The sequence below is a fragment of the Caballeronia sp. LZ029 genome (genome assembly GCF_031451275.1).
Taxonomy (GTDB): Bacteria; Pseudomonadota; Gammaproteobacteria; order Burkholderiales; family Burkholderiaceae; genus Caballeronia; species Caballeronia jiangsuensis.
Genome location: NZ_JARUXO010000004.1, coordinates 1,070,546 through 1,128,216, shown reverse-complemented (window position 1 = coordinate 1,128,216; position 57,671 = coordinate 1,070,546). Strand labels below are relative to the sequence as shown.

48 protein-coding genes (2 of these 48 running past the window's edge) are annotated in these 57,671 nt (G+C 64.2%); 30 read left to right on the top strand and 18 right to left on the bottom strand.

From position 1 onward, the window contains the following. The 3 genes from cpaB to QCE73_RS31195 form a co-directional block, all read right to left on the bottom strand. A protein-coding gene (cpaB, locus tag QCE73_RS31205; protein ID WP_035510692.1) for a Flp pilus assembly protein CpaB crosses the window boundary here: on the bottom strand, positions 1–512 show its 5' portion. 439 nt of this gene lie to the left of the window's left edge; 512 of the gene's 951 nt are visible here — the first part of the coding sequence; its start codon is at positions 510–512; its stop codon lies beyond the left edge, outside the window. A gap of 12 nt (positions 513–524) precedes the next feature. Then, the gene (locus QCE73_RS31200; protein WP_051627256.1) at positions 525–1,034 is read right to left on the bottom strand and encodes a prepilin peptidase; all 510 of its coding nucleotides are present in this window, start codon (positions 1,032–1,034) and stop codon (positions 525–527) included. A 71-nt stretch (positions 1,035–1,105) separates the two neighbouring features. Beyond that, on the bottom strand, positions 1,106–1,285 hold the full coding sequence (locus QCE73_RS31195) for a Flp family type IVb pilin (RefSeq protein WP_035510689.1): 180 nt from the start codon (positions 1,283–1,285) through the stop codon (positions 1,106–1,108). A 387-nt stretch (positions 1,286–1,672) separates the two neighbouring features. Between QCE73_RS31195 and QCE73_RS31190 the strand changes: the two genes are divergently transcribed. Further along, positions 1,673–2,167: a DUF6496 domain-containing protein gene (locus QCE73_RS31190; RefSeq protein WP_309884941.1), complete on the top strand. Its 495-nt coding sequence runs from the start codon at positions 1,673–1,675 to the stop codon at positions 2,165–2,167. On the opposite strand, the gene QCE73_RS31185 is transcribed toward QCE73_RS31190, so the two are convergent. Beyond that, complete coding sequence (locus QCE73_RS31185; protein WP_309884940.1) at positions 2,152–3,075, bottom strand: LysR substrate-binding domain-containing protein; 924 nt, start codon at positions 3,073–3,075, stop codon at positions 2,152–2,154. The genes QCE73_RS31190 and QCE73_RS31185 overlap by 16 nt on opposite strands. Positions 3,076–3,190: 115 nt before the next feature. Between QCE73_RS31185 and QCE73_RS31180 the strand changes: the two genes are divergently transcribed. Both QCE73_RS31180 and QCE73_RS31175 read left to right on the top strand, forming a co-directional pair. Next, positions 3,191–3,961 (top strand): transporter substrate-binding domain-containing protein, encoded by a 771-nt coding sequence (locus tag QCE73_RS31180; protein ID WP_309884939.1) that lies wholly within the window; start codon positions 3,191–3,193, stop codon positions 3,959–3,961. 10 nt (positions 3,962–3,971) lie between these two features. Beyond that, positions 3,972–5,099 (top strand): M14 family metallopeptidase, encoded by a 1,128-nt coding sequence (locus QCE73_RS31175; RefSeq protein ID WP_309884938.1) that lies wholly within the window; start codon positions 3,972–3,974, stop codon positions 5,097–5,099. A 7-nt stretch (positions 5,100–5,106) separates the two neighbouring features. Here QCE73_RS31175 and QCE73_RS31170 read toward each other — a convergent pair whose 3' ends face one another. Then, a complete protein-coding gene (locus tag QCE73_RS31170) occupies positions 5,107–5,901 on the bottom strand; it encodes a class I SAM-dependent methyltransferase (protein WP_309884937.1) in 795 nt (264 codons plus the stop codon). Between the two features lie 175 nt (positions 5,902–6,076). Between QCE73_RS31170 and QCE73_RS31165 the strand changes: the two genes are divergently transcribed. From QCE73_RS31165 to QCE73_RS31135, 7 genes are all read left to right on the top strand, one after another. After that, complete coding sequence (locus tag QCE73_RS31165) at positions 6,077–6,967, top strand: alpha/beta hydrolase (RefSeq protein WP_309884936.1); 891 nt, start codon at positions 6,077–6,079, stop codon at positions 6,965–6,967. A gap of 176 nt (positions 6,968–7,143) precedes the next feature. After that, positions 7,144–12,957 (top strand): excinuclease ABC subunit UvrA, encoded by a 5,814-nt coding sequence (gene uvrA / locus QCE73_RS31160; protein WP_309884935.1) that lies wholly within the window; start codon positions 7,144–7,146, stop codon positions 12,955–12,957. Continuing rightward, the gene (locus QCE73_RS31155) at positions 12,947–13,366 is read left to right on the top strand and encodes an ACT domain-containing protein (RefSeq protein WP_309884934.1); all 420 of its coding nucleotides are present in this window, start codon (positions 12,947–12,949) and stop codon (positions 13,364–13,366) included. Before uvrA ends, QCE73_RS31155 begins: the two co-directional genes overlap by 11 nt. 11 nt (positions 13,367–13,377) lie before the next feature. Continuing rightward, positions 13,378–14,658 (top strand): DUF445 domain-containing protein, encoded by a 1,281-nt coding sequence (locus QCE73_RS31150; RefSeq protein ID WP_309884933.1) that lies wholly within the window; start codon positions 13,378–13,380, stop codon positions 14,656–14,658. 723 nt (positions 14,659–15,381) lie between these two features. Then, positions 15,382–15,861, top strand: a complete 480-nt coding sequence (locus QCE73_RS31145) for a nuclear transport factor 2 family protein (RefSeq protein WP_309884932.1) — start codon at positions 15,382–15,384, stop codon at positions 15,859–15,861. Continuing rightward, a complete protein-coding gene (locus QCE73_RS31140) occupies positions 15,858–17,780 on the top strand; it encodes an amylo-alpha-1,6-glucosidase (RefSeq protein ID WP_309884931.1) in 1,923 nt (640 codons plus the stop codon). Before QCE73_RS31145 ends, QCE73_RS31140 begins: the two co-directional genes overlap by 4 nt. Before the next feature lie 85 nt (positions 17,781–17,865). Further along, the gene (locus tag QCE73_RS31135; protein WP_309884930.1) at positions 17,866–20,604 is read left to right on the top strand and encodes an MGH1-like glycoside hydrolase domain-containing protein; all 2,739 of its coding nucleotides are present in this window, start codon (positions 17,866–17,868) and stop codon (positions 20,602–20,604) included. 464 nt (positions 20,605–21,068) lie between these two features. On the opposite strand, the gene QCE73_RS31130 is transcribed toward QCE73_RS31135, so the two are convergent. Then, a complete protein-coding gene (locus QCE73_RS31130) occupies positions 21,069–23,381 on the bottom strand; it encodes an FdhF/YdeP family oxidoreductase (RefSeq protein ID WP_309884929.1) in 2,313 nt (770 codons plus the stop codon). A gap of 148 nt (positions 23,382–23,529) precedes the next feature. Here QCE73_RS31130 and QCE73_RS31125 point away from each other — a divergent pair, with 148 nt between their 5' ends. The 5 genes from QCE73_RS31125 to QCE73_RS31105 are packed head-to-tail and all read left to right on the top strand — an operon-like array spanning position 23,530 to position 27,345. Next, on the top strand, positions 23,530–24,981 hold the full coding sequence (locus tag QCE73_RS31125; protein ID WP_309884928.1) for a PLP-dependent aminotransferase family protein: 1,452 nt from the start codon (positions 23,530–23,532) through the stop codon (positions 24,979–24,981). Further along, complete coding sequence (locus QCE73_RS31120; protein ID WP_309884927.1) at positions 24,978–25,244, top strand: helix-turn-helix domain-containing protein; 267 nt, start codon at positions 24,978–24,980, stop codon at positions 25,242–25,244. Before QCE73_RS31125 ends, QCE73_RS31120 begins: the two co-directional genes overlap by 4 nt. A gap of 50 nt (positions 25,245–25,294) precedes the next feature. Further along, positions 25,295–25,513, top strand: coding sequence for a ribbon-helix-helix protein, CopG family (locus tag QCE73_RS31115; RefSeq protein ID WP_035506131.1), 219 nt, complete (start codon positions 25,295–25,297; stop codon positions 25,511–25,513). Continuing rightward, positions 25,507–25,872, top strand: a complete 366-nt coding sequence (locus QCE73_RS31110) for a type II toxin-antitoxin system VapC family toxin (protein WP_309884925.1) — start codon at positions 25,507–25,509, stop codon at positions 25,870–25,872. The genes QCE73_RS31115 and QCE73_RS31110 overlap by 7 nt, the downstream gene beginning before the upstream one ends. A gap of 21 nt (positions 25,873–25,893) precedes the next feature. Beyond that, positions 25,894–27,345, top strand: coding sequence for a PLP-dependent aminotransferase family protein (locus QCE73_RS31105; RefSeq protein WP_309884924.1), 1,452 nt, complete (start codon positions 25,894–25,896; stop codon positions 27,343–27,345). A gap of 10 nt (positions 27,346–27,355) precedes the next feature. On the opposite strand, the gene QCE73_RS31100 is transcribed toward QCE73_RS31105, so the two are convergent. The 3 genes from QCE73_RS31100 to QCE73_RS31090 form a co-directional block, all read right to left on the bottom strand. Continuing rightward, positions 27,356–28,495 carry a TAXI family TRAP transporter solute-binding subunit gene (locus QCE73_RS31100; RefSeq protein ID WP_309884923.1) on the bottom strand — a complete coding sequence of 380 codons (1,140 nt, stop codon included), beginning with the start codon at positions 28,493–28,495 and terminating at the stop codon, positions 27,356–27,358. Between the two features lie 185 nt (positions 28,496–28,680). Beyond that, on the bottom strand, positions 28,681–30,630 hold the full coding sequence (locus tag QCE73_RS31095) for a zinc ribbon domain-containing protein (RefSeq protein ID WP_309884922.1): 1,950 nt from the start codon (positions 30,628–30,630) through the stop codon (positions 28,681–28,683). 688 nt (positions 30,631–31,318) lie between these two features. Beyond that, the gene (locus QCE73_RS31090) at positions 31,319–32,902 is read right to left on the bottom strand and encodes an aldehyde dehydrogenase (NADP(+)) (RefSeq protein ID WP_187607945.1); all 1,584 of its coding nucleotides are present in this window, start codon (positions 32,900–32,902) and stop codon (positions 31,319–31,321) included. 158 nt (positions 32,903–33,060) lie between these two features. Here QCE73_RS31090 and QCE73_RS31085 point away from each other — a divergent pair, with 158 nt between their 5' ends. Further along, positions 33,061–33,996: a LysR family transcriptional regulator gene (locus QCE73_RS31085; protein ID WP_309884921.1), complete on the top strand. Its 936-nt coding sequence runs from the start codon at positions 33,061–33,063 to the stop codon at positions 33,994–33,996. 3 nt (positions 33,997–33,999) lie between these two features. Here QCE73_RS31085 and tam read toward each other — a convergent pair whose 3' ends face one another. Further along, a complete protein-coding gene (tam, locus tag QCE73_RS31080; RefSeq protein WP_309884920.1) occupies positions 34,000–34,779 on the bottom strand; it encodes a trans-aconitate 2-methyltransferase in 780 nt (259 codons plus the stop codon). 104 nt (positions 34,780–34,883) lie between these two features. Between tam and QCE73_RS31075 the strand changes: the two genes are divergently transcribed. Both QCE73_RS31075 and QCE73_RS31070 read left to right on the top strand, forming a co-directional pair. Further along, on the top strand, positions 34,884–35,777 hold the full coding sequence (locus QCE73_RS31075; RefSeq protein ID WP_238293213.1) for a LysR family transcriptional regulator: 894 nt from the start codon (positions 34,884–34,886) through the stop codon (positions 35,775–35,777). A gap of 191 nt (positions 35,778–35,968) precedes the next feature. Continuing rightward, positions 35,969–37,198 (top strand): sensor histidine kinase, encoded by a 1,230-nt coding sequence (locus tag QCE73_RS31070; RefSeq protein WP_309884919.1) that lies wholly within the window; start codon positions 35,969–35,971, stop codon positions 37,196–37,198. A gap of 63 nt (positions 37,199–37,261) precedes the next feature. Here QCE73_RS31070 and ahpF read toward each other — a convergent pair whose 3' ends face one another. Together ahpF and ahpC are read right to left on the bottom strand one after the other, a co-directional pair. Continuing rightward, on the bottom strand, positions 37,262–38,848 hold the full coding sequence (ahpF, locus tag QCE73_RS31065) for an alkyl hydroperoxide reductase subunit F (protein ID WP_309884918.1): 1,587 nt from the start codon (positions 38,846–38,848) through the stop codon (positions 37,262–37,264). A 146-nt stretch (positions 38,849–38,994) separates the two neighbouring features. Then, on the bottom strand, positions 38,995–39,558 hold the full coding sequence (gene ahpC / locus QCE73_RS31060) for an alkyl hydroperoxide reductase subunit C (protein ID WP_035506113.1): 564 nt from the start codon (positions 39,556–39,558) through the stop codon (positions 38,995–38,997). Between the two features lie 217 nt (positions 39,559–39,775). Here ahpC and QCE73_RS31055 point away from each other — a divergent pair, with 217 nt between their 5' ends. Beyond that, a complete protein-coding gene (locus tag QCE73_RS31055) occupies positions 39,776–40,471 on the top strand; it encodes an NAD(P)-binding domain-containing protein (RefSeq protein ID WP_309884917.1) in 696 nt (231 codons plus the stop codon). A gap of 171 nt (positions 40,472–40,642) precedes the next feature. Beyond that, positions 40,643–41,311, top strand: coding sequence for a GTP cyclohydrolase II (gene ribA, locus QCE73_RS31050; RefSeq protein ID WP_035506107.1), 669 nt, complete (start codon positions 40,643–40,645; stop codon positions 41,309–41,311). A gap of 9 nt (positions 41,312–41,320) precedes the next feature. Here ribA and QCE73_RS31045 read toward each other — a convergent pair whose 3' ends face one another. From QCE73_RS31045 to QCE73_RS31030, 4 genes are all read right to left on the bottom strand, one after another. Then, a complete protein-coding gene (locus QCE73_RS31045) occupies positions 41,321–42,055 on the bottom strand; it encodes a 2OG-Fe(II) oxygenase (RefSeq protein WP_309884916.1) in 735 nt (244 codons plus the stop codon). Positions 42,056–42,148: 93 nt separating this feature from the next. Continuing rightward, positions 42,149–42,646: a hemerythrin domain-containing protein gene (locus QCE73_RS31040; protein ID WP_309884915.1), complete on the bottom strand. Its 498-nt coding sequence runs from the start codon at positions 42,644–42,646 to the stop codon at positions 42,149–42,151. Positions 42,647–42,766: 120 nt separating this feature from the next. Further along, positions 42,767–45,088, bottom strand: coding sequence for an ATP-dependent DNA helicase (locus tag QCE73_RS31035; protein WP_309884914.1), 2,322 nt, complete (start codon positions 45,086–45,088; stop codon positions 42,767–42,769). Between the two features lie 42 nt (positions 45,089–45,130). Then, a complete protein-coding gene (locus tag QCE73_RS31030) occupies positions 45,131–46,540 on the bottom strand; it encodes a PLP-dependent aminotransferase family protein (RefSeq protein ID WP_309884913.1) in 1,410 nt (469 codons plus the stop codon). Between the two features lie 134 nt (positions 46,541–46,674). On the opposite strand from QCE73_RS31030, the gene QCE73_RS31025 reads away from it, so the two are divergent. Genes QCE73_RS31025 through QCE73_RS31010 form a run of 4 tightly spaced genes read left to right on the top strand, consistent with a single transcriptional unit; the run spans position 46,675 to position 49,171 of the window. Then, on the top strand, positions 46,675–46,803 hold the full coding sequence (locus QCE73_RS31025; protein WP_255504025.1) for a hypothetical protein: 129 nt from the start codon (positions 46,675–46,677) through the stop codon (positions 46,801–46,803). Further along, complete coding sequence (locus QCE73_RS31020) at positions 46,800–48,380, top strand: FAD-binding oxidoreductase (protein WP_309884912.1); 1,581 nt, start codon at positions 46,800–46,802, stop codon at positions 48,378–48,380. Before QCE73_RS31025 ends, QCE73_RS31020 begins: the two co-directional genes overlap by 4 nt. Continuing rightward, positions 48,377–48,748 carry a hypothetical protein gene (locus QCE73_RS31015; RefSeq protein WP_309884911.1) on the top strand — a complete coding sequence of 124 codons (372 nt, stop codon included), beginning with the start codon at positions 48,377–48,379 and terminating at the stop codon, positions 48,746–48,748. The genes QCE73_RS31020 and QCE73_RS31015 overlap by 4 nt, the downstream gene beginning before the upstream one ends. Positions 48,749–48,802: 54 nt before the next feature. Beyond that, complete coding sequence (locus tag QCE73_RS31010) at positions 48,803–49,171, top strand: DOPA 4,5-dioxygenase family protein (RefSeq protein WP_309884910.1); 369 nt, start codon at positions 48,803–48,805, stop codon at positions 49,169–49,171. A gap of 55 nt (positions 49,172–49,226) precedes the next feature. Here QCE73_RS31010 and QCE73_RS31005 read toward each other — a convergent pair whose 3' ends face one another. Then, positions 49,227–49,793 carry a phasin family protein gene (locus QCE73_RS31005; protein WP_309884909.1) on the bottom strand — a complete coding sequence of 189 codons (567 nt, stop codon included), beginning with the start codon at positions 49,791–49,793 and terminating at the stop codon, positions 49,227–49,229. A 627-nt stretch (positions 49,794–50,420) separates the two neighbouring features. On the opposite strand from QCE73_RS31005, the gene QCE73_RS31000 reads away from it, so the two are divergent. Then, entirely contained in the window at positions 50,421–50,636 is a 216-nt protein-coding gene (locus QCE73_RS31000; RefSeq protein WP_081818272.1) for a helix-turn-helix transcriptional regulator, read from the top strand. A 35-nt stretch (positions 50,637–50,671) separates the two neighbouring features. Here QCE73_RS31000 and QCE73_RS30995 read toward each other — a convergent pair whose 3' ends face one another. Next, entirely contained in the window at positions 50,672–51,610 is a 939-nt protein-coding gene (locus QCE73_RS30995; RefSeq protein ID WP_309884907.1) for a DMT family transporter, read from the bottom strand. Between the two features lie 503 nt (positions 51,611–52,113). Here QCE73_RS30995 and QCE73_RS30990 point away from each other — a divergent pair. From QCE73_RS30990 to QCE73_RS30970, 5 genes are all read left to right on the top strand, one after another. Then, positions 52,114–52,683 carry a fimbrial protein gene (locus QCE73_RS30990; protein WP_035506169.1) on the top strand — a complete coding sequence of 190 codons (570 nt, stop codon included), beginning with the start codon at positions 52,114–52,116 and terminating at the stop codon, positions 52,681–52,683. 109 nt (positions 52,684–52,792) lie between these two features. Continuing rightward, on the top strand, positions 52,793–53,500 hold the full coding sequence (locus QCE73_RS30985; RefSeq protein WP_309884906.1) for a fimbria/pilus periplasmic chaperone: 708 nt from the start codon (positions 52,793–52,795) through the stop codon (positions 53,498–53,500). A 218-nt stretch (positions 53,501–53,718) separates the two neighbouring features. After that, positions 53,719–56,304, top strand: a complete 2,586-nt coding sequence (locus QCE73_RS30980) for a fimbria/pilus outer membrane usher protein (protein ID WP_309884905.1) — start codon at positions 53,719–53,721, stop codon at positions 56,302–56,304. A gap of 7 nt (positions 56,305–56,311) precedes the next feature. Continuing rightward, positions 56,312–57,382: a fimbrial protein gene (locus QCE73_RS30975; protein ID WP_309884904.1), complete on the top strand. Its 1,071-nt coding sequence runs from the start codon at positions 56,312–56,314 to the stop codon at positions 57,380–57,382. A 116-nt stretch (positions 57,383–57,498) separates the two neighbouring features. Next, positions 57,499–57,671 carry the 5' portion of a fimbrial protein gene (locus QCE73_RS30970; RefSeq protein ID WP_309884903.1) on the top strand. The gene runs 808 nt beyond the window's last position, so 173 of the gene's 981 nt are visible here — the first part of the coding sequence; it begins with the start codon at positions 57,499–57,501; its stop codon lies off the right edge, out of view.

Here is a 57,671-nt window from a genome sequence, read left to right as displayed (position 1 = left end):
TGCTCGACCACCGTTTCGCTCGATACCGCGAGATCCGGCGATTCGGTACGCCGGTCCATTTGCTGGGTGAGCAGCAGGTCGACATAGTCGCCCGGCTGAATCAGGCCGGCGTTGCCGGACACATCGTCGACGGCGACCGAGACCGCGCGCATGTCGGGCTTGAGCGTCGCGGCGAGAAAGCCCGGCGCGCTCGGCAGAAAGACATCGTCGGATACGAGAACGGTGCCGGCCGCGACCGGATGGCGCAGCAGCGCGCCCTTCAGGTCGGGCGCGCTCGCGACGCCCGCGACGATGGCGTTGGCGGGCATATCCGCCTTGGGGATATCCTTCCAGGCGAGATCCTCGTCGCGCAGCAACAAGCCTTGCGGCAGGCTGGCGGCGCTGACCAGCACCTTCTCGCTCGTCACGGCGGGCTTCGCGGTGTGAGAACCGCTCGCAAGGACGACGCGCACGATCAGCGCAATCAGAAGTGCGCCGACCAGCAGCACGGCAAATTTGATGATGTTGGACATGGAGACGTCGTCCTATTGCGTCGAGATGAGGTGCAGCAGGGCAGGCAGCACGATGACGAAACCGCCGCCGAAGGCGAGCGCCACGCCGTAAGGAACGCCGCGCGCCGCGGAGAACATCGCGAGCGCGCGCAGCGGCACGAAGCGCTGAGAAGGATTCATGTTGCGGGTGGCGAGACTCACGAGCGACACCACGGTCCCGATCACCGAGACGAGCGTCAGCGTGGCGAGCGAAAGGCCGAATCCCACCCACAGAAAGATGACGGAAGCGAGCTTGGCGTCGCCACCGCCGAGCATGCGCGCGGCGAACAGGACGGCGCAGGCCAGAAACACGACGACCGCAAGCAGCAGATGCGAGATGACATCGTCGAGCGGCATGCCGGCGATGAGCGCATCGACGAAAAAGAGTGCACCGATCGTGAGGACGATGCTCGTCGGCAGACGTCGGGTGCGCACGTCGGTGATCGCGAGCCAGAGCAAGGCGCCCAGCACGACAAGACGAATGACGAGAGACAGTACGGTCACGATGGGCTCGAATCGGGTTGGGGCAGATCGAGGTCCGGGCCTGTGAAGGCCCGGACCTGGGGCGCGACTGCTTAGCTGCCCGCGGCGTTCTTAACCTTGGTGGTCAGGTTCGAAAAGATGTCCGTCATGTTGGTGCTGAAAGCGGAGCCGACGGCCACCAGCGCGACCACGACGATGCCCGCGAGAATCGCGTATTCCATGGCGCTGACGCCACGTTCGTCGCGCACGAAGGCTTTCAGGAGTTTTTGCATGTTGCTTCCTTGATGAGTGAGAGTTGGGTTTGCAGTGCCAGCGGGAAGTGCTTACCGATTTGGATCATATCCACGGCCGCCCGGGCCAAACGCGAGAACACAAGGCAAAACAGGCTTCAAATCGAATCGACCTGGGTGGTATGGATAAGCCCGTTAACGGCAACGTCTTGACGGGCTTTAACCTATTCGCGAAATAATCGCGAGTTCGAAGGGTGCGCCGAAAGCGCCGTCTTTCGGATCAGGTCAGCGTTGGCCGCGCATGCCGGATAGCAAGGCAAACGTTCGCGTGAACGGAGTCACCGTTGCGCCAAACGTTTGCTGAGGAGGATGCAGGCACACACGTTGCTCGCGTGCCAAGGGCAAGTCCACTTCATACGGAGGTCCGACATGCCCGAACAGAAAACCCTCGAGCGCGCATCGAAAGCGAAGCGCGCAGACAAGTCCCCGAGCACGCAGGCGGGTGCGTTCGTGAAGGAACAGATCGATCACATTCGCGAGGGCAAGCACGGTGCGAAGTCGGCGAAGCAGGCCATCGCGATCGGGCTGTCCGAAGCGCGCCGCTCGGGCGTGAAGATGAAGGCGCCGAAGAAGGGCACGACGTCCGAGGCCACGCGCAAGAAGGCCGCTCAGGACACGAAGGCTTCGCATCGCACGAAGAAGAGCCCGAGCACCGAATCGAAGGCGAAGCGCTCGGCTGCGTCGACACGCGCGCTCAAGCGCGAAAGCACCAAGGCCGCTTCGCACAAGGCGCTCTCGCGTCAGTCTCATGCGGCGTCGAGCCGGCGCTCGGCGGCGGATCGGTCAGCCGCCGCGAAGAAGGGCTGGGCGACGCGCCGCGCCAACGCAGCGAAGGGCTCCCGCACGCGTCACGCGTCGCGCTGAGCCGGGAGCATCCGCGCGAACGAGACGGCCATCGTCGCGAGTTCCTGCGCCGCGGGCGTGAGCGGCACGCCCGCGCGCCGCAGCAGACACACCGGCGTCCTGGCGGCGCGCTCGGCGATCGGCACGATCTCGACGTGCTCGCGGAAGAACGGATGCCCGGCGAGGCTCGCGGGTTCGAGCCCGATGTAATCGCTCGATGCGATGCAGTGCAGCGTGTCGAACACGGCTTCCGTCGTTGCGGCGATACGTGGCGCGCCGAGCTTCGCCTGCTCGAACAGCGCCGACAGCTTGTTGCCGAGCGCACCGCCGCCGCGTTGCCGCGTGCTGACCCATTCGGCGTCGCGAAGATCGCGGAGCACGTGCGAACCCCCGAGCGGATGACCGCGCCGCGCGATCACCGCGACTTCGGTATCGAAGAGCGGCGCGGTGTCCATGTCGTGGATGTCGGCGTCGGGCGCGATCAGCGCGAGCGCGAAATCGAGGCTGCCGCCGCGGACCCACGACGTCAACATGCGTGAGGTCGCGCTCGTCAGATGCACGTCGATGAGCGGACAGCGCTCGCGATAGCTTTCGAGCAATGCGGGGAAGAGGCGCATCGTCGCCTCGGCGGCAAGCCCGAGCGCGACGCGCCCTGTCAGCTCGCCGCGCAACTGGCGCATCTCGTCTTCGGTCTTTCTGCACTCGCCGAGAATCAGATCGGCGCGCAGGCGCAGGCGCTCGCCGACGGGCGTCAGGCGCGCGCCGCGCACATCGCGCTCGAAAAGCGGCCCGCCCGCCAGTGTTTCGAGCTTCTGCAACTGCTGCGTGATGCCGCTTTGCGCGACATCGAGTCGCCGAGCGGCCGCGCGCACGCTGCCCGCCTCGGCGACGGCCACGAACATGCGCAACTGCGTCAGAGTCAAATCCACGCTCGGCGTCTCCGTCGGGTGATCTCGAAAAGTGATCATGATAAGCAAAACGTCTCTTTTTGCGAGCGTTTTGCGGCCGTACCATCGGTGGCAACCATACGGAGACACCGCGTTCATGTTCAGACTCAGCACACTTTTCCTGGCCGCGGCGCTCGTCGCGGCCACGCCGGTTCACGCGAAAGACGCCGACGCTCTGCGCCTCGGCATCGATCCCGGCTATCCGCCGATGGACGTGAAGACGCCCGATGGCCACGTCGCGGGCTTCGACGTCGATCTTGGCGATGAAATCTGCCGTCGCATCGCGATGCGCTGCCAGTGGGTCGAACTCGAATTCTCGGGGATGATTCCCGCGCTGCAGGCACGCAAGATCGACGGAATCATGTCGTCGATGGCGATCACCGACAAGCGCATGAAGCAGATCGCGTTTTCCACCAAGCTCTTTCAGTTCCGCTCGCGCCTGATCGCGAAGCAGGGCACGCCGCTCACCGCGAGCGCGCAGGGCTTGCGCGGCAAGCGCGTCGGCGTGCAGAGCGGCAGCCAGTTCGAAACCTACGCGCTGAAGAACTGGCAGCCGGGCGGCGTCGAGGTGGTGTCGTATCAGAGCATGGAAGGCGTGCTCAACGACCTGACCGCGGGGCGTATCGATGCCGCGCTGCTCGGCTCGGTGGAAGCGGAGCACGGCTTCCTGAAGACGCCGCACGGCGCGGGCTTCGCGTTCGTCGGCGAGCCGCTTTCGATGGGCGATCACGGCGTCGGCATGGGCCTGCGCCAGGACGACACCGCGCTCAAGGCGAAGATCGACAAGGCCGTGAACGACATGCGCGCCGACGGCACGTATCAGAAGATCGCGCGCAAGTATTTCGACTTCGACGTGTACGGCGACTAAGGATTCTTCGATGCAAACGAAACGCCATTCACTCGTCTCGACGACGCTCGGCACGTCGCGCGAACTCGTCAGCTTTCATTTCGGCGACGCCGGGCGCGACGGCGAGACGGTCTACATTCAGGCTTCGCTGCATGCCGACGAAACGCCCGCGATGCTCACCGCATGGACGCTCAAGAAGCGGCTCGCCGCGCTCGACGCCGAAGGCCGCGTGCGCGGCGAGATCGTGCTCGTGCCGGTGGCGAATCCGATCGGGCTGTCGCAGCATGTGCTCGGGCAGTTTCTCGGGCGCTTCGAGGCGAACAGCGGCCACAACTTCAACCGCAACTTTCCGATGCCGCCCGCTGCCGCGCTGATCGAGCGCGTGGGCGCGCGCTTCTCGTCCGCCGATGCCGCGCACAATGCGCGCCTTCTGCGCGGCGCGCTCGTCGAAATGCTCGGCGAGATGAACGCAAAGAACGAGTTCGAATCGTTGCGGCTCGCGCTGCTCACGCTGGCTTCGCGAGCCGATATCGTGCTCGACTTGCATTGCTCGCTCGAAGCGACGATGCACATCTACACGAGCCCGGCGAGCTGGCCCGTGATCGAGCCCCTCGCGCGCCATCTCGGCGCAAACGGCGTGCTGCTCGCGACGGATTCCGGCGGGCAGTCGTTCGACGAGGTTCATGCGCTCTTGTGGAACGAAGTTCGCGAACGGCTCGGCAAGAAGACGCCGCTCGGCGCGCCGAATATCGCGGCGACGATCGAGCATCGCGGGCAGCGTGACGTCGATTACGACACGGCCGCGCATGATGCCGATGCCATCGTCGAATATCTGATCGCGCGAGGCGTGATCGACGGCGAAGGGAAGGATGCGCCGCCGCTCGCGCAAGCCGCGACGCCGCTCGCGGGCAGCCAGCAGTTGAGCGCGCCGGTGAGCGGGATCGTCGTGTATCGGGCGAAGGTGGGCACGCGTTTGAAAGCGGGCGATCCGGTGTTCGATATCGTCGATCCGATCAGCGACGCGGTGACTACGGTTACCACGAACAACGACGGCGTGTTTTACATGCGACGCGCGATCCGCTTCGTGCACGCGGGCGCACCGATGGGACGGGTGACGGGGGAGAAGGCGGTGAGAAGCGGGGTGCTGATCGGGGCGTGAGACGCTTTCAGTCCGGCGAAGACATGAGTTGATACGGTTGCGCCCAGTCGGGCGTTTCCGATCGAAACAGAAGATGAAAGCCGCTGTTGAATGAGGCGGCTTTCAATCCGACCTGCGACGCCAGCAGCGACAACGATGTCGGCGTAAAGAACGAGACATGGCCGTTGCGAGGCATGCAGTACCACCATTTGTCGATGCCTTCGGATGCGATATTGTCCGGTACGAAGAGGGTGCTGATGAGCATGGAGCCATCGTCGTCGAGCAAGGCGGCAAGTGTCTGCATCAATTGACGAGGATCGACGCTGTGCTCGAAAACTTCGAACGCGAAAACGACACGGTATTGTTCCTGCAGAACACTCGGATCCGAACTGCTGTGGAAGGGATCGTAAGAGCGCACGTCACGGAAACCGCGCACGTTCAGTTGCTGTTCGAGCACGCCCGACCCTGAGCCGTAGTCCAGAATTTTCACATTCGCCAAGGCGGAGAATTGCTCGGCGATTCTCCGGGCATTGTCGTCCGGGCGGGCGAAGACGTAATCCGGATCTTGCCTTACGTAGTCGGCGTTGTAGATATGTTCGCTGAATTGCGCCGATGTCCAGTCGTCGAAAGCGGGGGTGAAGGTGAAGCCGCACCGCTCGCATCGATAGTAGTAAATGGGCACGCCCGAGTACGGATCGACTTTCTTTCCCGCAGCGTGGTCGGCACCGCCGCGCGACAAGTCGACCACTCCGCACAGCGCGCTCGAACCGTCGCAGCACTTGCATCGCGCAGTGGGAGAGATGGACAACATTCCTTCGAACACGCTCGAACTCCGGCAAAAAGCCGATGATAACACTTCGTATCGCGAATTAATTTTGAGACTGGGGACACGCCTTTCAGGGCCGAAGGTCCGTTGTCGTCGCGCCCTCGAATCCGGCGCGCGACTCACGTACGCGACGCGCTTTAGAATGGCTTTTTCGCCAACCAGGAGTCTCGCCATGCTGGACTTCGGACGCCACGCCCGCACGCCGACGCTCGATATCGCCTACGCCGATTCCGGTCCCGCCGATGGTCCCGTCGTTCTCCTGATCCACGGCTGGCCCGATGCGGCGCGCGCATGGAACGCGGTCGCCCTGCGGCTCAACGAAGCCGGCTATCGCACCATCGTCCCGGAGTTGCGCGGCGCGGGCGGCACGCGCTTCTTGCGCGATGACGCCGTGCGCGACGGCTCGGGCGTCGCGCTCGCGAACGATGCCGTCGATCTCGCCGATGCGCTCGGCATCGCGCAATTCGATGTCGTCGGTCATGACTGGGGCGCGCGCGCCGCGTACACGATCGCCGCGCTGTTTCCGGATCGTGTGCGCCGCATGGCCGCGCTCGCGCTCGCCTATCAGCCGCGCGGCGTCTTCGAATTGCCGGATTTCTCGCAGGCGCGGCGCTTCTGGTATCAATGGTTCATGTCGCTCGATGGCGGCCCGGATGCCGTCGCCGCCGATCCCAAAGGCTTCGCGCGCATCCAGTGGGAAACGTGGTCGCCGCCCGGCTGGTTCGACGAAACCGAATTCACCGCGACCGCACGCGCCTTCGAGAATCCCGACTGGGTGCCGATCACGCTGAACGCATACCGGCGTCGCTGGCGTAGCGACCAGCCGTCCGATCCGGCGCTCGCGGAACTGTACGCACGGCTCACGACGATCGAACGCATCGACGTGCCCGCGCTGATGATCCAGGGCGGCGCGGATTCGTGCGACGAACCGGCGAGCTCAGAAGGGCAGGACAAGTATTTTCCGGCGGGATACCGGCGCGTGGTCATCGATGGCGCGGGGCATTTTCCGCTGCGCGAGGCGCCGGACGCGGTCGCGGATGCCGTCATCGCGCATCTGAAGTGAGCCGTCGATCAGGCGAGCGTCTTGCGCAGGAAGCGGACACTCCTGACACGTTTGGCGACAAACACTGTATGCGTGTACAGTACTGTTCGCTATGGCGGCCATGCACTTCCGAACACTCGTGCAACCTCGCCCAAGGCTTTCAGAGAGCCGCCTAACCTATTGAACCGGTTGAAAAATTGGCATCGAACAACGCAATCCGCATTCGCGGCGCACGTCAGCACAACCTCAAGAATCTCGATCTCGACCTGCACACCGGCCAGATGACGGTCGTGACCGGGCCATCCGGTTCGGGCAAGTCGAGCCTCGTGTTCGATACGCTCTACGCGGAAGGTCAGCGCCGCTACGTCGAGACCTTCAGCGCGTATGCGCGCCAGTTTCTCGACCGGATGGACCGCCCGCAGGTCGATCGCGTGGACGGCGTGCCGCCCGCCATCGCCATCGACCAGACGAATCCGGTGCGCAGTTCGCGTTCGACCGTCGGCACGATGACGGAGCTGAACGATCACCTGAAGCTCTTCTACGCGCGCGCCGCCGAACTCTTCGACAAGAAAACGTCGCAGCGCGTGCGTCACGACACGCCCGAAACGATCTACGCCGAGTTGCTCGAACGCACGCGCGCCGACGATCCGCGTCTCGCGATCACGTTTCCCGTCGAACTGCCCGATACCGCGAGCGACGAGGAAGTCGAGCAATGGCTATCCGCGAGCGGCTATACGCGCGTGCAGGCCAAGCGCCGCATCCAGACGGAATCCGGCGCGCGGCAGATGCTCGATGTCGTCGCGGATCGCTTTCGCCTGCAGAACACGGAACGCTCGCGTGCGCTGGAGGCGATCGAAAGCGCGTTGCTGCGCGGCACCGGCCGCGTCGATGTCTACGTGCTGAAGGAGGACGCGGAGCCGGAAATCTGGCGCTTCTCCACCGGTCTGCACAGCCCGGAAAGCGATCTGCGCTACGCGGACCCGCAGCCGGCGCTGTTCTCGTTCAATTCGGCCTACGGCGCGTGCGAAACGTGCCGCGGTTTCGGCCGCGTGATCGGCGTCGATTGCGGGCTCGTGATCCCGGACGACAAAAAGACGCTGCGCGAAGGCGCGGTCAAGACGTTGCAGACGCCCGCATGGAAAGAGAACCAGGACGATCTCGTGAAGTACGGCGCGAAGGCGGGCATCCGGCTCGGCGTGCCCTGGAAGGATCTCACGCAAGAAGAGCGCGACTGGGTCATCAAGGGCTCGCCCGACTGGACCGGCAAGTGGCAGAACCAGTGGTACGGCGTGCAGCGCTTCTTCGACTATCTGGAGTCGAAGGCGTACAAGATGCATATCCGCGTGCTGCTGTCGAAGTATCGCAGCTATACGACGTGTCCGGTCTGCGCAGGCGCGCGCCTGAAAACCGAGTCGCTGCTGTGGCGTCTCGGCACGAAGGAGCAGGCCGACGCGGTGTTGCCGCCGTCGAATCGCTTCATGCCGGAAGGCGTCGACTGGACGCGCGCTCAACTCGAAGCGCTGCCGGGCCTCACGGTCCACGATCTGATGCTGATGCCGATCGAGCGCATCCGCCGCTTCTTCGATTCGCTGACGCTGCCTTCGACCTTGCTCGACGAAGCGCTCAAGCTGCTGCACGCGGAAGTGCGCACGCGCCTGAAATATCTCTGCGATGTCGGCCTCGGTTATCTGACGCTCGATCGCCAGAGCCGCACGCTGTCGGGCGGCGAGGTCCAGCGCATCAACCTGACGACGGCGCTCGGCACGTCGCTCGTGAACACGCTCTTCGTGCTCGATGAGCCGAGCATCGGCCTGCATCCGCGCGATCTGAACCGCATCGTCGAGGCGATGCACCGGCTGCGCGACGCGGGCAATACGCTCGTCGTCGTGGAGCACGATCCTTCGGTGATGCTCGCGGCGGATCGTCTCATCGACATGGGACCGGGACCGGGCGAGCGCGGCGGGCAGATCGTCTACGACGGCGCGCCCGACGACATTCAAGGCACCGACACCCTGACCGGCGCGTATCTCGGCGGCCGCAAGCATGTCGCGCACGCGTCGAACTGGAACCGGCGCGTCGTGGATGCGAACACGCCGCGTCTCACGCTCGAAGGCGCGAGCGATCACAACCTGCAGGACGTGACGGTCGATATTCCGCTGCAACGTCTCGTCTGCGTGACGGGCGTTTCCGGCTCGGGCAAATCGACATTGATTCAGGACGTGCTCGCGCCCGCGCTGATGCGTCACTTCGGCAAGGCGACGGAAACGCCCGGCGCGTTTCGCGCATTGAAGGGCGCGGAGCATCTGAGCGATGTCGTGTTCGTCGACCAGTCGCCGATCGGGCGCACGGCGCGCTCGAATCCGGCGAGCTATGTCGGCGCGTTCGATGAAATCCGCAAGCTCTACGCTAAGGCGCCGCTCGCGTTGCAGCGCGGTTATAGCGCGAGCATGTTCAGCTTCAACTCGGGCGACGGACGCTGCCCGACATGCGGCGGCTCGGGCTTCGAGCACGTGGAAATGCAGTTCCTGAGCGACGTTTATCTGCGCTGCCCGGATTGCGACGGACGGCGTTATCGCGCTGAAGTTCTCGAAGTGAAGATCGAGCGCGGCGATCGTCAATTGAGCGTCGCCGATGTGCTCGAACTGACGGTCAGCGAAGCCGTCGCGCTCTTCGCAAACGACAAGGAAGTGCTGCGCGTGCTGCAGCCGATCGTCGATGTGGGTCTCGAATACGTGAAGCTCGGCCAGCCGGTGCCGACGCTTTCCGGCGGCGAGGCGCAGCGTCTGAAGCTCGCGGGTTTCCTCGCTGAAACATCGCAAGCCAAAACGAGCGAAAGCCGCCTTTTCATGTTCGACGAGCCGACCACCGGTCTGCATTTCGACGACATCGCCAAGCTGATGCAGGCGCTGCGCCGACTGCTCGAACGCGGGCATTCGCTGATCGTCATCGAACATAACCTCGATGTGATTCGCGCGGCCGACTGGATCATCGATCTCGGTCCCGAAGGCGGCGATGGCGGCGGACAGGTCGTGTGCGTCGGCACGCCCGATGACGTGGCCGCTTGCGAGCAGTCGCATACGGGCCGCGCATTGATCGAATACGAAGAAGCGATGGCGCCCGGCGCGGCGGAAAAGCGCGCGGGCGTGCCGCTGCAACTCGCGGCGGAAGTCGCGAGCGCGCGGCGCGCATTGCAGGGCGAAGATGTCGTGCGCATCGTCAACGCGCGCGAGCACAATCTGAAGTCGCTCGATGTCGATATCCCGCACAACAAGTTCAACGTCGTGACGGGCGTGTCCGGTTCGGGCAAATCGACGCTCGCGTTCGATATCCTTTTTCACGAAGGCCAGCGGCGTTACCTCGAATCGCTGAATGCGTATGCGCGTTCCATCGTGCAGCCCGCGGGCCGTCCCGAAGTCGATGCCGTCTACGGCATTCCGCCGACCGTCGCGATCGAGCAGCGTCTGTCGCGCGGCGGGCGCAAGTCCACGGTTGCGACGACATCGGAAGTCTGGCACTTCCTGCGTCTCCTGTACGTGAAGCTCGGCATCCAGCATTGCATCCACGACGGCACGCCGGTGCAGTCGCAAAGCTCGGAATCGATCGCCGCGCAGATCATGCGCGATTTCAAGGGGCAGCATGTCGGGCTGCTCGCGCCGCTCGTCGTGAATCGCAAAGGCGTGTACACCGATCTCGCGAAATGGGCGAAGGCGCGCGGGAACACGCATCTGCGCGTGGATGGCGAATTTCTGCCGGTGAGTCCGTGGCCGAAGCTCGATCGATTCCGCGAACATACGATCGAATTGCCGGTGGCGGATCTCGTCGTGTCGGCGGACAACGAAACCGACCTGCGCCGCCTGCTCGACGAAACGCTGGAGATCGGCAAGGGCGTGATGCATCTGTGCGCGCCGCTCGACGATCTGCATGGCTCGTGGCAGGACGGCGCGCGTCGCGGCAAGGAAGAAACCCGCGTGTTCTCGACGAAGCGCGCGTGCCCTGTGTGCGGCACGAGCTATCCCGAGCTCGATCCGCGCATGTTCTCGTACAACAGCAAGCACGGCTGGTGCAATACATGCGTCGGCACGGGCGTGAAGCTCACGCGCGAACAGCGCGCCGCATTCGATGACACCTTGTTCGCGCAGGACGATCGCGGGCGCGAGCAGAGCATCGGTTCGGTGGATCAGGAGCCGGACGATATCGTCGATCAGCCGTGCCCGGATTGCGAAGGCACGCGTCTGAACGAGGTCGCGCGCGCCGTGACCTTCGGCGATTATCCGATCACGGAAGTCGGACGCTGGACGGTGAGCGATACGCGCGAGTGGATCGCTGCGCTCAAGCTGAAAGGCCGCGATGCGGATATCGCGCGCGACGTGGTCAGCGAAATCGAAGGCCGTCTCCAGTTTCTCGAAGAAGTCGGGCTCGGCTATCTGAGCCTCGATCGCGCCGCGCCGACTCTTTCTGGCGGCGAAGCGCAACGCATTCGTCTCGCCGCGCAACTCGGCAGCAATCTGCAAGGCGTGTGCTATGTGCTCGATGAACCGACCATCGGTCTGCATCCGCGCGACAACCTCATCCTGCTTTCAGCGCTAAAGAAGCTGAACGACAAGGGCAATACGCTCGTCGTCGTCGAGCATGACGAGGACACGATTCGCCGCGCGGATCACATCATCGATATCGGGCCGGGCGCGGGCAAGCGCGGCGGCACGGTGGTCGCGCAAGGCACCGTGACGGATCTCGCGGCGCACAAGGCGTCGCTGACGGGCCAGTTTCTCGCGAACCCGATCGTGCATCCGTTGCAGCCGCGCCGCGAAGTGCGTGCCGGGACCGCGAAACGTCCGGCGACGCCCGAACAATGGCTCACGGTCGAAGGCGCGACGCTGCACAACCTGCGCAACGTGACGGCGAGCATGCCGCTGAATCGTCTCGTCGCGATCACGGGCGTGTCGGGCTCGGGCAAGTCGACGCTCGCACGTGACGTGCTGATGACCAACCTGCTCGATGCGGTCGGCCGCTCGGTGCTGTCGTCGCCCGCGGTGCGGCGTGCGCGCAAGGCGGCGCAGTCCGATGCACCCGCCACGCGATCGCGCGCCAGCGTGCTCGCGCGCGAGGCGCCGCGTCCGAAGTTCGATGTCGCGCATGCGTGGCAGGGCTGCCGTGGCGTGACCGGCTTCGAAGCGATCGACCGCGTGCTCGAAGTCGATCAGACGCCGATCGGCAAGACGCCGCGCTCGTGTCCGGCGACGTACATCGGCATGTGGGACACCATCCGCAAGCTGTTTGCCGATACGCTCGAAGCCCGCGCGCGCGGCTATACGCCATCGCGCTTCTCGTTCAACACGGGCGAAGGGCGTTGCCCGGCGTGCGAAGGCCAGGGCGTGCGCACCATCGCGATGAGCTTCCTGCCCGACGTGAAGGTGCCGTGCGACGTGTGCCACGGCCAGCGCTTCAATCCGGAGACGCTCGCGGTGACCTGGCGCGGCAAGAACATCGGCGAAGTGCTGACGATGGAGATCGACGAGGCCGTCGAGTTCTTCGCGTCGATGCAGAGCATCGCGCATCCGTTGCAATTGCTGCGCGATGTCGGCCTCGGTTATCTGACGCTCGGCCAGCCTTCGCCGACGCTGTCTGGCGGCGAGGCGCAACGCATCAAGCTCGTCACCGAGTTGTCGAAAGTGCGCGACGACATCACGCGGCGCGGCCAGAAGCCGCCGCATACGCTTTACGTGCTGGATGAACCGACCGTCGGGCTTCACATGGCGGACGTCGCGAAGCTGATCCGCGTGCTGCATCGGCTGGTGGATGGCGGGCATAGCGTGATCGTCATCGAACACGATCTCGATGTGATCGCCGAAGCCGACTGGGTGCTCGATCTCGGGCCGGAGGGCGGCGTGAACGGCGGCACGATCGTCGCGGCGGCGGACCCGGACACGCTCGCGACGCATCCGCGCAGCCACACGGGCGCGGCGCTGCGGCCGGTTCTGGGACGCACACGCGAGGCCGAAAATGCTGCGTGATCTCGATACGCTGATCGCGTCGATGCAGCCCGAGCTCCAGCCGGGCATCTACGTGTTTGCGTCGTTGCCGCACGATGCGGTGGCGAGCGGCGCGGGCATCGTCGCGACGTTTCGCGAGCGCGAAGGATTGACGGTCGTGATGGAGGAGCGCGCGGCGCAGGCGGCGGGCATCGCGCCGCTGTTTCGCGCGGCGTGGATCACGCTGACCGTGCATTCGGATCTGAACGCGGTCGGTCTGACGGCAGCGTTCGCGCGTGCGCTCGGCGAGGCGAACATCAGTTGCAATGTGATCGCGGCGGCGTACCACGATCACATCTTCGTTCCCGTCGATGATGGCGAGCGGGCCGTCGATGTCCTGCGGGATTTGCAGCGCACTGCTGGTAAGCTTTCGGCCTCACCAAAACCATGAAATCGACATAGATGGAAACGCAGGACAAAGCCGTCGCGCTCAAAAGAATGAAATGGTTCGCCGCCGCGTTGCTCGTCGCGGCGGGTTGTCTGTTCGCGCTCGCGAAAAGCCAGCACGATGCGGGCGTATGGGCATGGGTGTCGTCGTTCGCGGAAGCCGCGATGGTCGGCGCGCTCGCGGACTGGTTCGCGGTCGTCGCGCTGTTTCGCCATCCGCTCGGCGTGCCGATTCCGCACACGGCGATTCTGCCGGCGAACAAGGCGCGCGTCGCGGACAACCTGGCCGTGTTCGTGCGCGACCGTTTTCTCGGCACTGATGCGCTCGTTGCACGGGTGAACGCGTTCGATCCGGCGAGCCGTCTGTCGACGTGGCTCGCGGAGCCGAAGAACTCGGAGCTGCTCGGCAGAAAGGCGGTGACGGCGGTCGGCCAGTTGCTGTCTTTCGTCGACGACGAACGCGTCAAGACGATGCTCTACGAAACGCTGCGCCGTCGCGCGGATTCATTCGATCTCGCGGGCGCGGCGGGCAACGTGCTATCGACGCTGACGTCCGACCGTCGGCATCAACTGTTGCTCGACGAGGGTCTGAAGCAGATGGCCGCGTGGCTCGACAAGCCCGAGGTGCAGGAGATGCTGGCGACGCGCATCGTCGCGGTGGCGGGCGAGGAGTATCCGAAGCTCATCGGCATGCTGGGTTTTGTCGGACTGAACGCCGAGGACCTCGGCAACAAGTTCGCGGCGGGTCTGGTGCGCGGCGCGAATCAATGGCTGCACGACGTGAGCACCGATCCGGAGCACGAGCGCCGCAAGGCTTTCGATGCGGCCGTGGAGCGATTCGTCGGGCGGCTGAAGACGGATCCTTCGTTCAAGGCGCGCATCGACGAGCACAAGCGCGAATGGCTCGAGCGGCCTGAACTGCGCGGTTATGTGAACGGGCTGTGGGACGAGTTCATCGCGTGGCTCGATGCGGATATCAAGCGGCCGGATTCGGCGCTGCATGCGAAGGTCGTGGCGATGGCGGGCGGTTTCGCCGAAGCGCTCGGCAGCGATCCGGCGTTGCGCGATTCGATCAACGAACATATGCGCGATGCGTTGAAGGCGCTGGCGCCGGAGTTGCGGGATGGGATCGCGAAGCATATTGCCGCGACCGTCAAGCAGTGGGATGACGCGACTCTTGTGAGGGATGTCGAGCTCAATATCGGGCGGGATTTGCAGTTTATTCGCGTGAATGGGACGTTGGTGGGGGGAGCGGTGGGGATTTTGATTCACGCCGTGATGGTTTGGGTGGGGTGAGGGGGGGGTGTCTTTTGTGTCGCCGGATCCCGTATTCTTAGTGGTTTATTAGCACAGCCCCTGTGCGGGGCGGCAGTCACTTTCTTTGCTGCTGCAAAGAAAGTAACCAAAGAAACAGCTATCCCCAGCCTAAGCACTTCACACCGGCCGCGGCACAGACGATTGGCTGAATGGCCCGGCAGTAGCGAGTGCCCCCGCAAGCAGATAACGGCTTGGACCGCGCACGGTCCGACACATCGCACCACACAAGAAACTGGTTCAGCACCAAATAGCTCCGGCCCGCTACGCGGCCGATGGGTCAATCGGGCCCGTGCGTGCTTTCGTGCTGACATCGGCATCAATGCACTGCACATGTCTTCCGTTGGTTTCCCTCGCATACCCAACGGCAGCGCGTAGCGCTGTGCCGGATGTATGATTGCTGAACCCACGGATTCAGGGAACTAGCTCACCAGATCGTGCGCGATCCAAGCCCGGTAAGTCCTGTGAGGGCGACACTTAGGCGAGTGCCACGGGCGGCTGGCAAGCATGGCTAACGTGCGTGTGACCGCGGGCTTAAACGAGCTGCTTTCTTTGGTTACTTTCTTTGCAGCAGCAAAGAAAGTGACCCCCGCCCCGGGGAGGGGCAGTGCCAACAGACCGACACGAAAACAGGATTCCACGACCCAAGCGCAAAGAGGACAAACAAGCAAACCCAAACCGCCGAGCGAAAGCGAAAAAAAACCAATGCCCAACGCCAACACCGACCTGATCGAACGCTTCTACAAAGCGTTCCAGAACCGCGATGCCGAAGCGATGTCCGCCTGCTACGCCCCCGACATCCAGTTCCAGGACCCCGCCTTCGGCGTGCTGCGCGGCAAGGAGGCCGGCGACATGTGGCGCATGCTCCTCGGCCGCGCCGCCGACTTCACGCTCACCTACGACAACATCGCATCGACAGGTCAGACGGCGAGCGCGAAAGCCATAGCGCGCTACACGTATTCGGCGACGGGCCACAGCGTCGTCAATGAAATCGACTCGCACTTCGCGATCCGCGATGGCTTCATCGTCGAACAAACCGATGTCTTCGATCTCTGGCGCTGGAGCCGTCAGGCGCTAGGCGTGAGCGGCTGGCTATTCGGCTGGACGCCGCAGATGCAGCGCGCGATCCAGGGGAAGGCGCGCAAGGCGCTCAGGGACTATCGTCAAAAGGCATCGACGTCATGACCCGGATCGACCGCCCCGACGCAAGCAATCTCGAAGACGAATGGCTCGAAGCCGATGCCAACGGCGGCTTTGCATCCGGCACCGTCGGCACGATGCGCACGCGGCGCTATCACGCGCTGCTGCTCGCCGCGACGCAGCCGCCCGCAGGCCGCGTCGTGCTCGTCAACGGCATCGAAGCATGGCTCGAACTGGACGGCAAACGCTTCCCGCTGACGATGCAACGCTACGCGCCCGACGTGCTCTATCCCGACACATCCGCGAGCCTGTCGTCCTTCGACACCGAACCCTGGCCGACATGGCGCTACGCGATCGACGCTAACACGGTCATCGTCGCGGAAGTGTTCGTCGCGAAGGAGAGCCGCGAAACCGTGCTGCGCTGGCGTCTCGAAGGGGCATCGATAGCGGCGAAACTCGAAGTGCGTCCGCTTCTTTCCGGCCGCGATTATCACGCGCTGCATCACGAGAATCCGGCTTTTTCATTCGATGCCACGCTCGAAGGAGAGCGCGTGCAATGGCAACCGTATGGCGATCTGCCCGCGATCTGCGCGACGTCGAACGGCGCTTACGAGCACGCGCCCGACTGGTATCGCAACTTCTGCTATGCGCGCGAGCGAGAACGCGGACTCGATTTCACCGAAGACCTCGCCACGCCCGGCGTGTTCACCTTCTCCTTCGATTTCACGCGCAGCGAAGCCGTGATGATCCTGCACGCGCACGTGGGCCACGACAAGCCGTTCGAAGACAGCGCGCTCGCGCACGCGTCGCGCCTGGCATCGCGGGAGACGGCGCGCCGGGCGGCCCTCGGCTCGCGGCTCGCGCGCTCAGCCGATGCGTACGTCGTGAATCGCAACGTCGGGCGCACGATCATCGCGGGCTTTCCATGGTTCACCGACTGGGGCCGCGACACCTTCATCTCGATGCGCGGCCTTCTGCTCGCATCCGGCCGGCATCAGGAAGCGGAATCGATCCTGCTCGAATGGGCCGATACGATCTCCGAAGGCATGGTGCCGAACCGCTTCCCGGACAGCGGCGGTCTGCCGGAGTACAACTCGGTCGATGCATCGCTGTGGTTCGTCGTCGCCGTGCACGACTTTCTGGCGACCGGCTTCGCCCACGCCGCCACGACGAGCCGCCTGCAGAGCGCCGCCGATGCGATCCTTGAAGGCTATTCGTCCGGCACGCGCTTCAACATCGCCGCCGATACCGACGGCCTGCTGCGCGCGGGCACGCCCGGCGTGCAACTCACGTGGATGGACGCGAAGGCGGGCAACTGGGTCGTGACGCCGCGCATCGGCAAGCCGGTCGAGGTGCAGGCGCTGTGGATCAACGCGCTCTCGATCGCCAGCGCGTGGAATCCACACTGGCAGGGGCTGCGCGATCAGGCGCTGCTGTCGTTCGCCGCGCGTTTCGTCGATCCCGATTCGCACACGCTCTTCGATGTCGTCGACGTCGATCACGAACCCGGCAAGGTCGATCGCTCGATTCGCCCGAATCAGATCTTCGCGGTCGGCGGGCTGCCGTTTCCGCTCGTCGATGGCGATATCGCCCACGCGGTCGTCGCGCAAGTCGAGACGGAGCTTCTCACGCCGCTCGGCCTGCGCACGCTCGCGCCGTCCGATCCGGCCTACAAGGCGCTCTACGCGGGCGGTGTCCTGGAGCGCGACGGCGCGTATCACCAGGGCACCGTGTGGCCCTGGCTGATCGGTCCGTTCGTGGAAGCGTGGGTGCGCGTGCACGGCGCGGCGGGCGCGCGCGAGCGCTTTCTTGCGCCGCTTTACGCGCATCTGGACCATTACGGTCTCGATCACATCAGCGAAGTCGCCGATGGCGACGCGCCTCACGCGCCCGGCGGCACGCCGTTCCAGGCGTGGTCGCTCGCGGAACTCCTGCGCATCGAAAAACTGCTCGGCGCACCGTAGGCGCACGGCGCGCGTGCCGCCATCGAAACGCGCTAAATTACGTGTCTTGCCCGCAGCTTTGCACGCCGCCAACGAGGAGAGCCCCATGCCGAAATCGCGCCCCGTCAATCAGCTCGAAACCGTCGAGGGCTCCAGGCTCCATTCGAAGGATTGCTCGCGTTGGCAGCGCTGGGGGCCGTATCTGAGCGAGCGCCAGTGGGGCACGGTGCGCGAGGACTACAGCGAATTCGGCACCGCGTGGGAGTACTTTCCGCACGATCATGCGCGCAGCCGCACGTATCGCTGGGGCGAGGACGGACTCGCCGGCTTCGGCGACGACAAGCTCAACTGGTGCGTCTCGCTCGCGCTCTGGAACGGCTGCGATCCGATCATCAAGGAGCGGCTCTTCGGTCTGACGAACCAGGAGGGCAATCACGGCGAGGACGTGAAGGAACTGTACTTTTACATCGACGGCACGCCGACGCATTCCTACATGCGCATGCTCTACAAGTATCCGCATGCGGCGTTTCCGTACGCCGATCTCGTCGATGAAAACGCGCGGCGCGGCGCCGACATGCCCGAGTACGAAGTGCTCGATACCGGCGTGTTCGACGACGAGCGTTTCTTCGACGTGCAGGTGGAATACGCCAAGCACACCGCCGACGACATCGTGATGCGCGTGACGGTCGAGAATCGCGGCGGCGTGTGGGCCACGCTCGACGTGCTGCCGCAGATCTGGGCGCGCAATACGTGGTCGTGGAAACCGGCGCCGGTGAAGCCGTCGCTGAAAGTGGAGACGGTGCAGGGCGAGGGCACCTACGTGCTCGCGCAACAGGGCAACCATGAGCCGATGGTCGTCACCGCATGGTCGCCGGATGCCGGCGGCATCGAATGGATCTTCTGCGAGAACGAGACCAACGTCAGGCGTCTCTTTCACATGGAAGGCGCGGGACCGTTCAAGGACGGCTTCAACGACTACATCCTGCAAGGCGATGAAAACGCGATCCGCCGCGACGAGGGCACGCGTGCCGCGGCGCATGCGCATCTGAAACTGGAGCCGCACGGCAAGGCCGTGGTGTATATGCGCTGGCGGCCCGAGTCCGCGCCGGACGCCGTGCCGCTCGACGTCGACGGGCTCTTCGAGCGCCGCATCGCGGAAGCGGACGAGTTCTACGGCGCGCTGCAACACGATATCGCCGATGCCGATCAGCGCCTCGTGCAGCGTCAGGCGCTCGCGGGCATGTTGTGGTCGAAGCAGTACTATCAGTTCGACGTGCAGCGCTGGCTCGATGGCGATCCGCTTCAGCCGAACCCGCCGAAGCAGCGTCGCTCCGGGCGCAACATCGACTGGCGGCATCTGTGCAACGCGGACATCGTGTCGATGCCGGACAAGTGGGAATACCCGTGGTACGCGTCGTGGGATCTCGCGTTTCATGCCGCCGCGTTCGCGCTGATCGATCCGGAATTCGCGAAACGCCAGTTGCTCCTGCTCGTGAAGGACCGCTATCAGCATCCGAACGGCCAGTTGCCCGCCTACGAATGGGCTTTCAGCGATGCGAACCCGCCCGTGCATGCCTGGGCGACGTGGCGCGTCTACGAGATCGACCGCGCGATTACCGGAAAGGGCGACCGCGATTTCCTGGAGCTCGTGTTCCACAAGCTGCTGCTGAACTTCTCGTGGTGGGTCAACCGCAAGGACGCCGACGGCAAGAACGTCTTCCAGGGCGGCTTTCTCGGGCTGGATAACGTGGGCATCTTCGATCGCTCGTCGCCGCTGCCGACGGGCGGCCATATCGATCAGGCCGACGGCACCGCGTGGATGGCCGCGTATGCGCTCGACCTGATGCGCATCGCGCTGGAACTCGCGTACGCGAACAAGGTGTTCGTCGATATCGCCGTGAAGTTTTTCGAGCACTTCCTGTATATCGCGGAGGCGGTGAGCTGCGAGGACAATTGCGACACCGGTCTCTGGGACAGCGAGGACGAGTTCTTCTACGACAAGCTGCGCCTGCCCGACGGCTCGAACGTACCGATGCGCATCCGCTCGATCGTCGGACTGATCCCGCTCTTCGCCGTGCACGTGCTGGAGCCGAAGGTGTATCGCTCGCTGCCGGAGTTGCGCGAGCGCCTGCACTGGTTCCTGGAGCATCGCACCGACCTCGCGCGGCTCGTGTCGCGCTGGAACGTCGCGGGGCAGGGCAACAGCGTGCTCCTGTCGCTGCTGCGCGGGCATCGCATGAAGGCGCTGCTCCGGCGCATGCTCGACGAAACCGAATTTCTCTCCGATCACGGCGTGCGCGCGCTGTCGCGCGTGCATCTCGACAACCCGTTCGTCTTCTATCACAACAGCGAGAGCTTCAGCATCCGGTATCTGCCGGCGGAATCGGACTCGCGCGTGTTCGGCGGCAATTCGAACTGGCGCGGACCGGTGTGGATGCCGGTGAACTATCTGCTGATCGAATCGATCCACGAGTTCCATCGCTATTACGGCGACGATTTCCGCGTCGAGTATCCGACGGGCTCGGGGCAGAAGTTCTCGCTCGCGCAGATCGCCGATGAACTCGCGCGCCGCGTGACGACACTGTTTCTGCTCGACAAGAACGGCGAACGTCCGGTGATGGCCGCGTATCCGCTGCTTCAGGCCGATCCGCGCTCACGCGATCTCGTTCTTTTCCACGAATATTTTCATGGCGACAACGGGCGCGGCGTGGGCGCATCGCATCAGACGGGCTGGAGCGGACTGGTCGCGCTGCTGTTGCAGCCGCACGCGACGGGACCGTCCGGCGTCGTGCCGCTCGCAGGCGAAGCCGATGCCGACATTCAGGAGTTCGCCGGAGCGAAGTAGCGCACCGCCCGGTTTCGGTGTTCTCGGGAAAGTCAATCGTTGAACGCCGAAACCGTTATTCGGAATAGTCTGGTGTTGGCCCTTTCCTCGACTGCGTAGATTTGTGCAATCACAGATCGATGACAGTTCGGAGGACGGAATGAATCACTCCATTGGCGCGTATTCCTTGAGCGGCTACCAGTTAGGCATGGGAGCCTGCGGCAACACCCGTGTCGAAAACGAGGATAGTCCGCCGCTCGCCCTGGTCATGCTGGTGTTCGCCGCCGCCATGCTGGGCGGCGCCTGGTTCAGCGACAAGTTCGACAGCTTCGCCGCCGGATTGATCGCGTGGGTCGCGATTCTCGCCATGCTGGGCGGATTCATCGATCGCCGGTTCAGCGGCGCAGCGGCACTCGAACGTCGTATTCGTCAGCGTGAGAAGGCCCGCCTCTACGCGCTTTGCAACATGTCGGCGGCGAGCAGCTTCAGGCAGCAATGGCCTGACTGGACGATGTCAACAACACGGGAATGGACTTCGACGTCGGCGTACCGGCGCCATCCGCAACCGACGACAACGGCACGAGCGGGTTGGTCTCCGGATAATACGCACCGAGGCAGCCGCGCGGAATGTCGTATTCAACGAGCTTGAAACCGTCCACGCGGCGCTCCACGCCGTCGTCCCACACGCTCGTGATATCCACGAGCTCGCCCGGCTCGAAGCCGAGCATATCGATATCGTCGCGGTTGGCGAACAGCACTTGCCGTTGCCCGTACACGCCGCGATACCGGTCGTCGAGGCCGTAGATCGTCGTGTTGTACTGATCGTGCGAGCGCGTCGTCATGAGCGTCATCAGGCGTTCGCCGTACAGCGCGCGCGCACGGTGGATCGGCGTATCGAACGCGATCTCGTGCACGATGAACTGCGCCTTGCCGCTCGGCGTCTTCCAAACGCGATCCCGCGAGGCCACGCCCAGATGAAAACCGCCGGGCTGCTTCAGACGTTCGTTGTAGCGTTCGAAGCCGTCGAGCACTTTCTCGATGCCGTCGCGGATCAATGCATAGTCGCCGGCATGCGCCCGCCAGTCGACCTTCGATGAACCGAGCGTCGCATGCGCCATGCGCGCGACGATCGCCACTTCGGACAGCAGATTCTGCGAAGCCGGCTTGTTCATGCCGTACGAGATGTGCACCATGCTCATCGAATCCTCGACGCTCACGCCTTGCGGCACGCCGTTCTGAAGATCGATTTCGGTGCGGCCGAGCGTAGGCAGAATGAGCGCGTCGCGGCCGTGCACAAGATGGCTGCGGTTCAGCTTCGTCGTGATGTGCACGGTGAGATCGCACGAGCGCATCGCTTCCCACGTGCGCGGCGTGTCGGGCGTCGCGATGGAGAAATTTCCACCCAGTCCGATGAACACCTTCACCTTGCCTTCGAGCATCGCGTGAATGGTTTCGACGACATCGTAGCCGTGCTCGCGCGGCGGCTCGAAATCGTATGCGGCGCCGAGCCGGTCGAGAAACTCCTGCGTCGGCTTTTCTTCGATGCCCACGGTGCGGTCGCCCTGCACGTTCGAATGGCCGCGCACCGGGCAAAGCCCCGCGCCGCGACGGCCGATGTTGCCGCGCATCATCATCAGGTTCGAGAGCAGTTGAATCGTCGGCACGGAGTTCTTGTGCTGCGTGAGGCCCATGCCCCACGTCGCGATGACGGCGCGGCCTTTCGCGTAGATATCGGCGAGCTTGAGCACGTCGTCCATCTCCACGCCGGATTCTGCGATGATCGCGTCCCAGCTTTCAGCGCGCAGGTCGTCGGCGAACGCGTCGAAGCCGACCGTGTGCTGCGCGATGAAATCGACATCGAGCACGCGCTCGCCGCCGTTCGCACGCGCTTCGTCGTCCAGCTCGATCACGCGTTTCGCAACGCCCTTGATGAGCGCGAAGTCGCCGCCGACTTTCGGGCGGATGAACACCGAGCTGATCTTCACGCCCTTCGGCGAAAGCATGTCGAGCGTGTGCTGCGGGCTCGCGAAGCGTTCGAGGCCGCGCTCCTTCAGCGGGTTGATCGAGACAATCGTCGCGCCGCGTTTCGCGCAGTCGCGCAACTCGCCGAGCATGCGCGGATGATTCGTCGCCGGATTCTGGCCGAAGAGCAGCAGCGTGTCCGCGTGCTCGAAGTCGTCGAGCGTGACCGTGCCCTTGCCGATGCCCACGGTATGCGGCAAGCCGCGGCTCGTCGCTTCGTGGCACATGTTCGAGCAATCGGGGAAATTGTTGGTGCCGTACATGCGCACGAACAGTTGATACAGAAACGCGGCTTCATTGCTCGCGCGGCCCGACGTGTAGAAGGCGGCGCGGTCCGGATCGTCGAGTTTTTTCAGATGCGCGGCGATCAGTTCGAACGCATCGTCCCATTCGATCGGCACGTAACGATCGCGCTTCGCATCGTAGACGAGCGGGTCCGTGAGCCGGCCGTGCTGCTCCAGCTCGTAGTCGGTTTGCGCCATCAGCGTGGAGACCGTGTGTTCTTCGAAGAACGCGGGCGTCACGCGCTTGCTGGTCGCTTCGGCGGCGACGGCCTTGACGCCGTTCTCGCAGAATTCGAAGGTCGAGCCGTGCTCGCGGTCCGGCCACGCACAGCCGGGGCAGTCGAAGCCGTCGGGCTGATTCTGCTTGAAGAGCGTCCGGTAATTCCCGCCCGCCACCTTCTCCTTGACGAGATTGATGGCGACCTGCTTCAGCGCGCCCCAGCCCGCGGCGGGGTGCGTGTACGGTTCGATGCGTGGTTCCGGCTTCTTCATGGCGTTCGTCTTCGATAAAGCATGCGATGGGACCAAGATTACTGTGTCCCGAATCGAGCGCGGCGCACAGAAAATATGAAATCGGAGGAGTACAGTTGCGACGTTTTGACATAGACTGCGATCACGTCGAAACGAAAGGGAGCGCGCGTTGAAGCTCTACGAAAAGCTCGCCGATGAAATCGAGGAATCCGTGCGTCGGGGCGTGTTCGCGCCGGGCGAGAAGATCGCGTCGGTGCGGCAGGCGAGCCAGCAGCACGGCGTGAGCATCAAGACCGTGCTGCACGCCTACGCGATCCTGGAAAGTCGCGGCATTCTGGAGACGCGTCCGCAGTCCGGCTATTTCGTGCGAGCGAAGCCGCAGGCGGGCGCGGCGCAGAGTCGGCCGAGGCGCGTAATCGCGACGGCATCGGAAGTCGATGTCAGCCGGCTCGTGCTCTCGACCCTGCGCAGCATCGGCGCGCACGACGCCGTGCCGTTCGGCTCGCCGTATCCCGATCCCGGGCCGTTTCCGTGGCGACGCATCAACCAGTACGCGAACGCGATCGCGCGACGGCATGCGAGCTGGAATCTCATCGACGACCTGCCGCCGGGCAATCCGGAACTGATCCGTCAGATCGCGCGGCGGTATGCGGAAAGCGGCGTGCCGGTCGATCCGGACGAGATCGTCATCACCGTCGGCGCGACGGAGGCCATCAACCTGAGCCTGCAGGCCGTCGCGAAGCCGGGCGACACCGTGGCGGTCGAATCGCCGACTTACTACGCGATGCTGCACGCGATCGAGCGCCTCGGCATGCGCGCGATCGAAGTGCCGACGCATCCGGCCGAGGGCATCGACATCGAGGCACTGTCGCAGATCATCGCGCGCGGGAAGGTCGCCGCGTGCATGGTGATGCCCAACTTCCAGAATCCGCTCGGTTTCCAGATGCCCGACGAGCGTAAGCGCCAACTGGTCGATCTGCTGTCGGAGCACGAGATTCCGGTCATCGAGAACGATGTCTATCACGAGCTTTATTACGGCGATGCACGCCCGTCGACGCTCAAGAATTTCGACACGAAAGGACTCGTGCTGCATTGCTCGTCGTTTTCGAAGAGCCTGACGGCGTCGTATCGGATCGGCTGGGCGATGCCGGGGCGGTATCGGGCGCAGGTCGAGAAGCTCAAGTTCCTCAACACGCTGACGACGCCCTCCGTGCCGCAGGTCGCGATCGCGGATTATTTGCGGCAGGACGGCTACGACCGGCATCTGCGGCGCGTGCGCAGGCTGTATCGGCAGCAATCGCGCATCATGAGCGCGATGGTCGAGCGCTTCTTTCCGCCCGGCACGCGGACTTCTGCGCCGCAGGGCGGCTATGTGCTGTGGGTCGAATTGCCGGAGCGCGTCGATTCGATGCGGCTGTATCGCGCGGCGCTCGATTGCGGCATCACGGTCGGGCCAGGGTATATGTTCTCGACGCGCAATGCCTTCAGCCACTTCATCCGGCTCAACTACAGTTATCCGTGGACCGCGCAGAGCGAGGCTGCGTTGCAGCGGCTCGGCGAACTCGTCGGGGAGATGGGCGCGCGCGCGGGCGGGGACATGAACATGGGAGAACGCGCATGAGCGATGACATCGATCCGGCGCTCGTCGCCGTGCTGGCGCAGTTGTGGCGCGCGCGGACGGAAACGCCGGGGCGCGCGTGGTCGCTCGCCAGGCTCGCCAAACAGGCCGGTTTGCCGATGAGCGCGTTGAGGCGGCAATTGACCGGACTCACGGACGGTGGGCTGGTCGAGATGCAGATGAGCGAGGAAGGGACGGGCAGCGCGTGGCTGACGGAGGAGGGCGTGAATTTGTGTCAATCGGTCTTCGGGGACACGGAAAGCTGAAAAATGAACTAGAATGATATGCGATATGTATATCGTATAGCGAGGACCAAATGGGACGGATTTTGATCGACCTGCCTGACGAGCAGATAGACGAGCTTGCGGCGCTCGGCGAAGCGCAGCAACGCCCGCGCGCCGCCATCATTCGGGACGCGATCAGCGCTTATGTCGCCAGCAAGAAGCGCCGTCCCGCCGTCGACGTGTTCGGCCTGTGGGAAGAGCGAAAGATCGACGGATTGCAGTATCAGCGGGAGTTGCGCGAGGAATGGTAAGAGCGCTTTTCGACACGAACATTCTGATCGATTACCTGCTGGGTATCGCTGCCGCAAGGATCGAGATCGAGCGTTATGAAGAGCGTTCGATCAGCATCGTCACACTGATGGAAGTCCTCGTGGGCGCCACGCCGGACAACGAATCGTCGCTTCGAGCGTGGCTCGCGACCTTCGATCTCGTGCCGCTCGATACTGCCGTCGCCAACCTCGCCATCGGGATTCGCAAGAAGTCGCGCATCAAGCTGCCGGACGCCATCGTGTGGGCGTCGGCGCAATCGGTGAATGCGCTTCTGGTTTCACGGAACTCGAAGGACTTCCCGCCCGACGATCCGGGCGTGCGGATGCCCTATCAACTGTAGTCGCGCCGGTCGCTACCGCCCTTGGACATCCACATCACCCTGCACGGCCGTCGCGATCTCACTGGCCAGATCTACGGCCAGTTGCGCGCGGGCATCGTCGAAGGCCGGCTCGCCGCGAACGCGCGCCTGCCGTCCACGCGCGATCTCGCCGCGCAGCTCGGGGTTTCGCGCAAGACCACGCTCGATGTCTTCGAGCGGCTCATCGCCGAAGGCTATCTGCACACGCGCGCGGGCGACGGCACGTTCGTCGCCGAAGGCCTCACGCGGCTGCCGTCCGCGCGGGCCGAACCCGTTTCGGCCCGCGCCCGGGCGACCGGCATCTGGCGCAAGATGCCCGAGCGCATGGCGATGCCCATGCCGCCCGCCCACGAAACGCTCGACTGCGACTTCAAGGGCGGCGTGACCGACAAGACGCTTTTTCCCTACGATGCGTGGCGGCGCTGTCTCAATCAGGCATTGCGCACGCAAGCGCGCGCGACCGGCGGCGTCGCGGGCTATCGCGACCCGGGCGGCGAGCAGGAGTTGCGGCTCGGCATCGCGCGTTATCTCGGGTTCAGCCGCGCGGTCGTGTGCAACTGGCAGGACGTGATCGTGACGCAGGGTGCGCAGCAGGCGCTCGATCTGCTCGCGCGCGTCACGATCCAGCCGGGCGATGTCGTCGCGATCGAGGAACCGGGTTATCCGCCCGCCCGCGCATTGTTCGCGGCGCTCGGCGCACGCATCGCGCATGTGCCGGTCGATGGCGATGGCATCGTCGTGCAAAAGCTGCCGCGCAATACCCGCCTCGTCTACGTGACGCCGTCGCACCAGTTTCCGCTCGGCATGCCGATGAGCCTCGAAAGGCGCATCGAATTGCTCGAATGGGCCGCGAAGCGCGGCGCGGTCATCGTCGAGGACGATTACGACGGCGAGTTTCGCTTCGAGGGCCGGTCGGTTGAATCGCTGAAGAGTCTGGATCGCGCGGGGCTCGTCGCGTATGTCGGCACGTTTTCGAAGACGCTTTTTCCCGATCTGCGGCTCGGTTACGTCGTGCCGCCCGCGACCTTGTCGGAGCCGATCTGGAACGCGAAGCAGACCTGCGACTGGCACAGTTGCATGCTGACGCAGACGGCGCTCGGCGCGTTCATGCTCGACGGCGAATACGCGAAGCATCTGCGCCGCATGCACAAGGCTTATGCCGAACGCCGCGCGATGCTGATCGGGCGATTGAGAGGCGAGCTCGCGCCGTGGTTCGAGCCGCTGCCATCGACGGCGGGCATCCATCTCGTCGCGCGGCTCGTTGGGTCATTGCACGAGCACGATGTGGTCGCGGCGGCGCGCGCCGTATCGGTCGGCCTGTATGGAATCCGCGCGTTCTATGCGGGCGAGCCGGCGCAGCAAGGCGTGCTGTTCGGCTATGGCGGAACGAGCGCAGCGGCGATCGAACGCGGCATGAAGCGGCTCGCCGCGCTCATGCCGACGCTCGCCCGCTAGCTTCGCGGCATCACTGATCGCACAGCAGCAAGAGTTTTTCCTGTGCCGTGCAGCTTGCTTTCTTGGGCTTCTGCGCGGCCGCATCCGCGTCGCGCGCCGCGACCTTGCGCGCCGGAGTCTGCGACTGCTCGGCCGCCGCCGTGCGTTGCGCGATGCACGCGCGCAGGTGCTTCTCCATCGGCGGATAGTACTTCCAGCCACGCGTGAGCGGCGGCAGTTCGAGGTGCACCTGTTTCCACTTCGGATGGCCGTTGGCCTGCAGCGTGTCGAAGTTCGTGCACAGCGAATCCGCGAATTTCGACAGCGCGCCGACCGTGCCGCGCAAACCGTAGTCGTAGGTCACGAGGAACGCCTTCACGGTGAGCGTCGGCGTGTCTTCCTGAATCCAGTTCGGATAGCTCGACGTGCGGATCGTCGCCGGGAAGTAAGTCTGCTTCGCACGCGCGGTTTCCTGCGCGCTGGAATCGAGGCGCAGCAGCTTGATCTGCTTTAGCAACTCAGGATTCATGTCCTGGAAGAGCTTCGCCGGCTGGCCCGCGACGATCACCGCCACATCGATCTTGCCGACGATCAGCCGCGCGAGCGAATCCTCGTTGTTCAGATGCTGCTCGTTCGCTTCGGCGATCGGCTCGCCGAACATCAGCCGATACAGCGTCTCCGCCGACTGCGCCGTGCCGCTGCCGATCGGCCCCACGCTGATGTTCTTGCTCTTGATCTCGTGGATGAACTTCATCGGCGAGTCGGCGCGCGTGACGAAGTAAATTTCCTCGTCGTAGAGCGGCATGATGAGCCGCAACGGCTTGATGATCTTGCCCGCGTCCGCGTTGCCCGAGGTCGCCATGTCCATGTATGCCTGATACACGTCCGACTGCACCAGCGCGAACTTCACGCCGGGCTCGTAGCGCATGCGTTGCACGTTTTCCGCCGATCCCTTCGACGGCAGCACTTCCAGCTCGATGCCCGCCGGTTCGGCGACGTACTTCGACAAGTCCTGGCCGATCTGGATATACGTGCCCCGTTCCTGCCCCGTCGTGATCTTGTAGGGGATCGGATCGGCGGCGAAGCTCGATCCCGCGCCGATCAGCCCGGCGATGGCAAGGAGCGCCAGCGCACCCCGTGCGGCGTTGCGCATGCTTTTTGTGGTGAACATGATTGACCCTTTAATCGGAGTTGGACGGGTACTTTTGAAACTCGCGCGACGCGGAAAAGAGTCCGCAAAGCGCGCAATTCGCTCATGCCCGGTCACTCACATGCGGCTCAACGCGAAGGCGCGTGGCGCGTGTTTGCCGTGCGTCGTTGTTGTCTCGGTGTGTTCTTCTGCTTTTGCTTTTCTGCTCAGCGCGACGGCTTCGAAGCCGGATCGCCGCCGCTCCAGCCGTATTGCTTGATGGCGCGTTCGAGTTCCTCGGACTTGTCGGAGTCCAGGTGTGAACCCGCCGGCATATTGGCGAACTGGGGCGACGCGCCGGCGCTCGCCTGCGTGCCGCGCGCCGGCGCGTTCGTCTGCGCGACGGGCTGACTCACGACCGGCGCGACGCGCTGCGCGGCGGCAGTCTGCGCGACCGGTTGCGCCGCGGGCGGGCGCGGCACGGCGGCCTGCATCGTCGCCGTGGATGGCGGCAGCGCGCTGCTCTGGTTGCCGGGTTGCGGCGGACGCGGCACAGCGGCCCGCGTGGCTGGCGCCGACGGTTGCGGGGGATCTTCGCCGAGGTAATACGCGCCGCGCGGATTCGCCGGGCGAGCGGCCTGCTGCGGCGGCTCGTCGCCGAGATAGTAGGGCGCGCGCGGATTGGCGGGGCGCGTGTTGTTGGCGGCGGCGGAAGGCTGCGCGTCTTCGTCGCCGAGATAGTAGGGCGTGCGCGCCGCCTGCGTGACGGGCGCGGGAGCCGCTTTCGCCGCCGGCTGCGAAGGCGCGGGGGCTGCGGCCTGCGTGGTCGCTGGTGCGGCGGGCGCGGGCTTCGTCATCGTCGTGGCGACGGCGGGCGCGGCAGGCGCGGCGGGCGGTGCGACGGTCGTCGCGGTGATCGCGGCGGTCGCCGCCTGAGCACGCGCGATCTTCTCCTCGCGCGCTTCGTACGCGGCGTCGTCCTCGGCGTGGCGCGCGGCGGCACTGCGTTGTGCAACACGCCGGTCGGCGGCGGGTTTCTGCGCGATGGTGTTCGGCTTCGTGGCCGGCGCGACCGCTGCAACGTTTGCCTGCGCGGGAAGCGGTGCGGGCATCGCGGCAGCCGGTTTCGGCTGCGCCGCGGCTGCGGTGTTCGTCGTGTCGGGCGTATTGGCCGCGGCCGTCGGAGGCGACGTGCCCGGAACCTTCTTGGCGAGCGCCGCTGCTGCCGTCGGCGCGAGCCAGCCCGCATGCGAGACCACGCGTTCGAGCATGGCCTGGGATTCCATGTTGCTGCCGTCGAGCGCGAGCGCCTCGCCCGCATTCTGCTGCACGCAGGCCCACGCGGAAGTCCGCTCGCAGGCGCGTGCGAGTTGCAGCGCGGCGTCGCGTTGCGATTCGCGCTTGAGCAGTTCGTCTTTCAGGCTTTCGTAGTCCGCGCGCGCCTGCTGCTGCGCCGGCAGGACTCTGAGCCGCGCGCGGGCGGTGGCGAGGTCGTGCTGATCCAGCGCGGTGCGCACGCCTTGCAGCGTATCGCCGCCGGGCACGCGCGTGTCCACCGGGACGCGACGTTCGGCGACGGCCGGAGCGTCCGTCGTCGCGCCGCGCATGAGCGAACCGACTTTGGAATCGATCGCGCCCGAGACGCTGTGATCGGCGGAAGGCGTGCCGCCACCGCCATCGGAATCGCCGAGCTGGTAGTAGAACATCGCGCCGAGCAGCAGCACGAGCCCGCAAGCGCCCGCGATGACCGTCTTCTTCGTGTTCCAGCGCTCCGAGCCGGGCAGCGCGTCGGGATCGTTGCCGGATTCGGCATAGGCGTTACGCGCGGATTCTTCGGCGCGGCGCGCGCGATATTCCGCCGCCTTCTGCGCGATGCGCTCGCTCGCGCGCTCGGTCCAGCGCGAGCGCATGCCCGGCTCGACGCGCTCGGCGCCGTCCGTGCCGAGCGCGGCGGATGAGGTCGATGCCGAAGCCGCCGCCGATGCGAGCGGCGCGCCCGCTTCTTCGAAAACGTTCGTGCGCGGCTTGCCCGATGCGGCTTCGCGCTGCTGGCCGAACGCGGCGTTGCGATCGGCGCCGCAATTGGGGCAGCTGTCGGCGTTTTTGCGCACCGTGCTGCCGCACCGCTGGCAGACGACGGAGAACATGGATGCGGGAAACGTCAGACGCGTGGTCATGCTGGAGCCCCTCGAAGGACATGTGCGTGAGGTTGCCAAAATCGCGTGGCCGCCAATGCGCGCCGGGTCGTCGCGCCTGTACGCAGGAACGCAGTCCCGCAACAGCAATCCTTCGTATTCTCTCCCCGCGCGCCATGCGCGCCGGCGGGAAACGACATTCCGACTATGGTTCAACCACTATCGGACGTCAATTGCCTTTCGCACCTATTTCCGGGCCGCGAAACTTAAGCGACTACACCATTGCGCCGCGCGTCGTGTGGCTGATGGCGTACGGACCGGAGCGTTCCGCACATTGGCCCTGATGTCGATGTGAAAGCGTCGGATCGATGCGCGTACGACTTCGAATCGGCATGCGCCGCGCGCCTCGCTTCTCTCGCTCACGATAATTTCTGACATTTTGGGATCGCGCCGGCGGTTTTGAACCGCCAATCCTTAGCCGTTAAACGACAAGGGCGCGCGATCGCCGGATAACCCACTGATGCCAAAGCGATTCGCACGCCCGGTAAAGCGTTGTTTCGCGCCCACGGCGGACGCGTAAACACGGATTGGCCGGATCGCCGGATGTCGAGCGAAGATTGATCAGGCATCCGAAGCATCGTCCGATAAGCCGGCGTCGTCCGCAAACGGCGAGGGCCGCGACGCGAAATTCGCGCCGCGGCCCTCGTCAGTCCGACCGTGAGCAAAAGCCTTATTCGGCCAGTTGCAGCTTGCCGTCGATGCGGCGGTTCAGGCCGAGCGGATTGTCCGTCTTCAATGCGTCGGGCAGGAGCGCGTCAGGCAGATCCTGATAGCTCACCGGACGCAGGAAGCGGTTGATCGCGAGGCTGCCGACCGAGGTCGAGCGGCCATCCGCCGTCGACGGGAACGGGCCGCCGTGGACCATCGCATGGCCGACTTCCACGCCCGTGCCGAAGCCGTTCACCAGCAGGCGGCCCGTGCGGCGTTCGAGCGCGGGCAGGACGCGTTTGGCATCGGCGTAATCCGCTTCGTCGATGTGCAGCGCCGAGGTCAACTGGCCTTCCAGCGATTCGACCAGATCCAGCATGGTCGCGAGATCCGGGCAACGCACGACGAGCGACGACGCGCCGAAGATTTCTTCCTGCAGTTCGTGGCTCTTGCGGAACGCGTCGGCGGTGGTGACGAACAAGGCCGAGCGGCCCTGATTCTCGCCCTTCGCCTCGACGCCGCGTGCGGCGGTCGTTACGCCGGCATGCTCGCCGGCGCGCTCGACGGCGCCCTGATACGTCTTGCAGATGCCCGGCGTGAGCATCGTCTGCGCGGCGGTTTCCGACAGCGCCGCCGATGCCGCTGCGATGAACTTGTCGAGATCGGGGCCGTCGACGGCGAGCACCAGACCCGGGTTCGTGCAGAACTGGCCCGCGCCGAGCACGAGCGAGCCCACGAAGGCCTTGGCGATGGCTTCGCCGCGGTTCGCGAGCGCCGCCGGGAACAGCAGAACCGGGTTGATGCTGCTCATTTCCGCGTAGACGGGGATCGGCTCGGTGCGTGCCGCCGCGAGTTTCATCAGCGCCGTGCCGCCGCCGCGCGAGCCGGTGAAACCGGCTGCCTTGATGCGATTGTCCTTGACCAGACCCTGGCCGACGTCGCGGCCGCTGTCGAACAGCAGCGAGAACGTTCCCTCGGGCATGCCGCAGTCCTTGACCGCTTTCTGCACCGCGCGGCCGACCAGCTCCGCCGTGCCCGGATGCGCCGAGTGCGCCTTCACGATGACCGGGCAGCCGGCTGCGAGCGCCGACGCCGTGTCGCCGCCGGCGACCGAGAACGCGAGCGGGAAGTTGCTCGCGCCGAACACGGCGACCGGGCCGACGCCGATATGGCGCAGACGCAGATCGACGCGCGGCAGCGGCTTGCGCTCGGGTTGCGCCGGATCGATGCGCACGCCGAGGAAGTCGCCGTTGCGGACGACGTCGGCGAACATGCGCAACTGGCCGACCGTGCGGCCGCGCTCGCCTTCGAGGCGCGCGCGCGGCAGGCCGCTTTCGATCATGCAGCGCTCGATCAGATCGTCGCCGATATCGAGGATATTTTGCGCGATCGTGTCGAGAAACTTCGCGCGCGCTTCGGGCGCGGTTTCGCGATAGACGTCGAACGCGGTCCACGCGAGGGCGCACGCGCGGTCGAGATCGGCCAGCGTCGCGCCGCCGAAAGCCGGTTCGATGGCCGCGCCCGTCGATGCGTTGACGGCCTTGATCGAGCCGTTCGAGCCGAAGACCGATTCCTGACCGATCAGCAGGTTGCCAGTGAGTTGCATGTTGTCTCGTCCTTGCTTGGAGTGATTCGTGGCAGTCAGTTGTACGATGACTGTCTCATGCCCGACTATACGGCCTCGCGCGTGCACCTGTATAGTGAAACCTTTCCATCGCTTGATCGCTTTTTGGAATCACCCCACGCTTTCCCGCAGGCCGACGGATGAAGAATACGCTGGAAGTATTGATGTCGCGGCTGCGCATGAAGCAGTTGCAGTTGCTGATCGCGCTGGACGACCACAAATCGCTGCACAAGGCGTCGAGCGCGATGGCGATGACGCAATCCGCCGCGAGCAAGGCGCTCGCCGAACTCGAATCGATGCTGGAGGCGCCGCTGTTCGAGCGCGCGAAGAGCGGGCTGATTCCGAATCCGTTCGGCCGCTGCGTGGTGCGCTATGCGCGCGTGCTGGCCGCCGATCTGAACGCGCTGTGCCAGGAAGTCGCGCAGATTCGCGCGGGCACGGGAGGACGCCTGACGGTCGGCACGATCATGGGCGCGGTGCCGGGCGTCGTCGCGCCGATCGTCAACGAGATGCATGCGAGGCATCCGGATCTGGCCATCGAGATCGTCGAGGATACGAGCGCGCGCATGCTGCCGATGCTCGACGACGGCCGCGTCGATCTCGTGATCGGCAGGTCGAGCGTGTCGGATCAGCCGTCGAAATATCACTATCAGCCGCTCGCGGACGAGCCGCTTTGCATCGTAGTCGGGCACGCTCACGAGCGCACGGGGGAACAGAAGGTCGGTTTCGCGGACCTCGCGCGCTATCGCTGGGTCACCTATCCGAGCTACATGCCGATGAGCGCGCTGCTCGAACGCGAACTCGATCTCGCCGGCCTGCCGATGCCGGCCAATCCGATTTCCACCGCCTCGCCGCTCATGACGGTGACGCTGCTGCAGGAGAGCCCGGAACTCGTGTCGATTCTGCCGGCGAGCGTCGCGAAGGTGTTCGAGCGTCACGGCATGCTGCGCATCCTGCCGGTGCGCATGAAATCGAAGTCGCAGACGTACGGCATCGTCACGCGCAAGGGCGGGGAGCTGTCGCCGGCCGCGCGCCAGTTCGTGCAGATGCTGCGCGAACAGAGCCGGCCGCATTGAGATTCAGCGCGTCGCGACGATGAAAATGCGCGGGAAGGGCAGCAGCACCGTGCCGTCGCCGAGCACCGTGTAGGCCGCTTGCAGCCCGGCGCGATAGCGTTCGAGGAAAGCGGTCGTTTCCTTCTCGTCGAGCTTCGTGAGGAACGGCCGCAGCCCGCTGCCCTTGAACCATTCGATGACCGCGTCGACGCCGCCTTCGAGCGGATGATGGTACGTGGTGCGCCACACGTCGACACGCGCGCAATGCGGTTTGAGCAGCGAGTAATACGCGTCGGCCCGATAGCGCTCGGTGCGTTCCACGCCTTTGAGCTTGTCGCGCCACGGACCGTCGGCGGCGGTTTCGCGCATCAGCCGGTGTGCGGGCTCGTCGAGATTGTCTGGCATCTGCACGGCCAGCCGGCCGCCCTTCGAAAGCTTGCCGACGAGCGATGGAAACAGCGTCTCGTGATCGGGCACCCACTGCAGCGACGCGTTCGCGAGGATCAGATCGAACGGGCCTTCGCCCGGCCACGCGGAGATATCGCCGAGTTGGAAGTCGACGTCCGGCAGGCGCTTTTTCGCCGAATCGATCATGTCGCGCGAATTGTCCACGCCGATGATGCGCGCGTCGGGCGCGTAGCCGATCAGCGTTTCGGTCGAGTTGCCGGGGCCGCAGCCGAGATCGACCGCCGTGCGCGCGGTCTGTGCCTGCGTCGCGTTCAGCAGATCCCGCACCGGGCGCGTGCGCTCCGCTTCAAAGAGTGTGTACTGGCGGGCTTGCCAGTCGGCCGATGATGTCGTCATGTCGGGCTCCATTCGATGTGTATGTCAGGGGGACAGCAGCGATTCTGAACGCGCCTGCGCCCAGCGTAAAATGAATTTATGCTGCGCATTATTTGGTTTTTCTTATGAAAATCGACACGCTGGGCGTACAGGCGTTCGTCGCCATCGCCGATCAGGGAAGCTTCAGGGGCGCGGCCGAGCGCCTCAACATCACGCAGACGGCGATCACCCAGCGTCTGCAGAAGCTGGAGGATTTTCTCGGCGTGCCGCTCATCGAGCGCACCACGCGCTCGATGAATCTCACCGAAACGGGGCGCACGTTCCTGCCGCAAGCGCGGCGTCTGCTCGCGGAACTGTCGGCCGCGCTGATGGAGATTCGGGAGACGGGCATGGCGCAACGTGGCGACGTGTCGATCGCGTGCGTGCCGACCGTCGGCGTGCAGTATCTGCCGCGCGTGTTGCAGGCGTATTCGGCGCGCTATCCGCACAATCGCGTCCGGATTCTGGATCACGCGTCGTCGGCGGTCGCGCAGGCGGTGCTGCATCGTGAAGTGGAGTTCGGCATCAAGATCGCGGGGGAGCATCATCCGGAGCTGCACACCGAGCCGCTCGTCGAGGATAGCTACGTGGTCGTGTGCCATCGCGATCATCCGCTCGCGCGGCGCAAGCGGATCGCGTGGCGGGCGCTGGCGGACTATCCGCTCATTCTCGCGGGCGACGTGAGCGGTAACCGTGCGTTGATCGACGCCGCGCTGGAAGGCAGCGGCATCGAACTGCATTCGTTCTACGAGGTTCAGCGCAGCTCCACGGCGCTCGGGCTCGTGGCGCAGCGCGTCGGCGCGGCGGTGGTGCCGGCGCTCGCGATTCAGAAGGACGCGTACCCGACCGTGCGGGCGATCGAACTCGTCGAGCCGACGGTCACGCGCTCGCTCGTGCTCGTGACGCGCCGCTCGGCGTCGTTGTCGCCGGCGGCGCAGGCGCTCTACGCCATGCTCGCGAAACCGCCCGGCGGCATCTGAATGGAATACTGAATCCGGTGCGTCGCAAAGTCCAAGGGAAAACTCGGATATGCACCATCGGCGCGGGCATCGCGCCTATACTGGCGAAGCATTCGCGGGCGGCTCCGGCGACCTCGGGAATGCTTTCGGCTGCATATCACGATCACCACGCGCGCCATTTTTCGGCGCCTCAAGCTATCAGGAACTCGCAGATGAGCGACACGTCAGTCGGCGGCTTGAAGGGTCTCGTGGCCGCGCTGCGCGAGCAACAGCCCGCGCTCACCGAGCGATGGATGAAGCTCGTGTTCGGCGATCAGGAAGTCGAACATTCCGATCAGCTCACCTATCGTCAGCTCGCGGATCATCTGCCGAGCATCTTCGAGGAAATCTGCATCGTGCTGGAATCGCGCAACCTGCGCGACCAGGAAGGCGCGATCGAGCACAACGCGCGCCAGCACGGCCAATGGCGCTGGCAGCAGGGTTATCGTGTCGATGAACTCGTGCGCGAGCTCGATCTGTTTCGTCAGGTGCTGCTGCTCGCGATCGGCGACTATGCCAGCACGCACGAGAATTTTTCCCGCGCGGACGAGGAGCACGCGCGCCTCATGACCGACGAAGTGGTGAGCTTCGTCACGCTCGCGTCGATACGCGAGGCGATCGGCGAGCGCGACCGCAAGATCGACGAATACACCGGCATGCTGGAGCGCGCGAACTACGAGCTGACGCTGCGGCAAAAACTCATCGGCGATCTATATGAAACGCGCATGCAGATCGCGCGTCGCGTCGCGCACGATCTGCGCAACTTCCTGAACGTATTCTCGACGGCGCTACAGCTCGCCACGCGCTCGCCCGCGAAGCGCGACGCGGCGCTCGGCCTCGCGAACCGGCAGGTCGCCGACATGGCGACGCTCGTCGATGAAATGGTCGAATATTCGAAGGTGCTCGGCGACGATTCCTTGCTCACGATCGAGCCGTTCGATCTCGTCGGCCTCTTCGACGAACTGATGCAGGCGTGCCGCGTCACGACCGAGGCGAAGGGACTCAAGCTCATCGGCCAGTTCGATCCGGTGCTCGGCACGGTGACGTCGAACCGGCTGAAGGTGAAGCAGGTCGCGCTGAATCTGCTGACGAACGCGATCAAGTACACGTCGTCGGGCGAGATCGTGCTGGCGATCGCGGCGGCGCCGGATGAATGCTGGAAACTGCGCGTCGCCGACACGGGCGTGGGCATCGGCGTGGCGGATCAGGAGCGCGTGTTCGAGGAGTTCGAGCGCGCCGCCGCCGACGATATCCCCGGCGCGGGGCTCGGGCTTGCCATCGTGAAGGAATTGTCGCGCACGCTGGACGGGGAGTTGCGGTTCCAGTCGTCGAAAGGGCACGGCAGCGTGTTCGAGGTGACGTTTCCGCTCGTGCTCAAGCCAAAGCCGGCGGAAGCCAAATAGAACAAAAAAAGGCGAACGGGTTGCCCCGTTCGCCTTCCGGTCACTACGACGCCCGCGCTACGCTCAGGCTGCCGCTTCTTCTTCGACCACTGCTTCGTCTTCCACCGACGCGCGGATCAGATGATCGAACGCCGAGAGCGATGCCTTCGCGCCGTCGCCCGCCGCGATCACGATCTGCTTGTACGGCACCGTGGTCACATCGCCAGCGGCGAACACGCCCGGCAGCGAGGTCGCGCCCTTTGCATCGACGACGATCTCGCCGTGCTTCGACAACTCCACCGTGCCCTTCAGCCATTCGGTGTTCGGCACGAGTCCGATCTGCACGAACACGCCTTCCAGCTCGACATGATGGCTCGCGCCGGTTGCACGGTCCGTGTACACGATGCCGTTCACTTTCTTGCCGTCGCCGGTGATTTCGGTCGTCTGCCCTTGCGTGACGATGGTTACGTTCTTCAGGCTGCGCAGCTTTTTCTGCAGCACCGCATCGGCGCGCAGCTCGTTGCCGAACTCGATCAGTGTGACCGCCGAGACCAGGTTCGCGAGATCGATCGCCGCTTCGACGCCCGAATTGCCGCCGCCCACCACCGCGACGCGCTTGCCCTTGAAGAGCGGGCCGTCGCAATGCGGGCAGTACGCCACGCCGCGGCCACGATATTCACGCTCGCCCGGCACGTCGATTTCGCGCCAGCGCGCGCCGGTCGACAGAATCACCGTCTTCGCCTTCAGCACCGCGCCGCTCGCCAGATGGATCTCGTTGATGCGGCCCGGCACGAGCTTTTCGGCGCGCTGCACGTCCATCACGTCGACTTCATAGCTTTTCACGTGCTGTTCGAGCGCGGTCGCGAACTTCGGTCCTTCGGTTTCTATCACGGAGACGAAGTTCTCGATCGCCATCGTATCGAGCACCTGACCGCCGAAACGCTCCGCGACGACGCCCGTCGCGATGCCCTTGCGCGCCGAATAGATCGCCGCCGCCGCGCCGGCAGGCCCGCCGCCGACGATCAGCGTATCGAACACCGGCTTGTTTTCGAGTTCCTTCGCCGCCCGCGCCGATGCGCCCGCGTCCAGCTTCGCCAGAATTTCCTTCACGCCCATGCGGCCCGAGCCGAAGCTTTCGCCGTTGATGAACATCATCGGCACGGACATGACCTGGCGCTCTTCCACTTCCTGCTGGAACAGCGCGCCGTCGATCGCGACGTGTTGGATGCGCGGGTTGATGATCGCCATCACGTTCAACGCTTGCACGACTTCCGGGCAGTTCTGGCACGACAGCGAGAAATACGTCTCGAACGCGAAATCGCCGTCGAGATTGCGAATCTGCTCGATGGTGGCGTCGTCGAGCTTGATCGGATGGCCGCCCGCCTGCAAAAGCGCCAGCACGAGCGAGGAGAATTCATGGCCCATCGGGATGCCGGCGAAGCGGATGCCCGCAGGTTTGCCCGCCTCGCCGATGGTGAAGGACGGACGACGCACGCTGGCGTCCTCTTTCTCGACGACGCTGATCTGGTGAGACAGCGAGGCGATCTCGTCGAGCAGGCTTTTCAGCTCGCGCGATTTGTCGCCGTCGTCGAGGAAGGCGACGAGTTCGATCGGCCGGGTGACATTTTCCAAATACGTTTTTAACTGGTTCTTGATATTGGCGTCGAGCATGGCGATGTCCGTTCCTTGACTGGGGTGTCGCAGACGCGCCTCGCCGCGCCGCTGCGATGATCGCAGCGCCGGACGAAGGCGTTTTTTGAGGTGAGCCTGCCGCTGAACCGCGGCAAGCTCGATACAGCGCTCGTGGAAAACGAGGCTTAGATCTTGCCGATCAGGTCGAGCGACGGGGTCAGCGTTTCAGCGCCCGGCGTCCACTTGGCGGGGCACACTTGACCCGGGTTCTTCGCGATGTACTGGGCAGCCTGAACCTTGCGGAGCAGTTCGCCGGCGTCACGGCCGATGCCGTTGTCGTGCACTTCGCACAGCTTGATCTCGCCTTCCGGGTTGATCACGAACGTGCCGCGCAGCGCGAGGCCTTCTTCTTCGATCAGCACGTCGAAAGCGCGCGAGATTGCGAGCGTCGGATCGGCAACCATCGGATACTGGATCTTCTGGATCGTGTCCGACGTGTCGTGCCATGCCTTGTGCGTGAAATGCGTGTCGGTCGAAACCGAGTAGATTTCCACGCCGAGCTTCTTGAATTCTTCGTAGCGGTCAGCCAGGTCGCCCAGTTCCGTCGGGCACACGAACGTGAAGTCGGCCGGGTAGAACACGAACACCGACCACTTGCCCTTCAGGCTTTCATCGGTGACGGTCACGAAATCGCCATTGTGGTAGGCGGTTGCTTTGAACGGCTTGACTTGGCTGTTGATGATAGGCATTTACCAGGTTCCTTTTGGAGTGGTGTTGAAGAAGTAAGTGAACTATACAGGAAAGCTATCACATCCGAGAAGTGGATTGATTTTATTGTCGGGATAGCGCAGGGCTATCGGGCCGATATTTGGCGTTTTCCCGCATGAGGCATTGTGATTGCGCGTGCCTCCCGGAGGTTCCTTTAAAAGCACATCGTTGCTTTCGCGTTTATTTCAAGGAGGCAGTATGAAGATCGGAATTATCGGCGCCGGGAACATCGGGTCCGTGCTGGCGCTGCGGTTCGGCGAGAACGGCCACGAGGTGCGCATCGCCAATTCGCGCGGGCCCGCTTCGCTCGCGGATGTCGAGCGCGAAACCGGCGCGACGGCCGTCGAGGCGCGAGACGCGGTGAAGGGCGCGGATGTCGTCGTGGTGACGATTCCCGAGGCGAAAGTGCCGAATCTGCCCAAGGACCTGTTCGCGGGCGTGCCGGCGGGCGTCGTCGTGATCGACACGGGCAACTACTATCCGCAGCAGCGCGACGGGCGTATCGACGGCATCGAGAAGGGCGCGACGGAAAGCCGCTGGGTCGAGCAGCAGATCGGACGGCCGGTCGTGAAGGCGTTCAACAATATCTATGCAGACCACCTGCGCAATCGCGGCAAGCCGGCAGGCACGCCGGGACGCATCGCGCTGCCGGTCGCGGGCGACGACGCGAAGGCGAAAGCCGTCGTGATGAAGCTCGTCGATGAAATCGGCTTCGATCCCGTCGATGCCGGCGCCATCGACGATTCGTGGCGTCAGCAGCCCGCGACGCCCGTCTATACCGCCGATTTCGACGCCGCCGGCGTGCGCGCGGGGCTGCAGAAGGCCGATCCGCTGCGCAAGCCCGAGTGGCGCGCGACGGACAGTAGTCCCGGCACTTTCGAGAATCCGGCGTGAGAGAAGGCCGCCGATGAGCGGAACGCCCGTACGGAAAAACGCGGGCAGCGGCGCGCGCCGTGCGACAATCTGCAAACTTTCCCGATGGGCTTTACCATGACTAACCGGGCTGGCGCGATGGTGCATGATCCATCGGCCGGCGTCCGGCGCCGTGGACTCGCAGATTGATCTATGAAAACCGCTTCTCCCCCGCAGGACGTGCAGGACCCACAACACCGCTTCGGCGAGTGCGACGAGTGCGCGGATGTCGAACTCGTGGCGACGGCTACCATTCCGACCCGCTACGGCACCTTCGATTCGTACGTCTATCGCGTGAAGCACACGGATGTCGAGCACATCGCCTTCGTGATGGGCGACGTGAGCAACGGAGAATCGGTGCTGACGCGGCTGCATTCCGAATGTGTGACCGGCGACGTGTTCGGCTCGTATCGCTGCGATTGCGGCGAGCAGCTCGATCTGGCGCTGCGCTATATCGCAGCGGAGGATCGCGGGATTCTGCTGTATCTGCGCGGGCATGAAGGGCGCGGCATCGGTCTCGCGAACAAGATTCGCGCTTACGCGCTGCAGGAGCAGGGGCTCGATACCGTCGATGCGAACCTGCATCTCGGCCTGCCCGACGACGCCCGCGAATACGACTCCGCCGCCGCGATCCTGCGCTCGATGAACGTGAAGTCGGTGCGCCTCATGAGCAACAATCCGTCGAAGTTCGACACGCTGCTCAAGCACGATATTCCCGTGTGCGAACGCGTCGCGCTCGCCATCCCGATGCGCGAGGAAAACGAGCGCTACATCAAGACGAAGCAGGCGCGCTTCGGGCATTACTTCGACGAAAACGAATAAGCCGCGCGCTCACTGAGCGTCGTGAAAGATCACGCCGAGCATATGCCGCCGCCCCGACCTGAGGCGGCTTACGCCGTGCTTCATGTTCACCCGATACGGCCCGCGCGTGCCCTGCACCGGCCGATGATGCACGGCGAAGAACACCGCATCGCCCTGCGACAGGGGCACCGCTTCCACACGTGACTGCATTCTCGGACGCTGCTCCGTCATCACGAACTCGCCGCCGGTGAAATCGCGGCCGGGCGCGGAAAGCAGGATCGCCATCTGGATCGGAAAGACATGCTCGCCGTAGAGATCCTGATGCAGGCAGTTGAAATCGCCGGGCACGTAACGTAGCAGGAGCGGCGTCGGCCGTGTCTGCCCCGCGCGATGGCAGCGCTCGATGAACGCCGCGTGCTCGCGCGGATAACGCGTCTCGATGCGCATCACCTCATTCCAGCGATTGGCGATCGGCGCGAGATGCGGATAGACGGCACGCCGCGCGCCTTCGAGCGTTTCGGGCAGCGGATACGCGAAGTATTTGTACTCGCCGCGCCCGAAGCCGTGGCGCTCCATCACGACGCGGCTGCGAAAGATGCCGTCGCGATCGTACAGCGCGGCCAGCGTCTCGCATTCGTCGCGCGACAAGAGCGCGGGCGCCGTGGCGCAGCCGTAGCTGTCGAGTTGCGCTTCGAGATCGGCCCAGTCGAGCGCGTCGATCCGTTCGCCGATATCTTCTGACGTCGCGCGTTCGAGCACCTTCATGTCATTTCTCCGGATGTGCGTAAGTTGCCTGCAGTGTGCGCCGCGCGCGCGTCGCACGCACTCCGGGTCTTGCTGTGCAATTCGCGCCGCGCATCAGTGCGCCATCAGCGCGCTCTCTGCGATGCGCTCCTTCAGCGCGGCCTTGCGCGCGGCCATTTTCGCGCCGATCGCGACGAGATCCATCTGCGTCTTGCGCACTTCCGGAAACAGCGTTGTTTCCTCTTCCTCGATGTGATGCGTCGTGTTCTCCTTGAGCACCTTGAAGGTCGCGTCGAAACCATCGTCGCCGGCCTTCAGGTTCGCGAATCGTTCGATGAGCGTCTTCACGAGAAAATGCTCGACGTAGGCTTCGTCCACGTCGATGCGCTGGTCTTCGGCCAGCGCATTCTGGGCGACGGGATACAGCATTTCTTCCTCGACGATCGCGTGGATCGTCAGCAACTCGCACGCGCGCTGAACGAGCGCGTTCTTGCGCTCGAAATCGTTGCGTTCCGCGCGTTCGAACGCATCGAAAAGCTGTTCGATGGCGCGGTGATCGGCTTCGAGCATGTCGAGCGCATCAATGGGTCGCGGGGTATGAGCGGCAGACATGTGGGTTCTCCTATAGTGGGCTCTCTCGGCCCTGTAGGGGCATCTTCGTGTCCCTGAGGCGCCCGAGAGCAGCAAGATGAATGCCCGCGATTGACCAGTTAACGGCGGCGTCGCGCGCGTCTAAATAGTCGGTCTTCCCGATTCGGCCAGGTCGCGTTGCCGCATCACTTTCACCTGCCACCACGCGGGCAAGAGACGCCGCACCTCCGCGCGCGCGAAGCGGTCGTCGATCAGATAGAGCACGCCGCGATCGAGCGGCCCGCGGATCACGCGCCCGGCCGCCTGCACGACTTTCTGCACGCCGGGAAAAAGATACGTGTACGCGTAACCCTCGCCGAACGCCTCGTGCATGCGCGCTTTCATTTCCTGGTTGACGGGATTGAGTTGCGGCAGACCGAGCGTTGCAACGAACGCGCCGATGAGCCGCGAGCCGGGCAGATCGATCGCCTCGCCGAACGCGCCGCCCAGCACCGCGAAGCCGACGCCGCGCCCGTCGGCGACGAAACGCGCGAGAAACTCGCGCTGCGCCGCCTCGCTCATTGCGCGGGACTGTTGCCAGCACGGAATCGACGGATGACGCGTCGCGAGCGCCGCCGCGACTTGCGCCAGATATTCGAAGCTGCTGAAGAAGCTCAGGTAATTGCCCTCGGCGCTTTCAAACTGCGCGGCGATGAGATCGGCGATGCGGTCGACCGAGCGCTCGCGATCGCGATAGCGCGTCGAAAGATCCGCGATGGCCCGCACGTCGAGCTGTTCGGCGGAAAAGGGCGATTCGACATCGACGCGCACGCTCGACTCCGGCAGGCCGAGCGTATCGGCGTAGAAATGCGCGGGCGTGAGCGTCGCGGAAAAAAGCGCGACGCTGTGGGCGCGCGCGAAACGCGGCGCGAGATGCGGGGCGGGAATCACGTTGCGCAGGCAGAGCACGGCATTGCGTTTCCCGGCGTTCGAACTCATTCGGCCGAGCGTGATGTCGAAGATCGAATGCGGACCGAAGCGTTCCGCGATGCGCGTGAAATGCACGGCATCGAAGTAGAAGCGCAAGGTTTCGGGCGTGAAGACCTCGGGTTGTTCGCCGAGCGTTTCGGTCATCAGCGAGACGGCTTGCGCGAGCGCCGTCAGCAGGCGCGCGGGCGTTTCCGTATGCGCCGCATAGTCGATGTTCGCCGCGTCCTGTTCGCGCGTGAGTTCGCGCAGGCTTCGCGCGACGCGCCCGAGCGCCTGTTTCAGCACGGGCGGCGCGCCGCGTCGCATCGCGTTGAAGGCGGCCTGATCGAGCGTCGCGGAATACATGCCGCGCGCCCGTTCGACGAGGTTATGCGCTTCGTCGACGAGCACCGACACGCGCCATCGATTCGCCTCCGCGAGCGCGAAGAGCATGGCGCTCGTATCGAAGTAATAGTTGTAGTCGCCGACGATCACGTCGCTCCAGCGCGACAGTTCCTGGCTCAGATAATACGGACAGACTTCATGCCGCCGCGCGACCTCGGCGATCGACGCGCGGTCGAGTTGCGCGCATTCGAGCGCGTCGGCGCGCGCCCCGGCGAGGCGATCGTAGAAGCCCCGCGCGAGCGGACACGATTCGCCGTGACACGCGCGATCGGGATATTCACAAGCCTTGTCGCGCGCCACGAGTTCGACGACGCGCAACGGTTCGGCGGCGAGCGTCGTCAGCGCATCGAGCGCGAGTTGCCGTCCCGCGCTTTTCGCCGTGAGAAAGAAGATCTTGTCGAGCCGCTGGCCCGGCCACGCCTTGAGCAGCGGAAAGAGCGTGCCGACCGTTTTGCCGATGCCGGTCGGCGCCTGCGCCGCGAGACATCGGCCGGACACCGCCGAGCGATAGACCGCTTCCGCGAGCGCGCGCTGGCCGGGCCGGAAATCCGCGTGAGGGAAGGCGAGCGCTTTCAGCGTCTCATCGCGTGCGGCGGCGTGCTGCATCTCTTGCCGCGCCCACGCGATGAAGCGCTCGCACTGCGTTTCGAAATGCGCGGCGAGCGCCTTGGCCGTCTGCGTCTCGACGAGCACGCTCTCGGTCTGATCGACGATATCGAAATACACGAGCGCGACCTCGATGGCTTCGAGCGCGAGCTTGCGGCACATCAGATGCGCATACACGCGCGCCTGCGCCCAATGCAGATGACGATGATTCTGCGGCATCGATTCGAGCTTGCCGCGATGCGTCTTGATCTCTTCGAGACGATTGAGCGCGGGATCGTAGCCATCGGCGCGGCCGCGCACGCACAGCGGCCCATAAGTTTCCGACAGCGAGATTTCCTTCTGATATCCGGCCGGCCGCCGGCTCGTCACCGTGACGTGGCCCGCGACGCCCTCCTGCGCGCTCGGCGTCGGCGTGAAGCGCAGATCGAGATCGCCCTGTTTCGCGGTGAACTCGCACAGCGCGCGCACGGCGACGGTGTAGGCGGGCTCGGATGCTGTATGCATGTACAGCAGTCTAGCACGCAGGCATCGGCGTCGAAGCGCCTTCTAGGATGCCGCGCGCAGCAGTTCGCCGAGCGTTTTCATCGCGCTTTCGACCTGCGGTGACCACGGATGACCGAAGTTGATGCGCACGTAATTCCCGAACGCGTGACGCGCGGAGAAGATCGGCCCGGGCGTCACGTTGATGCCGTGTTCGAGTCCGCGCCTGTGCAACTGCATCGCATCGACATGTTCGGGCAATTGCAGCCACAGGAAATAGCCGCCGTCCGGCTGCACGAACCCGACGTCCGTCGGCAGCCAGCGCGCAATGGCCTGTTCCATCGCGCCGCGTTGCGTGAGAAGCGCGCCGCGCAGCTTGCGCAAGTGCTTGTCGAAGCCGCCGTGCTGGAGATAATCGGCGATGCCCGCCTGAATGGGGATGCTCGTCGAGATGCTCGTCATCAGCTTGAGCCGCCGGATCGCGTCCGCGAAACGGCCCGCCGCGACCCAGCCGAGCCGGTAACCCGGCGCGAGCGTCTTCGACAGCGATGCGCAATGCATCACGAGCCCTTTGGTGTCGAAGGCTTTCGCGGGCGGCGGACGATCCGGCGCGAAATGCAGTTCGCCGTAGACATCGTCCTCGATGAGCGGCACGTCATGCTGCGCGAGCAAATCGACGAGCGCGCGCTTCTTCTCGACGGAAAGCGTCACGCCCGTCGGATTCTGAAAGTTGGTCATGAACCAGCACGCACGCACCGGATGCTTGACGAGCGCTTCGGCGAGCACGTCGAGATCGAGTCCTGCGTGCGGATCGACGGGAATCTCGACCGCCCGCAGGCCGAGATGCTCGACCGCCTGCAACGCCGCGTAGAAGCACGGCGATTCGATCGCGACGACATCGCCCGGCTTCGTGACGGCCATGAGGCTCAGCGTGAGCGCTTCCATCGCGCCGTTCGTGACAATGAGTTCCTCGACCGGCTGCGCGATGCCCATGCCGATATAACGCAGCGCGATTTGCCGCCGCAATTGCTCGTTGCCCGGCGGCATGTCGACGACCGTGCTCCACGGATCGAGCATGCGCGCCGCGTGCGCGAGCGACTTCGCGAGACGCGCCAGCGGAAACAGTTTTGGCGATGGAAACGCGGAGCCGAGCGGCACGACATCCGGACGCTTGACCGCATCGAGCACGGAGAACACGAGACTGCTCACGTCGATGGCCGCAGGCTCCGCGATCGGCGTGGGCGAGGCTGTCTGCGTCGCCACTTTCGCGCCGGGCGCGACGAAGTAGCCGGAACGTTCGCGCGCGCGAATCAAGCCCCATTCTTCGAGCAGGTAATACGCGCGAAAGACTGTCGATTGCCCGACGCCGTATTGCGTCGTCAGATGCCGCACCGATGGCAGGCGCGTGCCGACAGGCAAGCGGCCCGCGCGAATCTCGGCGGCCATCGTGTCGGCAAGGGCTTGGTAGCGCTTCATCGCGTGCTTGGGAGAGGGGGCGCGAAATTGTCTCATACGGGTTCGCGAAGGAATATCCACGCGTCGCCGTGCGTTTAATGAGCAAGCGGCTTAATCGCCGCGCCCGGCTTTTCAAACCTTTCGGAGGTGCTTTCATGAAGCTCGCCAGAATCGCAACAGTCATGCTCGCCTTGCTCGCCGGTCTGCTCGCGGGATGTCAGACCGACGGCAGTTCGACATCGTCGGGCACGACATCCGGCAGCGGCAGCAGCGGCGGATATTGACCGCGCAAAGGCTGCCGCCGGGACTGTCGGCGGCGCAGTTTCGGGCGGCGCTCGCGGCCTTCGCGGCGGCGCTCGGCAGCGATGCGGTGCTGTCGGACGATACCGCTTCGTATCTCGATCCATTCGCGCCCGGCGACGCGCTCGCGCACGCGCCGTCCGCCGTCGTCCTGCCGAGAGATGTCGAAGGCGTGCGCGCGGCGCTGGCGGTGGCGAATCGATATCGCGTGCCGCTCTGGACCGTATCGACGGGACGCAACTTCGCTTACGGCGGCGCAGCGCCACGCGTGAGCGGCTGTGTCGTGCTCGACTTGCGGCGGATGAACCGCATCATCGAGATCGACGAGACGCTCGGCTTCGCGCTGGTCGAGCCGGGCGTGACGTACTACGACCTGCATCGCGCGCTCGGCACGCCACGGAAGTTCTGGCTCGATCCGCCCGCGGCGGGCTGGGGCAGCGTGATCGGCAACACGCTCGAACGCGGCTATGGCACGACGCCTTACGGCGACCACGCGGCCCATCAGTGCGGCATGGAGGTCGTGCTTGCAAACGGCGATGTCGTGCGCACCGGAATGGGCGCGATGGCGTCGAGCCGTGACTGGCAGGTCTTCAAAAGCGGCTTCGGCCCGTCTTACGACGACATGTTCATGCAGTCGAACTTCGGCGTGGTCACGAAGCTCGGCATCTGGCTCATGCCCGCGCCCGAGGGCTACATGATTTGCCGCTACGCGTTCGGACGCGAGGACGATCTCGAACGCGTCGTCGATACGCTGCGTCCGCTCAGAATGGATGGCACGATTCAAAGCAACGCGGTCATCGAAAGCGCGGTGCGCTGGGCGGCGGGCGTATCGACGCGAAAGACCTGGTACGACGGCAAAGGCGCAATGCCCGACGACGCCATCGACGCGATGGCGCGCAAGATCGGCATCGGGCGCTGGAACCTGCGCTTCTGTCTGTATGGGCCGCCGTCGCTCGTCAACGCGCGGCGCGATATCGTGCATGCGCGTTTCAAGCCGATCGCGGGCGCGACGCTCTTCGAGATGCCGTATCGCGATGCATCCATCGAGCCCGAAGGCGGCGGCGATCGTGCGCAAGTCGGCATTCCGGGGCTCGAAGCGTTCAATTTGCTGAACTGGCGCGGCGGCTCGGGCGCGCATATCGATTTCTCGCCGATTTGCCCGCCCGTCGGACGCGATGCCGTGAAGCAGGCGCGCATGGTGCGCGAGCGCGCGGCGCAATTCGGCTTCGACTATTACGGCGGTTTCACGGCGGGCCAGCGCGCGATGCATCACATCTTCGCGGCGATTTTCGATCGCGACGATCCGAAACAATCGCGCGACGCCGGTGCGCTGATCGAAGCGCTGATCAGCGATGCGGGCGCGGCGGGTTATGGGCAATATCGGACGCATCTGTCGTATATGGATCTGGCCGCCGCGCAATACGACTTCAACGATCACGCGCTGATGCGGCTGTCCGGCACGATCAAGACGGCGCTCGATCCGAACGGGATTCTGTCGCCGGGCAAGCAGGGTATCTGGCCGGCGAAGCGTCCGGATGCATCGGAAGGAGAAGGGCGATGAGCACGACGCGGCGCACGTTTCTCATTGCGGCGGGAGCATCTGGATTGCCGTGGATTTCGGTCGGCGTGGCGGCGCGGGCATCGACGCGAACCTGGGTCATCGACGAAGCGTTGCCCCAAAGCCGCGTGATGCTGCGGCGCGCCCGTCTCGCGAGCGCGCGCGTCGAGTCCCTTTCCGGCGATGCGGGCTGGCTGTGGATCGAGCGATTATCGAAGGAAGCGATGTCGCCCTCGCACGCGATCGGCGGACTGACGCGCTTCGCCGACGCGTTCGTGTTGTCGCAGCTCGGCGCGGGCATCGGCATGCGGGCGACACATCATCGCGCATTCGTTGACGACGCCGTGCTCTGGACGCTCGAACGTTGCTGAAAGCGGTTCGGTAGAATGAAGCGTGTCTCAATATTGCCGCGCACGGATGAAACGATGAACGCCACGGACACCCGCACGATCGCCGACTGGCATGCGCACATCTATTTCGATGCCGTGAGCCGCGACGCCGCATGGCAGCTTCGGCTCGTGATCGAGCAACGATTCGCAGCGGAGTTGCAAAGCGGCGCATTGCGCCTTGGACGCTTTCACGAACGGCCGGTCGGACCGCATCCGATGTGGTCGTTTCAATTGGGATTCGGCGGCGACCTGCTCGCGCCGATGCTCGCCTGGCTCACGCTCAATCACGGCGCGCTCGATGTCTTCATGCATCCGAATACGGGCGACGCGCTCGTCGATCATCGCGATTCAGCCGTGTGGATCGGACGCTCGCATGAGCTGGTGCTGAAGAGCCTCGGCGGCTGACGCTCAAAAAGAAAAAGGCGGAACGCGTCCGCCTTGCTTGCCGATATCCCGCGATTTACTTCTTCGCGCTCGCCGTTTTCGACGATACGGCGCGTACGGCCGTCTGATTCGCGACGGTGGCGTCGTTCTGCGCCGCTTCGACCACTTGCTTCGCAGCCTTTTTGGCGGCTTCGTATGCCGAATTCGCCGATTGGGTCGCGGCATCGATCGCGGTTTTCCACGCCGTCACGACGGCTTCGCTGCCGACGGGCGCGTTGCTCACGAGGCTTTCGAAGATTGCCTGGGCGTTACGCTGCGACTTCTCGATCTGATCCTGCGCCGCTTCGATATACCCGCCGCGCACACCCGTTGTGATCTCGTTGACGCTCGTCCAGTACGCCTGCACGCGCTGCGCGCTGTTTTGCAGATGCTGGTTCTGGAGCGCGAAGAATTCCTGCGGATCGCGCACGGAGAACGTCTTGGCGAGCAGCGCCTGATGTTCGTCGAGCGCCGTCCTGACCGTGCGCACGTTCAGATCGACCAGTTTTTCGAAACCCCCGACGACTTGTGTGGCGAGACCAAAAGTCGTGTCGACGCCCGCCTTCTGTGACGCGATTACATTTTCCGGCGTAAAACTGCTCATGCTCGACTCCATATGGAAGTTGCCAATTGAATACGCGATGAATTTGTGCAGTGCAGCGATTGGTCTATTCTAAGGGAACGATGTGGAGTGTCAATTACGTTTTCCCGGCTTGACTTTAAACCATGTCGCCCATTATTCAAAAATCGCCGCTGGCGATAAGTAAATGAGCAGGCTCATTAAAAGCAACTGGTTTGATCATACATCACATAATCCGAACGACCATTTGCTTTTCGGCAGTATTCCAGTACGCGGAAAAATCCGACCAGTCGGACGGCGAAGTTAGGCGGCAATTGAGTTGTATCCGGCACGCCGGGGAGGCCGCACTCGCGTAAACACCTAAGCCCAAACTTACCGAATGCGTTGTTTCCCCACTTGACGCATTGGTGCGTCAATTGGAAGAATCTCGCACTGCAACACGCGCATACGGGCATTCGGCGGACACGGTCTTTACCGGTATATCTGTCACTGCCTCGTCATCGTGAATCCGTAGGATTCACCTTCGCGCGAATGAGCCGGCGCTGAACGGCATAAAGATATAAATCGAGAGAATTGAAGAAAATGGGGCGACATTCCCAAACCCTTGGCCACCTTGAACGTAGTCACGAAGACAACACCTTGCGGCGCGCCATGGCCGCACGACTCGACCGCGCCTTGCAGAAGGCCAACGTCAGTTCCGCCAAAGCCGCCGGCTGGCTCGATGTGAGCGAGCACGACGTGCAATTCTGGCGTCGGGGCATCACGGTTCCGCCGTTCGCGGCATTCAGCCGAATCGCGCGGGCGCTCGACATCGATCCGCACTGGCTCTGCACGGGTCAGGCGCAGCAGGCGCATTCCGCCAACTGATTGCGTCCGCTTCGGCTTTCGCGTTTCCCTGAGGGTCAGACTTCCGTCGATACAGCCGGTGCTGTCTTGCGTCCGTGCAGGAGTACGGTGCCGATGCCGCTCGCGGCGATCACGCACATGCCGATCGCCATCCAGAAGTCCGGCACCTGTCCGAACAGCAGCCAGCTGAAGAGCGCCGCGAACGCGAGCTGTCCGTAGGCAAACGGCGTCAGCACGGAGAGCGGGGCGCGCTTGAGCGCCTGAAGCATGAGTCCGTGCCCGAGGGTCGCCATCGTCGCCATGAAGACGACGAGCAGCCAGCTTCCGATCCGCACCTGCGCGAGCGCGGGCAAGGTTTCGGCCTGATCCATCCAGACGAGCACGCACAGCAGGATCGTGGCGACGAGCGCCGTGAGGAAGTTGGTCGTGATCGCATCGTCGACGCGCGAGAGATGGCTCGACACCACCTGAAAGCACGCGAAGGTCGCCGCCGCGCCGATCGGAAAGATCACGGTCCAGCTGAACTGGCTGCCGCCCGGCCGCACGACGAGCAGCATGCCGATGAAGCCGAGCACGACCATCGCCCATTTGCTGCGCGGCACTTCGTCCTTCAGGACGAGCGCGGCGAGCAGCGTGGAAATGAGCGGCGCGAGCATCGCGAGAGAAGTCGAAACCGGCAGCGGCAGATGCCGCAAGCCCGCGAACGTGCATGCGGAATTGGTAAGCAGCAGCACCGCCCGCACGACCTGCAGCTTGACGCTGCCCGAGCGGAACAGACCGAATGCACGGCGCCGCACCTGCCAGACGCCCATCACGACCATCTGAAAAAGATAGCGTACCCAGAGAAGCGCAAGTAGAGGGACTGCGGTGCCGATCAGCTTGACGGTGGAATCGCTTGCCGCGAAGGTCGCGGTCGTCAGGATCATGATGGCGATACCGGCGCCGGTGTTATCGGTATCAATGCGGTATCGCGTCTTGCCCTCTAGCGTTGCCATCGAGTTCTCGTGATTCGCCGCCACGCGCAGCGAACCGTTGCCCGGCGTTTTTGCTGACGGCATATATGAAGGAACGGCTCTCAGACCGTTGCTCCGATTCTCCCGGCATCGCAGGGTGCTGGCAAGGCGACAGTAAAGTTCTTTTCCGCCTTGTTGTGCACAGGTCACGATGCGGGAAATGTACTAGACGGTTCGGACAAATTGGGATTCGGCGTGGAAAAGGGCCGTCAATCGTCGGACCAATGCATGAAAAGCGCGCTTCGATTCGTCCACTTCGGCTTTTTTCCTCCTAAAGAACGCCATCTCAAATTGAGAATTGGATTAGAGATTTCCTAGGCGCCCTTTTTTACTATCTCCTTCACAGATCGCAGCCACAGCCAGCCACCAGACATCACGCTGGATGAAAGCGCAAAGCGTTCTCCGATGTGTCGTGGCATTCAAAGCCGAGCCATGCGCGTCGAATCGGTCCGAAGTCATCCATTACGAGTTTTCTGGAGCATTACATGCAAAAACGCATCACCCTCGCAGCCGCCTTCGTCTCCATGAGCGTCGTCGCTCTGATGTCGATGAACGCGCACGCCGGCGACGGCACCATCACCATCAACGGCGCGGTCAGCGACACGACGTGCTCGATCAACGGTGTCGCGAACGGCACGCCGGCCAACGTCACGGCGACGCTGCCGACCGTGGACTCCGGCGCGTTGTCGGCTGCCGGCGCGACGGCAGGCACGTCGAACCTCGGCGATATCACGCTCGCGTTGAGCGGTTGCGGCGGCACGGCGACGAAAGCGGTAGCACGTTTCGAAAACGGTCCGACGGTCGATCAGACCAGCGGCAATCTCGTGAACCAGGCGTCGGCATCGCCCGCGGGCAACGTTCAGGTGCGCTTGCTAAACGCAAAAATGCAGCCTATCAATATCCTCACCAACCAGAACAACGACTTAGCCACGAACGGCGCGACGATCTCGGGCGGCGCCGCTACGTTGAACTATTTCGCCCAGTATTACGCAACGGGCAAGGCGACCGCGGGCAGCGTCAACACGACGGTGCAATACACGACGCAATATCAGTAATGAGCGCGCCGGACGTTCCGATGAGGGACGGTCCGGCTTTTGCGCAGGCGCGCGGAGAAATTGGACGGCTGTCATGAAAATAATGAAATGGTTGATTGCGATATCGATAATGTTCTCGGTATTGTTCGCGGTCGCCGCGCATGCCAGCGTCACGATAGGCGGCACGCGCGTGATTTATCCGCTCGATCAGCGGGAAGTCAGCGTGAAGCTGAACAACGATAGCCGCACGCCGGCGCTCGTGCAGGTATGGATGGACGATGGCAACGCGGACGCGAAGCCCGGCGACATCAAGACGCCCTTCGTCATCACGCCGCCGATTTTCCGCATGGACCCGAACAAATCGCAGACCTTGCGCCTGATGTACGGCGGCGACGCACTGCCGCAAGATCGCGAGTCGGTGTTTTGGCTGAACGTGCTCGACGTTCCGCCCAAGACTGACGCCAAGGCCAGCACGAACACGCTGCAACTGGCCTATCGAACGCGAATCAAGGTCTTCGTGCGTCCGCCGCGACTTCCAGGCAGCCCGGACGAGGCGCCGAAATCGCTCGAATGGCGCGTCGTGCCGGCGCCCGAAGGCGCGGGCCTGGCGCTCTCCGTATCGAATACGAGCGCGTATCACGTTTCGTTCAGCGAAATTTCTGTTTCGTCCAATGGACGCACGTACAAGAACGAAACGGGCGGCATGGTCGCGCCACGTTCCACGCAAATCATCCCGGTGCCGGACATGAGCGGCGTCACGAGCGGAAAGATTCATTTCATCGCGATCAGCGATTACGGCGGTCCCATCGAAGGTGACGCCACCCTCATCGGACAGTAGCGGCGCAGAAGCGCACCATTACGTCATCACGCACAGCGCGCTTCTTCTCGCGCGCTGTTCCCCGCGCATCCTCGATGCGTTCATGACGGTCTTTGAAACAGACTGTTCACCCATCTCAGAATTAGAACTCGTCCTAGGTACTTCTATCTCGATAAAAAATAGCATCGGTTTGCTGGACATCCCTCCGTCGATGTTCGACAAACCGAGATTGCCGAGATATGAAGTGCCGTCGAAATCAGTCGCTTTCTTCGCCCAAACTGAGCGGTGTCGCCGCGCTGGTCCTGATGGCCTTCGCGAGCGCGATGCAGGCGCGCGCCAGCGAAGCATCCGGCGCGGTCGAGTTCGACACCACGTTTCTGCGCGTGGATTCAGGGAGCGATTTCGACGCAAGGCGATTTTCTCGCGACAACATGGTGTCGCCGGGCATCTACTCGGTCGACATCATCGTGAACGGCAATCGCGTCAAGCGTGACGAAACGCGTTTCGTGACGGCGCGCGAAGGCGAGAACGCGACACCGTGTCTGACGCGCACGATGCTCGAAAGCGCGGGCTTCGACTTCGCCGGACTCGCGACGGAGCGCAGGCAGTACAGCGGTGAGGCGTCGGCGGACGCGTGCATCGATTTGCGCGCGCTCGTGCCGGAAACCTCGATCGACTTCGAGTTCAGCGAGCAGAAACTCGTGCTTTCCATTCCCCAGCGTTACATGCGCGCGTCGGCGCGCGGATATGTATCGCCGGAGCTGTGGGATCGCGGCGTGAATGCGGGCTTCCTGAGTTACAACGCGAACACCTATCGGACGCGAGCGGGCGGCGAGCAATCGACGCAGAATTATCTGGGGCTCAACGCAGGCGTGAACGTCGGCGGATGGTATTTTCGTCATCAGTCTTCGCTGACTGCATCGACCGGGCAGGCGACGCAGTTCGACAACATCGCCACCTTCGTGCAGCACGACATAACCCGCATGCGCGCGCAAGCCGTGCTCGGCGACGCGCAAACGACCGGCGACGTGTTCGATAGCGTGGCGTTTCGCGGCGTGCAGATCGCCACGGACGATCGCATGCTGCCCGAATCGTTGCGCGGCTTCGCGCCTGTCGTGCGTGGCACGGCGGATTCGAACGCGCTCGTGACGGTGCGTCAGAACGGGCTGATCATCTACGAAACGAGCGTGACGCCCGGCCCGTTCGAAATCCGCGATCTCTATGCAACGGGTTCGGGCGGCAATCTCGATGTCACCGTCACGGAAGCCGACGGACGCGCGAGGCGCTTCACGGTGCCTTATGCATCGGTTGCGCAATCGCTGCGTCCGGGCACGACGCGCTTCGCGGTCACGGCGGGACAACTGCGCGACGACTCGCTCTTCACGAAACCCGCTTTCGCGCAATTCACGCTACAGCGGGGCCTGACGAATCTGGTCACGCTCTACGGCGGCGCGATCGCATCGGAGGGCTATGCCGCCGTGAATGTCGGCGCGGCGCTCAATACGAAGTACGGCGCATTCGCGAGCGATATCACGGCCGCGCGCACGCAAATTCCGGGCAAACAGGCGATGCAGGGCAAGAGCCTGCATATCGGCTATGCCAAATTCGTCGATCCGACCGGCACCAATCTTTCGCTCGGCGCATACCGTTATTCCGACAGCAGCTATCTTTCCTTCGCCGATGCCGCCCGCTTGCGCGACGCCGCGCGGGACGGCGGCAATCCGGCCGATCGCAATCGCGGCCGCGTGCAACTGACCATCGATCAGCGGCTCGGCAAGCACGGTTCGGTGTTCGCGACGGCCTCGTCGCAAAGCTACTGGAACCGTCCGGGAAACGACATTTTCTATCAGGCCGGTTATTCGAACAGCTTCAAATACGGCACCTATAGTGTGACTGCGGGCCGCACGCAGAATTCGGACGGCACGATGTCGAATCAGTTCATGGTGAGCACGACCATTCCGCTCGGTCGCTCGCAACATGCGCCGCAACTCACGACGAATCTGAACATGAACGGCGGCGCGACGAACATTCAGGCGAACGTCGGCGGAACGGCGGGGGAACGCAATCAGTACTCGTACAACGCGTATGGATCGATGGCGCAGTTGCCGGGCGCGAGCATGAGTTCGAATGTGGGCGTGAGCGGCGCGTGGCGCGCGTCGCATGCGCAGGTCAGCGCGTCGGCAAGCGGCGGGGCGGGCTCGTCGCAGGTGTCGGCGGGCGTGAGCGGATCGATCGTCGCGCATCCGGGCGGCGTGACGTTCTCGCAGACGGTCGGCGATACCTTCGGCATCGTCGAGGCGAAGGGCGCCGAGGGCGCAGGCGTATCGGGCGCGACCGGCGTGAAGATCGATTCGCACGGTTACGCGGTCGTGCCTTATCTCACGCCCTACAGCATGAACAACGTGGACGTCGATCCGCGGGGCAGTTCTCTCGATACCGAGCTTCAGTCGACGTCCGAACAGGTCGCGCCGCGTTCCGGGTCGATCGTCATGCTCAGGTACAAGACGGTGACGGGCCGCGCCGCGCTGATCCGCGCGCCGCGCCTCGCCGGCGATGCGCTGCCGTTCGGCGCGGAAGTCTCCGATGGCGCGGGGCATGTGGTGGGCGTCGTCGCGCAGGACAGCCGGATTTTCGCGCGCGGCATCGAGGATAAGGGCACGCTCGTCGTCAAATGGGGCGACCGCGCGAACGAGCAATGCAGCATCGCGTATGCGTTGCCTGAGAGGAGCGATAAGGCGATGACGGGGTATGCGTCGGTGGAGTCGCATTGCATCGCTTCGCATACGAGGGTTGCGGCGACGACGCCTTCAGCCATTGCCGAGTGAGACCAGGATGAGATTCGAACGAGACCGGACTTTCGGCATGAGCGGCGCGGCGCGCTGGTTTGTCTTCGTGATCGCGGCACTCCTGACGTTGTTCGTTGCGATACCCGCGCATGCCAATTCCACCTGCAACAACCCGAATTTCAACAACACGCTTGCCGCGGGCACCATCGTGGTTCCGGTGGGTGCGGCGACGGGATTGACGGTCAGCACGCTCGCGCCTTTCAACTTCATCGTCCAATGTCGTTTCGTGGCCGGCGGGACGAACACCACGACGGCGCTTTTGACGGGCACGCTCAGCACGACGACTCCACTCGCAGCCGGATTTTCCGACGTGTATCAGACGGGTATCGCGGGGCTGGGCGTCCGGTACACGCTCAACTCGCCGGGAGGACAATGCAATATCGTCAATCAGACGCTGCAGAACGGCACGTTCTCGTTCAACTGCACGTTCAGCGGACCTGTCGGCGGTCCATATGTCCCGTACAGCGTCTTTATCACTGCATCGCTGATCGTCACGGGGCCGGTCGCGCCCGGCGCAACGACGCTGACATCCGCACCCGTGATCGGATTCAGTTTGAGCACGAACGAAACGGCAGGTCCGTGGCCTCAGCGTCCCGCCTACGATGGCTCGGCCTCGGGTGTTCTTACACACGCCACCTGCTCGGTCAGCCAGACCAGCGTTTCCGTCGATCTGCCTACTGCCGACAGTCACAATCTCGGCTCGATCGGCGCGACGACCGCGCCCAAGGCGTTCGCCTTGTCGTTTTCCTGCCGGACCGGATCGACGGTGCTCATTACACTTACCGACAGCGTCAATCCCGCGAACCGCGGCACGGCGCTGCAGCTCGCGCCCGGATCGACTGCGGCGGGCGTCGGCATCCAGATCCTCAACAGCGCCGGCACGCCCGTTTCGTTCGGCCCGGACTCGGCCACACCGGGGAACACGAATCAATGGTCGATCGGGACATCGCCCAACGGGACGCTGCAGGTGCCGCTGACCGCGCGATACGTACGCACCGGCGATGTATCCGCCGGCAGTGTCAAGGCACTGGCGACATTCACGATGTCTTACCAATAGTCTCGCATGCGGCTCGGGAGCCTCGCGATTTCGTGAACGAACCATAGTCCGAGGACGCATTTTTTTGCGCGCGGTGTCGAGCAGACCGGCACGCGAGCACGAAGGAAACCTAAAGCATGAGCGCATCGAAACCGATCGGATGGATTGCGCGCGTCCTGCGCCTGATCGCCGTCTTTACCTTGTTCTTCTCGTTCGCAGGGCATGCGCGGGCCGACTGCCCGGTCAACGGGGGGATGCCATTGTTCAACTACGGATCGGTCGTGGTGTCGGAGAGCCTGGCGATCGGCGA

What these genes read in the sequence shown, in the direction of transcription:
- QCE73_RS31190 (WP_309884941.1), top strand. Translation starts at nt 1,673, where the DNA reads ATGCCCGAACAGAAAACCCTCGAGCGCGCATCGAAAGCGAAGCGCGCA.
- QCE73_RS31055 (WP_309884917.1), top strand. Translation starts at nt 39,776, where the DNA reads ATGAAGATCGGAATTATCGGCGCCGGGAACATCGGGTCCGTGCTGGCG.
- QCE73_RS31110 (WP_309884925.1), top strand. Translation starts at nt 25,507, where the DNA reads ATGGTAAGAGCGCTTTTCGACACGAACATTCTGATCGATTACCTGCTG.
- QCE73_RS31075 (WP_238293213.1), top strand. Translation starts at nt 34,884, where the DNA reads ATGAAAATCGACACGCTGGGCGTACAGGCGTTCGTCGCCATCGCCGAT.
- QCE73_RS31085 (WP_309884921.1), top strand. Translation starts at nt 33,061, where the DNA reads ATGAAGAATACGCTGGAAGTATTGATGTCGCGGCTGCGCATGAAGCAG.
- QCE73_RS31115 (WP_035506131.1), top strand. Translation starts at nt 25,295, where the DNA reads ATGGGACGGATTTTGATCGACCTGCCTGACGAGCAGATAGACGAGCTT.
- QCE73_RS31155 (WP_309884934.1), top strand. Translation starts at nt 12,947, where the DNA reads ATGCTGCGTGATCTCGATACGCTGATCGCGTCGATGCAGCCCGAGCTC.
- QCE73_RS30995 (WP_309884907.1), bottom strand. Translation starts at nt 51,610, where the DNA reads ATGGCAACGCTAGAGGGCAAGACGCGATACCGCATTGATACCGATAAC.
- QCE73_RS31120 (WP_309884927.1), top strand. Translation starts at nt 24,978, where the DNA reads ATGAGCGATGACATCGATCCGGCGCTCGTCGCCGTGCTGGCGCAGTTG.
- QCE73_RS31090 (WP_187607945.1), bottom strand. Translation starts at nt 32,902, where the DNA reads ATGCAACTCACTGGCAACCTGCTGATCGGTCAGGAATCGGTCTTCGGC.
- QCE73_RS31150 (WP_309884933.1), top strand. Translation starts at nt 13,378, where the DNA reads ATGGAAACGCAGGACAAAGCCGTCGCGCTCAAAAGAATGAAATGGTTC.
- QCE73_RS31045 (WP_309884916.1), bottom strand. Translation starts at nt 42,055, where the DNA reads ATGAAGGTGCTCGAACGCGCGACGTCAGAAGATATCGGCGAACGGATC.
- QCE73_RS31135 (WP_309884930.1), top strand. Translation starts at nt 17,866, where the DNA reads ATGCCGAAATCGCGCCCCGTCAATCAGCTCGAAACCGTCGAGGGCTCC.
- QCE73_RS31140 (WP_309884931.1), top strand. Translation starts at nt 15,858, where the DNA reads ATGACCCGGATCGACCGCCCCGACGCAAGCAATCTCGAAGACGAATGG.
- QCE73_RS31025 (WP_255504025.1), top strand. Translation starts at nt 46,675, where the DNA reads ATGAAGCTCGCCAGAATCGCAACAGTCATGCTCGCCTTGCTCGCCGGT.
- QCE73_RS31000 (WP_081818272.1), top strand. Translation starts at nt 50,421, where the DNA reads ATGGCCGCACGACTCGACCGCGCCTTGCAGAAGGCCAACGTCAGTTCC.
- QCE73_RS31175 (WP_309884938.1), top strand. Translation starts at nt 3,972, where the DNA reads ATGCAAACGAAACGCCATTCACTCGTCTCGACGACGCTCGGCACGTCG.
- QCE73_RS30985 (WP_309884906.1), top strand. Translation starts at nt 52,793, where the DNA reads ATGTTCTCGGTATTGTTCGCGGTCGCCGCGCATGCCAGCGTCACGATA.
- QCE73_RS31165 (WP_309884936.1), top strand. Translation starts at nt 6,077, where the DNA reads ATGCTGGACTTCGGACGCCACGCCCGCACGCCGACGCTCGATATCGCC.
- QCE73_RS31005 (WP_309884909.1), bottom strand. Translation starts at nt 49,793, where the DNA reads ATGAGCAGTTTTACGCCGGAAAATGTAATCGCGTCACAGAAGGCGGGC.
- QCE73_RS31180 (WP_309884939.1), top strand. Translation starts at nt 3,191, where the DNA reads ATGTTCAGACTCAGCACACTTTTCCTGGCCGCGGCGCTCGTCGCGGCC.
- QCE73_RS31040 (WP_309884915.1), bottom strand. Translation starts at nt 42,646, where the DNA reads ATGTCTGCCGCTCATACCCCGCGACCCATTGATGCGCTCGACATGCTC.
- QCE73_RS30975 (WP_309884904.1), top strand. Translation starts at nt 56,312, where the DNA reads ATGAGATTCGAACGAGACCGGACTTTCGGCATGAGCGGCGCGGCGCGC.
- QCE73_RS31145 (WP_309884932.1), top strand. Translation starts at nt 15,382, where the DNA reads ATGCCCAACGCCAACACCGACCTGATCGAACGCTTCTACAAAGCGTTC.
- tam (WP_309884920.1), bottom strand. Translation starts at nt 34,779, where the DNA reads ATGACGACATCATCGGCCGACTGGCAAGCCCGCCAGTACACACTCTTT.
- QCE73_RS30990 (WP_035506169.1), top strand. Translation starts at nt 52,114, where the DNA reads ATGCAAAAACGCATCACCCTCGCAGCCGCCTTCGTCTCCATGAGCGTC.
- QCE73_RS31100 (WP_309884923.1), bottom strand. Translation starts at nt 28,495, where the DNA reads ATGTTCACCACAAAAAGCATGCGCAACGCCGCACGGGGTGCGCTGGCG.
- QCE73_RS31015 (WP_309884911.1), top strand. Translation starts at nt 48,377, where the DNA reads ATGAGCACGACGCGGCGCACGTTTCTCATTGCGGCGGGAGCATCTGGA.
- QCE73_RS31030 (WP_309884913.1), bottom strand. Translation starts at nt 46,540, where the DNA reads ATGAAGCGCTACCAAGCCCTTGCCGACACGATGGCCGCCGAGATTCGC.
- QCE73_RS31035 (WP_309884914.1), bottom strand. Translation starts at nt 45,088, where the DNA reads ATGCATACAGCATCCGAGCCCGCCTACACCGTCGCCGTGCGCGCGCTG.
- ribA (WP_035506107.1), top strand. Translation starts at nt 40,643, where the DNA reads ATGAAAACCGCTTCTCCCCCGCAGGACGTGCAGGACCCACAACACCGC.
- QCE73_RS31195 (WP_035510689.1), bottom strand. Translation starts at nt 1,285, where the DNA reads ATGCAAAAACTCCTGAAAGCCTTCGTGCGCGACGAACGTGGCGTCAGC.
- QCE73_RS31010 (WP_309884910.1), top strand. Translation starts at nt 48,803, where the DNA reads ATGAACGCCACGGACACCCGCACGATCGCCGACTGGCATGCGCACATC.
- QCE73_RS31070 (WP_309884919.1), top strand. Translation starts at nt 35,969, where the DNA reads ATGAGCGACACGTCAGTCGGCGGCTTGAAGGGTCTCGTGGCCGCGCTG.
- QCE73_RS30980 (WP_309884905.1), top strand. Translation starts at nt 53,719, where the DNA reads ATGAAGTGCCGTCGAAATCAGTCGCTTTCTTCGCCCAAACTGAGCGGT.
- QCE73_RS31095 (WP_309884922.1), bottom strand. Translation starts at nt 30,630, where the DNA reads ATGACCACGCGTCTGACGTTTCCCGCATCCATGTTCTCCGTCGTCTGC.
- ahpC (WP_035506113.1), bottom strand. Translation starts at nt 39,558, where the DNA reads ATGCCTATCATCAACAGCCAAGTCAAGCCGTTCAAAGCAACCGCCTAC.
- ahpF (WP_309884918.1), bottom strand. Translation starts at nt 38,848, where the DNA reads ATGCTCGACGCCAATATCAAGAACCAGTTAAAAACGTATTTGGAAAAT.
- QCE73_RS31130 (WP_309884929.1), bottom strand. Translation starts at nt 23,381, where the DNA reads ATGAAGAAGCCGGAACCACGCATCGAACCGTACACGCACCCCGCCGCG.